This window comes from Metabacillus halosaccharovorans (genome assembly GCF_002019635.1).
Taxonomy (GTDB): Bacteria; Bacillota; Bacilli; order Bacillales; family Bacillaceae; genus Metabacillus; species Metabacillus halosaccharovorans.
Genome location: NZ_KV917371.1, coordinates 1,816,029 through 1,873,699 on the forward strand (window position 1 = coordinate 1,816,029; position 57,671 = coordinate 1,873,699).

Below are 57,671 nucleotides of genomic sequence, written 5' to 3' on the forward strand. Positions count from 1 at the left end.
TCGGAGCACTTAGCAATTCTACACCGTCTTGGAAATCACTCATTAATCCTAATGAAGGAGAAGGACCTTCAGTTAGTTCATTCACAGCAGAGACAATTGGATCTGCCTCTTCATTGCTTATACGTTTTGTTACAGGAACATAATACTGTTGACCATCTGACTCCGCCATATAGTATACAGTTAAAGGCTTAGTATTTGTTATATCTACAACATCAGTCGAGTCGTGATTAATACCATCTTCTCTACTTACGCCATCCTGAATTGGTGTACTGTTAACAGGCATTTCTTTCTGTTCATGTCCGTTCACCCAAATTTTCACTTTTTCTACATTATCAAATTGTGTTAACGTCCACGTAATAGCTTGAAGGATTTTAGCTTCGTCTTCTTTTTTGTAGTTATTAAATTCTTTAGAAAAATCTGCTACAGCTGTCCCATCTTTTATATTCACACCCAGAACTTGCGTATCAGCAGGTAATACCGCTTTGAATCCATTAGGCAGCATATTAGAAACCGGCCCTCCCTCTACCAAATACTCTAGTGATTGTTTTGCAACACTATCAGTTTTGGGAAGGTTCATTGAATAAGGAACAACAAAACCACTCTTATCAATTAAATAAAGTTGACTTGTAATCGTTTCCTCAGCTTGATCAGATTTTACATTTTCAGTTTCTACTTTGGCCCCTTCTTCTGTAATCGTAACATCTTGTGGTGGATCAATTTCCTTTGTTGCTTCTTCCGCATTGAACAATCCACAACCAGATAGGAGCAATGATGAGGCAAGTACAGTAACTGCAATCTGTTTGTTGTATTTAGACATTTCAATCCCTCCAAAGGCAGTTTGTACTACTATGTATACGAGCTATTCTTTATTTTAGACCGACTTTTTGTACAAACTTATTTTTTACTTTTGGTGAGAAGAACAAAAGCGCAAGCGCCTTGATCAGCCTAGGGCAAATAAGACGATTTAGAATAGAAGGCGTTCTTTGCCTTCAATTCCAAATTGGCTTATGACCTCGAGGGGCTAGGCGCTGGAGCTAGACACGTACACTAAATACAAAACTTTATGCTTTCTTACCTGTAAATAAAAAACACAGTTACTCACTCGCACTGTGTTTTTCGATTCTTTTCAATTCATATTATCTAACGTAATGGACTCAACATGTTGAATCGGATGTTCAAACAATTTTGAAGCTATTTTTTCAAACAACTGCTTTGGACCTGTTGTTAGAAATTTGTGCTGTTTTTCGCCTGATGATTGGTTAAGGGTTTTATTAAAGGATAAAATTGTACTTACCTCACGAGCCGTTTCATCTCCGGAACAAATTATTTTCACAGCTTGTCCCATAAACTCTTCAATTTGGTTTTGAAGAATAGGATAGTGTGTGCAACCTAAAATTAATGTATCAATTTTACTGCCCTTAAAAGGTGCCAGAGACTCCTCCACGATCGCTTTTGCTTCTTCCCCTTCATATTCCCCGCTTTCTACTAACGGGACAAATTTCGGACAAGCTAGACTTTCTATAGTAAGGCAATTATTTAATGTTTTAAGTGCTGTTTCATAAGCAGAGCTTTTAATTGTGTTAAACGTGCCAATAACGCCAATATAATCATTTTTTGTAACCTTTACAGCTGTTCTGGCACCAGGGAAGACAACACCAATAACAGGGATATCTACAGTATCTTGAATTTCCTGCAAAGCAATGGCTGTCGCTGTATTACATGCAATTACAAGCATTTTAATATGATGATTTTCAAGTAAGTATTTTGTCATTTCCCATGTGAACTTTCGGACTTCTTCAGCCGGACGTGGTCCATAGGGACAGCGTGCTGTATCACCTAAGTAGATGATTTCTTCTTTTGGTAATTGTCTCATGATTTCCTTTGCAACAGTAAGTCCGCCTACTCCGGAATCAATGACACCAATCGGTCTTTTCAATTCATCGCCTCATTCTTAACTCATTTCTTGTTGTAGTTTTATCAATGATTTCTCTAGAGCATGCAATTCATCTTGATCGAAGTTTATAATCATATCATTCAGATAATGTTGCCTTTTTTGTATGACTTCTTCAATTATACGTTCACCTTCATCTAACAAGTGAATTCTCACCACTCTTCGATCTTGGGGGTCTTTTACTCTTATCACAAGCTTATTTTTCTCCATACGGTCAATTAAGTCTGTTGTGGTACTGCATGCTAAAAACATCTTAGTAGAAAGTTCTCCAATTGTTAAGTCACCATTTTCCCACAACCATTGTAAGGCAACAAACTGTGGAGGTGTTATATGATAATCATTTAAAATGTCCCGACCCTTTTGTTTAATAATTCCTGATATATGACGAAGCGCCTTTTCAAGATCAGCTACTGTTTTTTTTCGATCATTTGCTTGATTTATGCTGCTCAATCTTTCACCCTCGCTTATATTATTCTTGTATGCATCATTTTTTGTGCACCTTTATATCAATTTTATTTTCCATGTTTTTTTCTTAAATTGCAAGTTAGAGATTTTTCTAGAAATTGAAGACAAAATAATAACCGGCTTCCTTTGTAAAAAGGAGAGCCGGTATTGGTTAGAGCTCGAGTTCACCCATTCGAAGGAGCTCAACAACCGCTTGAGAGCGTCCCTTAACACCAAGCTTTTGCATCGCATTTGAGATATGATTTCGAACTGTTTTTTCACTAATAAAGAGCTCACTAGCAATCTCTTTGGTTGTTTTATCTTGAACTAACAATTCAAAAACTTCTCTCTCTCTTTTCGTGAGTAGTGGCTTTGATTGAAACTCTTTCTCTTTCAAGTATTGTAACCCTCCTTGCTAAGGTGAGAGCTGGTCTAACGGATGGGTATATATTTAGTCAACATATACTATGTGAAACCGCGGAGCACTGTGACACAATTCATACGGAAAAGATGATTGACTACGTCCATTTTATGTAGTCATGTTCTATGCACCACTTAGCATTTCTTTTTCTCTCTCTGTCCATGGAACACTTTTACCTGTATGCTTGTTTATTTGTACAATTGCTCCTCTGCCTGCAAAAAGACTCTCTCCCAGTTCGTTTATTCCTAAATAATGTAGATCAACGGATGATGTTCCAACTCGGTTAATTTTTACATTTAACGTGATCTTTTCATCAAAATAGGTTTGATGTAAGTATTCACATTGGAGATCTGCTACAACAGGAATAGTTTCTCCTTTGGGATCTAACCATTTTTGCATCAATCCATTGTTTTTAAAAAATTCTATCCTTCCTTCTTCAAAGTATGTAAAAGGAGCCGTATTGTTCATATGTCCAAACATATCTGTTTCAGAAAATCTAATTTTTATTTGATGGGAAAAGGAAAAACTGTTTTTATATTCGTCATTAAAATTTTCAATGAAAGAAACATTTTTCAATTTACTCATCCTTTCAATTTGTGATTACTAGTGATTATTGTTGCTATGTAAAAAAGTGCTTGTGTGGTTGATTACCGCTCCAGGATTTTCGCTAATCAACCTAATCAGTTTTGTTAAAAGAAACTTTATTAAACATTATTAATTGAGAAAAGCTTTTGAAAAGGTGCTTTTACAAAAAAGAGACTAACTATTAGATAGTCAGTCTCTTACAATCAATTTCTTATACTTGATCACTACCAAAGAAATTACGGAAGGATTGGATTGCAGTATCTCTGTTTAGTGCTGCAATTGATGTTGTTAAAGGAATACCCTTTGGACAAGATTGAACACAGTTTTGTGAGTTACCACAGTTCGCTAAACCACCATCTCCCATAATCGCCTCAAGTCGCTCAGAACGATTCATTTCACCAGTTGGGTGTGCATTAAATAGTCGTACTTGTGATAATGGAGCAGGTCCAATAAAGTTTGATTTACTATTAACGTTAGGGCAAGCTTCCAAGCATACACCACAAGTCATACATTTCGATAACTCATAAGCCCATTGACGCTTTTTCTCCGGCATACGTGGTCCAGGCCCTAAATCATACGTGCCATCAACAGGGATCCATGCTTTAACTTTCTTTAATGAGTCAAACATACGTTTTCGATCAACTTGCAAATCTCGAACCACCGGGAATGTACGCATCGGCTCAAGGCGAATCGGTTGTTCAAGCTGGTCAACTAATGCTGTACAAGATTGACGAGGCTTACCATTAATCACCATTGAACATGCTCCACATACTTCCTCTAAACAGTTCATATCCCAGTTGATTGGTGTTGATTGCTTACCATCAGCATTTACAGGATTTCGTCTGATTTCCATTAAAGCCGAAATAACGTTCATGTTAGGACGATAAGGAATTTCAAATTTTTCCTGATAAGGGGCTGCTTCAGGTGATTCTTGTCGCGTAATAATAAATTGAACTACTTTATTCTCGCTCATTTAGTTCTCCCCCTTTTTACTTTTTGAATAGTCGCGTTTTCTTGGTTTGATTAATGAAACATCAACATCATCATAGCGGAATTCAGGTGCAGTACGATCACCTGTATGTTTAGCCATCGTTGTTTTTAAGAATTCCTCATCATTACGATCTGGGAATTCCGGCTTATAATGCGCTCCGCGACTTTCATTACGGTTATAGGCACCAAGTGTCACAACACGAGATAATTGAAGCATATTTTTTAATTGACGTGTGAATGCCGCCCCTTGGTTACTCCACTTGGCAGTATCATTAATATTAATGTTATCAAATCTTTCGATAAGCTCTTGAATCTTTTCATCTGTTTTTAGAAGTTTATCATTATGTCTAACTACCGTAACGTTATCTGTCATCCATTCACCTAATTCCTTATGAAGGATATAAGCATTTTCGTTACCATCTAAGCTCATAATATTGTTCCACTTATCTTCTTCCTGCTTTACATGTCCTTCAAACAGTGTAGAAGATAAATCATCTGCACTCTTTTCTAAGCCATTAATATATTTAACAGCGTTAGGTCCGGCAACCATGCCACCGTAAATAGCTGATAACAGTGAGTTAGCACCTAAACGGTTTGCTCCGTGCATAGAATAATCACATTCACCTGCGGCAAAGAGACCTGGAATATTTGTCATTTGATCATAATCAACCCACAGTCCACCCATTGAATAATGAACAGCCGGGAAGATTTTCATTGGAACTTTACGTGGATCGTCACCCATGAATTTTTCATAGATTTCAATAATACCGCCAAGTTTGATATCAAGTTCCTTTGGATCTTTATGAGATAAATCTAGGTATACCATGTTCTCACCGTTAATACCTAGCTTTTGCTCAACACAAACATCAAAAATTTCACGTGTTGCAATATCACGAGGAACAAGGTTACCGTATGCCGGATATTTCTCTTCAAGGAAATACCACGGTTTTCCATCTTTATATGTCCAAACTCGTCCACCTTCTCCACGAGCAGATTCACTCATTAAACGCAGTTTATCGTCCCCTGGTATGGCGGTTGGATGGATTTGAATGAACTCACCATTCGCATAATAAACACCCTGTTGATAGACAATAGATGCAGCTGATCCTGTATTGATAACTGAGTTAGTAGATTTACCAAAAATGATTCCAGGTCCGCCAGTAGCCATAATCACAGCATCTGAGCGGAATGATTCAATTTGCATCGAAGTAAGATTTTGTGCTGTAATACCACGGCAAACTTGATCATCATCAATTACCGCACCTAAAAATTCCCATCCTTCGTACTTTGTTACAAGACCAGCAACCTCGTAACGTCTTACCTGCTCATCCAATGCATAAAGCAATTGTTGGCCGGTAGTAGCACCAGCAAATGCTGTCCGGTGATGCTGTGTACCGCCAAATCTTCTAAAGTCCAACAATCCTTCAGGCGTTCTGTTAAACATTACACCCATTCGGTCCAATAAGTGAATGATGGCAGGTGCCGCCTCTGTCATCGCTTTAACAGGTGGTTGGTTCGCTAAAAAATCTCCACCATAAACTGTATCATCAAAATGTTCCCACGGTGAATCTCCCTCACCTTTTGTATTAACTGCACCATTAATTCCACCTTGTGCACACACTGAGTGTGACCGTTTAACAGGAACTAATGAAAAAAGATCTACTTGAACGCCGGCTTCAGCAGCTTTAATTGTAGCCATTAAACCTGCTAATCCGCCCCCAACAACGATGATTTTATTCTTACTCATAAAGCCCACTCCCTTTAATAGCTATTACTGGATTAGACGAATGCAAATATTGCTCGAACACCTACATATGAAAGCGCTAAAAAGATCGCAAGCGTAACATATGTAGAAATGACTTGTGAGCGAGGAGTAACGGTAATCCCCCAACTTACTGCGAAAGACCATAAACCGTTAGCAAAGTGGAATACTGTTGAAATAACACCCACTAAATAGAACACAAGCATAAATGGACTACTTAAAATCGAAGCCATCATATCATAATTCACTTCTGCCCCAAGTGCAGCAGCAATCCTTGTTTCCCAAACATGCCAGGCGATAAAGATAAACGTTATAATCCCTGTCACACGCTGCAGCATAAACAACCAATTTCGAAGATATCCGTAATTACTTACATTGTTCTTTGCTGTAAATGCAATATAAACTCCGTAAATAGCATGGTATAAAATTGGAAGGAAAATGATGACGATCTCTAACACATACCTAAATGGCAACATCTCCATAAAATGTGCAGCTTTGTTAAAAGCCTCTGCACCTCTTGTGGCAAAATGATTGACAATAAGATGTTGAATCAAAAAGATTCCTACCGGAATGACTCCTAGTAATGAGTGCAGTCTACGATTAATAAACTCTCGGTTTCCAGCCATAAAAACTTACCCCCTAGTATCAATAATGCGCTCACTTTTGTAATAAACTCTTATTCTTACCTAATTAATCCTTTCCTAATAAAATTTACTATTCTACATAATGGTCAACTATTAAGATCAGTAAAAATTACTAGTATGAAGCTGACAGTCTATGAAATTATCTGTCTGATTAATCTAGATAATTGTAACAAGTACATTTTACTCCCTTAAAGAAAGAGCGTCAAGAAAACGCGTTCATAAATTAAAATTTTTCGACAACTGTTTTCCTTCACATTTTATTTTATCAATATACATTAAATTTTGATAACCAACTTTCGTAGCTTATTTTTAAAAATTAAGGATTATGTATAGAACATTTGAACGATTGTTTCAAATTTTGCTTAATATTACATGTGTTTAACTGTTGTGTTGATATATAATATTAATGAGAAAGAGGGGAATACCGTGAATAAACAATCAGCTCTACTAAATACCGATGAATTAGAACATATCCAAATGCCGGCTTTTGGATTCGAATTATTACGGGAAGTGTTAATTCCAGATTTGCTTGGTCAAGACTTTCCTCAGATGCTTTATTGGGCTGGAAAAGGCTTGGCAAGAAAATACCCGGTCACTTCACTTGATGAACTAGCCAATTTTTTTGCAGCAGCCGGTTGGGGAGACCTGGTCTTACTTCATAAAAAGAAAAATGAAATGGAATTTGAATTAAGCGGCGAGCTTATTTCAAACCGTTTTAAAAAAGTAAATGAATGTACGTTTCAATTAGAAGCAGGTTTTATTGCGGAACAACTGCAAATGATGAACAATCAAATTACCGAAACATATGAGCAAGTGAAAAAACGGGCGAATAAAGTTATATTTACAGTAAAATGGGACCATAAAGATGTTCTGGAAGAAGTTCCACTTGGAAAAAGAAGTAAAAGATAGTGATAAGGGGGAACATCTCCCTTATCACTTTTTAAAAATTATACCCTTGCAGTTGTTTTTGATAATTCAAACGCTGTGTGAAGAATATCAACTGCCGATACCATGTGCTGCTGAGAGATGACAGTTGACACTTTTATTTCAGATGTACTTACCATCTTTACTTCTATATTTTCTTTAGCTAATACATCAAACATTTCTGCTGCAACTCCCGGATTTGAAACCATACCGGATCCAACAATTGAAACCTTTGCTAGACCACTTTCCGATTCGATTCGTTCAAATTGAAGCTCATTCTTATGTTGTTCTAAAACTTGCAGGGTATCCTCTAAATCACTTGTTTTAACTGAAAATGATATTGTTGTTTTGTTATCACTTGTTGTGTTTTGAATAATAATATCAACATTTACATTATTTTTAGCTAATGTCGTAAAGATTGTGGACAATGTCGTCAATTCATTCGGTAATCCGATTACCGATACTCTCGTCACTTGATCTTCAAACGCAATTCCTCTAACAATTAAATTTTGTTCCATTTCTGTTTCCTCCTCGATCATTGTCCCACGTTCATTTTCCATACTTGATCTTACCTCTAGGGGCACGTTATAATTCTTTGCGAATTCAACTGCCCGCGGGTGTAAAACCCCAGCTCCCAAATTGGCCAGCTCTAACATTTCGTCATAGGAAATAGCTTCTAGTTTTCTGGCACCTTTTACAAAACGGGGGTCAGTTGTGTACACACCTGTTACATCTGTATAGATATCGCACTTATCCGCACCCAAAGCAGCAGCAAGGGCAACAGCTGTAGTGTCAGATCCTCCTCTTCCTAAAGTAGTAATTTGGTTATCAATAGATAGACCCTGGAACCCTGCAACTACAACAATTTTACCTTTTCCTAACTCACTTCTTAGCTGATCGGTTTTAATATTGGTAATTCTGGCATTTCCATGTGCTGATTCTGTTTCAATACCTGCCTGCCACCCTGTAAAAGAAATGGCATCATATCCCTTTTCAATTAAAGCCATGGACAACAACGATATGGTCACTTGTTCCCCTGTGGTTAAAAGCATATCCATTTCCCGCTTACTTGGCTTTGAAGTTAATTGTGCTGCAAGTCTTACTAACTCATCTGTAGATTTTCCCATTGCTGAAACGACAACTACGACATCATTTCCAGCTTCTTTTTCCTGAATTACTCTGTTGGCAACATTTAAAATTCTTTCAACAGAGCCAACAGAAGTACCGCCAAATTTTTGTACGATAATACCCAATGAAATCTCACCTTTCAGTTGTTTTTCTATGATCGTTTATTATCTGTTTTAATAAATGAGCAAGAATTGGATATAGAGATGTTTTCTTATAATCATTGCAAAAATAAAAAAAGCAATGAGACAAAAACATCCCATTGCTAATTAAACGAAAAATTTCGTTTATACAATGAGATAGCTCTCCAAGAACATATCGTTTCTTGACAATTTTACATCTCTTAAATGTAAAACCAGCGATAAAAGCAAATGGTGCAATTATCACTTCGGCGAACATTCCTTTCACCAGTTGTCATCGGAATCCATTTTTCCTCAAACCGGCTACTCTTAATGGTCGCACCTCTACCATCATTTACAAACTAACGATCAATATCAAATTAATAAAATCTTATCAGACATTCCTTTAAAAGGCAAGAATATATTTCTTAGCTCTCTTTGTGGAGATGTTCTAATATATTGTTGGCAATGTTATCAGGCATACCTGCTCTTTTAAGATCATCCACACTTGCTTCCTTCATTTTTTTTACAGAACCAAAATGCTTTAGTAATGATTTTTTTCGTTGCTCACCAACTCCAGGTATATCATCCAATATAGATTGAAATGCATTTTTCCCCCGAAGTTGACGGTGAAAGGTGATCGCAAACCGATGCACTTCATCCTGAATTCTCTGAAGTAAATAAAATTCCTGGCTGTTTCTTTCAAGTTGTATAAATTCCGGAGGTGATCCAATAATAAGTTCTGATGTTCGGTGCTTATCATCTTTTACTAATCCTGCTACCGGGATATCCAGACCCAGCTCATTTTCCAGCACATCTTGAGCCGCGGATAAATGTCCTTTTCCTCCATCAATAATAATGAGGTCTGGTAGTGGAAGTTGTTCTTTTAATACACGGCTGTAGCGTCTCCTCACAACCTCACGCATCGAGTCATAGTCATCCGGACCTTTTACATCTTTAATTTTATATTTTCTGTAGTGTTTTTTGGCAGGTTTTCCATCTTCAAACACAACCATTGCAGAAACAGGATCTGTTCCTTGTATATTTGAATTATCAAATGCCTCTATTCGATTCGGTGTATGAATACCCAGTTTATCACCAAGATTTTCAACAGCCTTAATAGTGCGTTCTTCGTCTCTTTCAATTAATAGAAATTTTTCTTTCAGAGCGATCTTTGCATTCTTATGCGCTAATAAAATCAGATCCTTCTTTTTACCACGTTTAGGCTGAAGTGTTGTCACATCTAATAGCTGTTCCACTAAGTCAAATTCAATACTGTCAGGTAATAAAATTTCCCTTGGAAGAAAATGGTTGGACTTAGAGTAGAATTGTCCTAAAAACGTTAGGAACTCTTCTTCAGGATTATCATAAATAGGAAACATTGACACATCACGCTCTATCAATTTTCCCTGTCGAATAAAAAAGACTTGAACACACATCCACCCTTTGTCATAAGCATAACCAAATACATCCCGATCAATAAAGTCATTTAATGTCATCTTCTGTTTTTCCATTGTGGCTTCAATATGAAGAATTTGATCCCTAAACTCCTTAGCTCTCTCAAACTCCAGCCCTTCAGCTGCTTTTGTCATCTTTATCGACAATTCCTCTTTAATACCTTTATAGCCTCCATTAAGAAATTTCGAGATTTCCTCCACCATTTGCCTATTCGTTTCTTCTGAAACATCATTTACACATGGTGCTAAACATTGGCCCATATGATAATAAAGACATACACGATCAGGTAGAGTCGAGCATTTTCTTAACGGATATAAACGGTCTAAAAGCTTAATTGTCTCTCTGGCTGATTGAACGTTTGGATAAGGTCCGAAGTACTTTCCTTTATCTTTTTTTACTTGTCTAGTTACTAAAAGACGCGGGTGACGTTCATTCGTAATCTTAATAAACGGATAGGTCTTATCATCTTTTAGCATGACATTATATTTTGGATCATATTTCTTAATTAAATTTAACTCGAGAATCAATGCCTCTAAATTTGAAGATGTAATAATATATTCAAAATCTGTGATCTCATTTACCAGTCTTAATGTTTTCCCATCATGAGAACCAGTAAAATAAGAACGCACTCGATTTTTGAGCACTTTTGCCTTCCCGACGTAAATGACTGTTCCTTGACGATCCTTCATTATATAACAGCCTGGTTGATCTGGAAGAAGTGCAAGCTTTTCTTTTATTTGATCTCTCATAGCCAGACACTCCCCTTTTTTTGCTACGATTAGATAGGCAGTAATTCCCCATTTTAATCAAATAAATTAAAATAGCGAATTACTGCCTATATGTTTATTTTATCATGTTCTATATATTTCGTCGTTGTAAATAATTACATTGAAAAAGGATTGACTGCTGTCAATCCTTTCGAATTAGATATGCTTGTTTAGAACCTCAGCAAGAGCTTCTTTTGGTTGATAACCAACAGCTTTATCAACAACTTCACCATTTTTTAGAACTAATAAAGTTGGAATGCTCATAACGCCAAATTTTCCAGCTGTTTCCTGGTTTTCATCTACATCAACTTTGACGATTTTCACTTTATCTCCCATATCTGAATCAAGTTCTTCTAGAACTGGAGCAATCATTTTACATGGTCCACACCAAGGTGCCCAAAAATCGACTAATACAACGCCTTCGTTCGTTTCACTTGAAAATGTTTGATCTGTTACATGTGCAATTGCCATTTGTAATTCCTCCTAAATAATAAGGGTAAAATATGTTTAAAGTATAGCATCCAGCTGCAAAGTTAGCTAATAATTTGCTTCTTCCTTACTTTTCCCTATGTACAAGAAGAAAAACATGTTTTTTAATATGATGTAGCTAAATAGAAAAAGCACGCAATGCAACGTGCCTTAGTTCTTCCTATGCATGAATTTGTAATTTCCTGAATTCCTCCGTTAATAATGGGACAACTTCGAAGAGGTCACCGACAATTCCATAATCAGCTACTTTGAAAATATTAGCTTCTGGATCTTTATTAATCGCAACAATTACCTTCGCATTTGACATACCTGCCAAATGCTGAATAGCTCCGGAAATACCACATGCAATATATAAATCAGGTGTGACAACTTTACCCGTTTGACCAATTTGAAGTGAATAGTCGCAATAATCTGCGTCACAAGCTCCACGTGATGCTCCTACCGCTCCCCCCAAAACATTAGCTAGTTCCTTTAATGGCTCAAAACCTTCTTCACTTTTTACACCGCGTCCCCCTGCGATAACTACCTTTGCCTCTGATAAATCCACACCTTCTGATGCTTTACGGACTACTTCTTTTACAATTGTTCTAAGATCTTTTATTTCAACAGAAAGAGAAGAAGTCTCACCAGTTTTTGTTTCATCTTTTTTTAGTGGATTTATATTATTTGGGCGGATCGTGGCAAAAATTAGTCCATCAGTAACTATTTTCTTTTCGAATGCTTTTCCAGAATAAATTGGGCGAGTAAAGACAATATTACCTCCTGCAATTTCAATGGCTGTTGCATCAGAAATTAATCCGGAATTTAGCTTGGCAGCAATCTTTGGTGATAAATCCTTCCCTAAAGAGGTATGACCAAATACAATCCCTTCTGGCTTCTCTTCTTCAATGACCGATATGAGTGCCTGTGAATAGCCGTCCGGTGTATAGGTTAGCAATTTTTCATTTTCTACAGTCACCACTCGATCAGCACCATAGTGGAATAGCTCTGAAGTTAATGTAGCTACATTTTCTCCTACTAAAACTGCGACAACTTCTCCACCTTCTGAAATCGTTTTTCCGGCAGCAATGGCTTCAAACGATACATTTCTTAACTGTTGATCACGAACCTCACCTAAAACGAGCACTTTTCTTGACATCATTTTTCCCCCTGTTTCCGAATTTGACCTTTTCCCTCTCCTTAAAACGTCTAGATGACTTTTGCCTCATTTCTAAGCAAAGATACCAATTCTTTTACTTGATCTTCTACTTCACCCTCTAATACCTTTCCTGCTCCTTTTTTAGGTGGTAAATAGATTTCAATTGTCTTTGTTTTTGGTTCTACGTCATTGTCCGCTATATCCAAATCATCGATTTCCAACTCTTCCAGCGGTTTTTTCTTTGCCTTCATAATTCCTGGTAATGATGGATAGCGAGGTTCGTTTAATCCCTGTTGAGCTGTTACCAGTAATGGTAAGGATGTTTCAATCACCTCAGAATCTCCTTCAACATCACGGACAACTGTTGCCTTGTTTCCATCAATATCTAGCTTTGTAATCGTTGTGACATAAGCGATATCAAGTAATTCGGCTAATCGTGGTCCTACTTGACCAGATCCCCCATCAATAGCCACATTTCCACCTAAAATTAAATCTACATCTTTTTCCTTAAAATACTCAGCCAAAATTCTTGATGTTGTGTATTGATCACCGTCTTCAACATCATCTTCTGTATTAATCAATACCGCCTTGTCACACCCCATAGCTAATGCTGTTCTTAATTCTTTTTCAGATTCTTCCCCGCCAATGGTGATAACGGTTACTTCCCCTCCGTTTTTATCACGTAATTGGATTGCTTCTTCAATTGCGTATTCATCATAAGGGTTGATAATATATTCCGCACCATCTTCGCTAATTGCACCATTGTTTATGGTGATTTTTTCTTCTGTATCGAAGGTTCTTTTCATCATGACATAAATATTCATTTTCCCATCCCCCATTGTAAATAACATAGTTTCCCTTTTGTTTTAGTTGCCTTTGAAATTTGGCTTTCTTTTTTCAATAAAAGCTGAAATACCTTCTCTTGCATCACCACTTTTAAAAAGTTCACCAAAAAGTTTCGCCTCGAGATTCATCCCTTCCTGATAGGTTAATGTTTTATTTGAATGCAATAACGATATGACAGCCCTCACAGAACCTGGACTTTTTGCAGCAAATTTCTGCGCTAAACCTTTCGCTTCCGCTAAGAGTTTTTCCTGAGGATAGGCATGACTGGCAAGGCCCAGTTTCACTGCCTCTTGACCTGAAATCGGCTCACTTGTAAGCATCATTTCTAAAGCACGGCCAGTACCAATATATTTCGGTAAACGTTGAGTTCCTCCAAAACCAGGTATAATACCAAGTTGAAGCTCAGGAAGACCAAGTTTAGCATCCTCAGCTACTAGACGCAGGTGACAAGACATTGCTAACTCAAGTCCCCCGCCTAACGCAGCTCCATGAATAGCTGCAATTATTGGGATTGGAAAATTTTCGATTCGTTCAAATAATTGTTGTCCTGATTCAGCAAGTTGAGAAAACACTCCATCACTTTTAGCAAGTTCAACAAATTCTTTTATGTCTGCACCTGCCGAGAAAAACCTGCCTTCACCGTGAAGAATGACAGCTCGAATTTCATTGTCTTCAAGTATATGGTCCAGCATAGTAGAAATATCTTTTAATACATTTGATGATAATGCATTTGCAGGTTCGTGATTAATAGATACAACTGCAACTCTGTTCTCTTTTATTATTTGTACATACTTCATTTTTTTCCTCCCTGCTTCATCATACATACTTAAAATGTATTTCATTTACAAACGAAAAATAACTTATATAAAGAGAATGACAATTATGCCATTTCACTCGCTATTAATTTTTAGTTGATAGACCGTTAACAAATAAGTCATGAACTTTCTTTGTTTGATCTGTTAACCTATATTTCTGATCATTCATAACCCATGTTGTGACGGTTTCATCAATTGTGCCGAAGATCATTTGTCTGGCCAGCCTGACATCAAGTTCTTCTCTGAATTCGCCATTCTCTTTACCATCACTAATAATCTTATCAACTACATTTAAGTATCCCTTTAGCACTTCATTTATTCGAAGGCGTAAATCCTTATTTGATTGCCTTAATTCTAACTGTGTTACAATTGCAAGGTGGTGATCTTCAGATAATAAGGTAAAATGCTTATCAATTAACGAATATAGTTTATCTGCTGCATTCTTTTTGCTTTTTATCTCTTCTTCAATTTTTTCAATAAAAACGCCCATCTTTTCTTGAAAGAGTGATACAAGAATATCTTCTTTGTTCTTAAAATATAAGTAGATTGTCCCATCCGCTACTCCAGCCTGCTTGGCTATTTTTGAAACTTGCGCTTGGTGGTAACCATTTTCTGCTATGACAATAACTGCTGCATCAATGATTTGTATATATTTTGGTTTCTTCTGTCTCAATGTAATGTTCGACTCCCTTTCAATTAATGAATGAATAATCATTCATAATTTAATCATAGAATTTCCTTTCCTTTCTGTCAAGCCCTCATCTGTTTTTTTTAACGCTTGCTTTATTTAGAATTGGAGAGACAGAAGCCCCTCCAATTTTACTATCAATTAGCGTTCTTTAATTTTTCCTCTTCAATTAATGCACGTCTTAGTATTTTTCCCACAGCTGTCTTAGGTAATTCATCTCTAAATTCATAGATATGCGGCACCTTGTATGCGGCTAAATGTTTGCGGGCATATTCATTAAATTCCTCTGATGTGGCCTGTTGATTTTCTTTTAATACAATATAGGCTTTTACTGTTTCACCTCTGTAAGGATCAGGGATACCCGCAACAATAACCTCTTTTACTTTTTCATGCTCATAAAGGACTTCCTCGATTTCACGTGGATAAATATTAAACCCTCCGGCAATAATCATATCTTTTTTTCGATCAACAATATAGAAGTATCCTTCTTCATCCATGTATCCAATATCTCCGGTCAAAAGCCAATCATTTTTCAAAGTTTCTTCTGTTTCTTCTTTTTTATTCCAATACCCAAGCATAACCTGTGGACCCCGTACTGCTATCTCACCAAGTTCATTCGGCTCAGCTATCCCTCCATGTTCATATGACAGGATCACAGCATCTGTACTTGGCCAAGGAACACCGACACTTCCCTTTTTTCTTTTCTCCCAAATGAAATTAGCATGAGTAACAGGGGATGCCTCAGATAAACCATAGCCTTCTACAAGTTTACCACCTGTAACACGCTCAAACTTCTCTTGTATCTCAGCGGGTAATGGTGCAGAACCGCTTATACAGCATTCAATTGATGACAAATTATATTTTTGAAGATCTGGATGATTTAATAAAGCAATATAAATCGTCGGTGCACCGGGAAATAACGTTGGTTTTAATTTATGAATCGTTTTTAATGTGTCTGTTGGATCAAATTTAGGCAACAGAATCATTTTATATCCTTGCATAACTGATAAATTCATCACTGTCGTCATCCCATACACATGGAAGAATGGAATAATACCTAAAATAGATTCTTTCCCTCGCATTGATTTATACATCCATGCAGAACACATTTTTGTGTTCAGAGCAACATTGTCATGTGATAACATAACACCCTTAGGGAAACCAGTTGTTCCTCCTGTATATTGAAGTAATGCAATATCTTCGGCGGGAATGTATTTATATTCCTCAACAGTAGGCTTTGCTAATTCCATGATTTTTAGGAACAAATGAGTATTACCTTGATGTTCTACTTTAACAACCATTTGATTTTGCTTTTTTTGTACAAATGGATATAAAAGATTCTTAGGAAATGGTAAATAGTCTTTTATACTTGTTACAATAATATGATTCAATTTTGTTAACGCTTTCATTTTAGAGACTCTCGGATATAATAAATCAAGCGTTACGATAAATGTGGACTCGCTATCATTTAATTGATACTCCAGCTCTCTTTCCATATATAACGGATTCGTTTGAACCACGATGCCGCCAGCTAATAAGACACCATAATAGGAAATTACGGCTTGAGGACAATTCGGCAGCATAATCGATACCCTGTCACCCTTTTGTAAGCCTAGAGACTGTAGATAGTTAGCCATTTTTAAAGACTGTTGATAAAGTTCTGTATAGGTTAGTTCTTTACCTAGAAAATGGATGGCGATTTGAGATGGAAATTCTAAAGCAGATTGTTCGAGATAATAGTACAACGGTTTTTCATCGCTTTTCATGGTATGAGGGATTTCTGCTGGGTAAAGATTTAACCAAGGTTTTTGACTTTCCATTTTTTTCTCCTCCTTTTGAGGGAAATATAAAATGACAGATTGGTTAGAAAGGAATAAAAGAGGACATACATACATGTTAAAACCGATAAACAAATCATTTTTTCACGCTTATAAAAAAGTATATCAGTTTTTTGTGTTTTCAGAAATATAAAATAATAAAAAAGGGCCAGATTTTATGAATCAGGCCCTTTACTTGTATTAAAAGAAAGCTAAATAAATAACGCCAATCACCACAAACAACCCGCATAAACCAAACATCACTTTCGCCAACGTCTCCACTCTACACTCTCCTTATAAAGCCTCACCGATAACAAATGATAAGCCAACTGAAATAACAAGGGATATAAATCCAACAGCACGGTTGTCTTTCTGAATTTCATCATCAATTCTAAACTTTGGTGTCATAAATTCATAAATGAAATAGCCTAACAAAAGTAAAACAAATCCATACACTCCGGACCCTAACATTTCTAAAAGACTCTCGTGTTTCTGAATAGAAAATCGAAATATATTAGCAATTCCAAAGATTTTTCCTCCTGTTGCCATCGCAACAGCTAAATTGCCATTTTGAATTTCCTCCCAATTTTTATACTTTGTAACAAGTTCAAAAATGGTTAAAAATAAAATGATACTGAGAACTACAACGCTATAGTAGGCAGCAATTTGAACCCAATCATTCTCCCAAAATGTACTCACGCTCTTTCCCCCCACTATTTTAGTTCCACAATTGTGACGCCAGTTCCGCCTTCACTCGCTTCCCCAAACCGAGTGCTTTTTACACTTCGATGATTTTTTAACAATTCTTTCACACCGGTTCGAAGTGCACCTGTTCCTTTACCATGAATAATTGAAACCCTTGGATAGCCGGCTAAAACAGCATCATCCAAGTATTTCTCAACTCTCAGTAATGCATTTTCAAATCGTTCCCCACGTAAATCTAATTCCAATGAGACATGGTAATCCTTTCCTTTAACAGCAGCTAAAGGCTTTTCTTGCACTTGTTGCTTAGGTCTCTTAATATATTCAAGATCTTTTTCTTTTACTTTCATTTTTAAGATTCCCATTTGAACCTGCCACTCCTGATCATTCACCTTTTCAACCAAATGTCCCTTTTGATCAAAACTAATGACTTTTACTTCATCACCAGGCTGTAGTTCATGTTTAACAGGCTGTTTCTTTTCAACCTTTTTCGATTTTTCGAATACAGGCTGCGCCTCTTCAAGACGCTTTTTCGCATCGATCAACTCATGCTCTTTTACTTGAGCATGCTGTTCTTTTCGAAGCTTTCTTAAATCTCTAATAATGTTTTCCGCTTCCCGGTTTGCTTCTTCTAATTTTTCTGAAGCCTTTCGTTCCGCTTTTTCAAAAAGGGCATCACGTTGTTCATTGAATTCAATGATCTGTCTTTGAAGCTCCTTATGAAGTTTTTCTGCTTCATGCCGGATTTTTTCTGATTCCATTAACTCAATTTCAGCCGTTTTTTTGCTGGATTCTAATGAAGCAATCATCGTGTCTACTTCATTGCTTTCATCACTCATTTGTGACCTTGCCTTTTGTATAACATTTTCCTGCAGGCCCAGTCGTTTTGAGATTTCAAACGCATTACTGCGGCCCGGAACACCTATTAAAAGTTTATATGTTGGGCTTAAAGTTGAGATATCAAATTCTACACTTGCATTAATGACACCATTTCGGTTATATCCGTACGCTTTTAACTCCGGATAATGAGTTGTTGCAACCACTCTCGCTCCACGGCTGTACACTTCATCCAATATGGAGATAGCAAGCGCAGTACCTTCTTGTGGATCTGTTCCAGCTCCAAGCTCATCAAATAACACAAGACTTTCGTCATCCACTTTATGAAGGATATCAACAATATTAACCATATGTGAAGAAAAGGTACTTAAGCTTTGTTCAATCGATTGTTCGTCACCGATATCTGCATAAACTGCCTTGAAGACCGCAACCTCTGATCCGTCAAGTGCCGGAATGTGTAAACCTGATTGAGCCATTAATGTACATAATCCAAGTGTTTTAAGTGCAACGGTCTTACCACCGGTATTCGGTCCTGTAATAACTATGGTTGTAAAGTCTGTACCTAATTCAATATCATTCGGAACAACTTCACTTTCAGGTAAAAGCGGGTGTCTTGCTTTAAACAAGCGAATAACACCTTCTTGATTGACAATAGGCTTTATCCCTTTTATTTGTTTTGCATACTTCGCCTTTGTGAACATAAAATCCATATTGGCCAAGCATTCTACATTCTGCAGGAGATCATCACTATTTTCGGCTACTTCATTTGACAGTTTTTCTAGAATACGGTCGATTTCTACCTTTTCCCTCACTTTTGCTTGTTGAAGAGTGTTATTTAGGTCAACTACGACTTGCGGTTCGATAAAAAGAGTTGCCCCTGAACTGGATTGGTCATGAACGATCCCACCGTATGATCCTCTATACTCCTGTTTTACAGGCAATACAAAACGATCATTTCGAATCGTAATGATCGCATCAGAGAGCATTTTTGATGCATTTGAAGACCGAATCATTGATTCTAGTTTATCTCTTACTCTTGCCTCGGTTGTTCGAAGCTGCTGGCGAATGCCTTTTAATGTTTCACTTGCACTGTCCAACACATACCCATTATCATCTATACATTCGGAGATCCTTCTCTCCAAGTCATGAATAACAACAATTTGCTCGGCAAGGATTGGCAAATGAGATAATTCAATTTCTTCCTCTATCATTTTTTCAATAAAACGTTTCATTTGCCTGCCTGCATACAAAGTGCCTGCAACTTCAATAAGCTCAACTGAACTGAGCATTCCGCCAATTTTTGCTCGCTTGACTGTTGCTCTAATGTCAACAAGTCCTCCCAATGGAATATTCCCTTTTAATCGAAGTACTTTTGCAGCCTCATCTGTTTGTTCCTGAGAAACAGCCACTTCTTGGTACTCACTAGAAGGTACAAGCGCTTTTACTTTTTCTTTGCCAAGTGTTGATGAAGCATGCTTAATAAGCTGCTCTTTCACTTTTTCATATTCAAGTACATGCAAAACTTTCTGTTGCAATTCGGTCTACCTCCTAATAATTACACAGACCTTCAATATTCAATCATAAATATAGTTTGCTATTCCTTATGATGTCTGTTTAAAAATGCTTTTAGCTGGTCAATGTCCCATGTATTTATAACCGTATCACGTTCAATCCAGCCTTTTTTGGCTGTAGAAATACCAATGCCCATATCTTCTAACATGTCTATATTATGTGCATCTGTATTAATGACAACTTTCACACCCGCTTCTTGGGCCTTGCGAATATGTTCAGCACTCAAGTCTAAACGCTGAGGGTTCGCATTTAACTCTAATGCTGTGTCTGTTTCCTTTGCAAGTAGAATAAGCAAATCTATGTTTACATCATAACCTTTTCGTTTGCCGATGATTCGACCAGTTGGATGTGCAATGATGTCAACATGATGATTATGTAACGCTGTTTTTAATCGTTCCATAATCACATCCTGTGATTGAGAAAAACTTGAATGAATGGAGGCAATTACAAGATCCATCTCGGCTAGCAATTCGTCATCATAATCTAATGTAGCATCAGGCAAAATATCCATCTCAACTCCGGCAAGAATTGTTATATCATCATATTCTTCGTTTAAGGCATCTATTTCCTGTCGTTGAGCTCTTAGTCTCTCAGGTGTTAATCCATTTGCTACCTTTAAATATTGGGAGTGGTCCGTAATGGCGATATAACGATACCCTTTTTTGCGACACGCTTCGACCATTTCACGAATAGTAAAAGCTCCATCACTCCAGGTAGAATGCATATGAAGATCTCCTATTATATCCTCCAAGCGTACAAGCTTGATGTCATGATGGAAAGAATCGACCTCTGTTCCATCTTCGCGAATTTCAGGAGAGAAATGAGGAAGATTAAAATACTGATAAAATTCCTCTTCTGTTTCAAATGTTTTCATTTCATTTGTCTCAACATTTTCTACACCATATTCACTAATCTTTTCTCCACGTTCTTTTGCAAGCTGTCTCATTCTGACATTATGATCCTTCGAACCTGTGAAATGATGCAGAGTTGTGGCAAATTCCGCTGGTTTAACTAGTCTAAAATCTACACTTACCTCATAGTCATATGTAAGCTGGACAGATACCTTTGTATCACCGCTTGCGATAACATCCGAAATATTTGGTATGTTCAACAGTTGGTCCCTTACATGTTTGGGTTCATTTGTCGATATAATAAAATCTAAATCTTTAATTGTTTCACGCATACGTCTCAGACTTCCTGCTCGTGAGTAGCTTTCAATATCTTTACATTTCTCAAGATATGACTCAATTTCCTGGGCAATTGGAAGCATAAATGAAATTGGCAAGCGTTCTGGACGACTACCCATTTCTTCAATCGCAGCTAAAATCTTTTCTTCTGATTTTTTTCCAAATCCCGCTAAGCTTTGTATTTTATTTTCTTCACAGGCTAATTTAAGTGCTTCAACACTATCGATGTGTAATTCCTTATATAGCTTTGCAATCTTTTTACCGCCTAAACCTGGCAGTTTTAATAAAGGGAGTAAACCTGCAGGCACTTCCTCCTGTAATTGCTCAAGAACCTCTGATTTTTCAGTTTCCACAAATTCTTTAATAACTGCTGAAGTCCCTTTTCCTATACCGGCAATCTTCGTAAAATCATCAATTAAAGCTAAGCTTCTATCATCAACTTCTAAAGCGTTAGCAGCTTTTCGAAACGCAGATATCTTAAAAGGATTTTCCCCTTTTAATTCCATTAAAACAGCAATCTTTTCTAATAATCGGATAACATCTTTTTTATGAATATTCATTTATTCCACCTCTTTATCTAGCACTTTCTATAAAAATGATACAAATATTTACGAAAAAGTACAATTCTTCGTCACTTCTTACGGTAGTCGGAAAAAGAGACTGACTTAAACAAAGAGTAAGTACACCTGCACCATTATATATTCTACAAAACTTGGATGTAGTCAATATATACGAGTGATGAAGGAATTACCCTTTTTAAGTCAGCCTCTTTTAAGACATGTATTGAATCCAAAGTTCATTTACTTTATCAGAAAAATAAGGTGTGTGGTTAACAATAAGATTTGCTAATACCGAATGGTCTAAAGCACTTTGAATTTGTTCCATTGGAATAAGTGCCGCAATAAAAAGGATAATAAATAAAACAAGATATGACTCTAAAAATCCAAGTATTGATCCGGCAGCCCTATTTAATTGCTTTAAAATCGGAAGAAGTGCCACAAAGTCCAGCATTGAACCAATAATCTGCATAACAATTTTTGTCCCAATGAATAATAATACAAATGCAACAGCTCGGTAATAAGCACCCTCAAGGTCATCGCCACTGAGTAATGTTAATATTGTTGGACCTTCACCTGATACCGGGTAAGGAACCCACAGCTTTAATTTTGGTGCAAGATCATCAAAATATTGGTATGCTACAATATAAGAAATGATAAATCCGGCTAAGTGGATAAACTGCAGAATAAATCCACGTTTTAAGCCGACCAATATTCCGAATAATAGAATAATAAACAAAACAAAATCTAGCATATTTCAGCTTCAATCCTTTTCAAATAATTGTTTCTCGAGTTTTTCATACTCTTCTTTTAGCTTTAAATAGTCATGGACAACGTTAACAGCTGTTAACACTGCCAATTTATTTATATCAAGAGACGGATTTTTACTATTAATCTCTCTCATTTTATCATCAACCATTGCAGCAACAGCTCGAATATGGCTTGTGCTTTCAGAACCAATAATTGAAAATTGTTGACCATATATGTCTACTGTTGTTTTAGACTTAGGACGTTTTGACAACGATAAATCCTCCATTTCCTGCAAATCCTAATTTATATCATAACATGAAGCTTTATCATATGGGAAGAAGGACAATTTTTTGAACAAATGCAAACAAGTCATAGTTAGTTTTTATTTAGAAAGGGTGTAAAAATTGGCGAATTCCGTTATAAAAGTAGGGCCAGAACAAATCACAAAAATGGAGAGCTATTATAACAAAAATAAAATAGAAAAGACCCCTCCTGGAGCGGTTTTTTCAGCGAAAGTAAACGGATGTACAATCACCGCATACAAATCCGGAAAAGTACTTTTTCAGGGGAATTCTGCTGAAGCTGTGGCTGCACAATGGGGCACAGCTGCTCCAACAACTCAGAAACAGCCTTCAATTGCAAAAGCACCTAATGGATATCAACCACCGGCAAATATATCAAACTTGTCTATTATTGGTTCTGATGAGGTTGGCACAGGAGATTTTTTCGGCCCAATTACAGTCGTTGCAGCATATGTTAAGAGCGATCAAATTGAACTTTTAAAAGAATTAGGTGTCAAAGACTCGAAGAACCTTAAAGATCCTCAAATTTGTGACATTGCAAAAGATCTGATTCAAACAATCCCTTATAGTTTGCTTGTCTTACATAATGAAAAATATAATGATCTACAACAGCAAGGAATGTCACAAGGAAAAATGAAGGCTATTTTACATAACCAGGCTATTAATCATTTACTTATGAAGATTGATCCGGAAAAGCCCGATGGTGTTCTAATCGATCAATTTGCTGTGCCGGGTGTTTATTTCAACCATCTTCAAGGAAAAAAAGTGTATAAAGAAAATATCTATTTTTCAACTAAAGCTGAAGGTGTTCATCTTGCGGTTGCGGCTGCATCCATTATTGCCCGTTATTCATTTATTCAAGAATTTGATAAGTTGTCCCAAAAAGCGGGTGTTGTGATTCCAAAAGGTGCAGGAGCACAAGTAGATATTGCTGCTGCAAAGATCCTTCAGAAAAAAGGTAGTGAGTTTTTAGCTACTATTACGAAGAAGCATTTTGCCAATACGGAAAAAGCCTTAAAAATTGCTAAAAAATAGCTAGTAGGTGGATTTATTTTCGATTAAGACAATTTATTAACGATTTCTAAAGTTTATCAACGATTATTGGAATTTATTTTCGATTTTCAGATTTTATTTACTATTAGACAAAATTAAACATAATTCGACACACACAAAAAAACGAATCACACAAAGTGATTCGTTTTTATCCATTATCCTCTTAAAGTTGCCCCGATCTTCTCTTCAACAGCATCCAATACTTTCTGATGTGTTTTTGTAACATCTTCATCAGTTAACGTACGTTCCGGATCAAAATAGCGTAATGAGAAAGCAACTGATTTTTTCCCTTCTTCAAGGCGGTCACCTTCATACAGGTCAAATACAGTTACTTCTTTTAGCATTTTGCCGCCTGATTCTGTGATAACTTTTTCAATATCACCAGCGACAACATCCTTCTTCACAACTAATGCGATGTCTCTTGTGATGGATGGATAACGTGGAATGCTTTCGTAACGTATTTCTTCTACATTTGTTGTTAATAGATCAACTAATGATAGCTCAAACACATACGTTTCTGTTAAATCCAATTCTTTCTGAACCGTTGGGTGAACCTGCCCTACAAAACCAACAAGCTTTTCACCAAGATAAAGTTCAGCTGTACGCCCTGGATGCATCCCTTCGCGCTTCGCTTGCTTGTATTCAACTTGAGAGGTTAATCCCAATAAATCGACAAGGCCATCTAAAATACCTTTTGCTACATAGAAATCTACAGGCTTTTTCTCAGCTTGCCAAGAGTGTGAATGCCATAATCCTGTAACAGCGCCTGATAGGCGTTCTTTTTCAAGTGGTTGAACGTCTTTACCCTGTGAAAGGAATACTGAACCAATTTCATATAATGCTACCTGGTCAATTTGGCGAGCAAGATTGTAACGTAATGCATCTAATAAATGTGGAAGCAAGCTTAAACGTAATACACTGCGCTCCTCACTCATAGGTAGAGCAAGTTTCGTTAGTTCAGACGTTTCCAAAGCGAATTTCGCTGCTTTTTCTTCACTAGAAAGAGAATAAGTAATCGCTTGATAAAGGCCAGTTCCTTCTAAGTAGCGACGAACTTTTCGGCGTTTTTCCTGATACTCTGTTAGCTTTCCTGGAATTGCTTGACCAACAGGTAATGTTGTCGGAATATTATCATATCCGTAAAGTCTTGCAATTTCTTCTACAAGATCTTCTTCAATCGTAATATCACCACGGCGAGTAGGAACTTTCACTGCCAATGTAGAATTATCGAGAACTACCTCAAATTGAAGACGCTCAAGAATGGATTTCATTTCTTCTGCTGAAATATCCATACCAAGAACTCGATTCACTTTTTCAACAGTTGTTCTTACTGTTTTTGGCTCAAAAGAAGCATTACGAACTTCTACATTTCCTTCCATCACTTCTCCACCGGCATACAGTGAGATTAATTGTGCTGCTCTCTCTGCAGCTGCAGGAACACGATTAGGATCAACTCCCTTTTCATAGCGTGCACTTGCTTCACTACGTAAGCCATGATCTTTTGAAGCTGTACGAATACGCCCACCATTAAATAATGCAGATTCCAATAAAACGGTTTTCGTGTCAGATTGAACCTCTGAGTTTGCTCCACCCATAACACCAGCTAATGCAACAGGTTCAATTCCATTTGTAATCACTAAATGTTCGGAAGTAAGTGTTCGTTCCTGATCATCAAGTGTTACAATTTTTTCTCCATCTTGTGCACGACGAACAAGAATTTCCTTAGAGCCTAGACGATCATAGTCAAATGCATGAAGTGGTTGACCGTATTCTAATAAAACGAAGTTTGTAATATCAACCACATTATTATGAGGACGAATACCTGCTGCCATTAGGCGTGTTTGCATCCATAAAGGTGATGGTGCAATCGTTACGTTTTTAATGACCTTCGCAATGTATAATGGATTATCTTCCGGTGCATCTACTTTTACATCAACTAAATCTGATGCTTTTTCTGAAGAATTTTCATACGATACTTCCGGATACTTTACTTCACGACCTAATATTGCAGCGACTTCATGAGCAACACCAAGCATACTTAATGCGTCTGCACGGTTTGGAGTTAATCCAAGCTCAAGTACAGCATCATCTAGATTCAGCTGTTCCAGTGCATCCGCCCCTACTTCTACATCATTTGGGAATACGAAAATTCCTTCTGAATATTCTTTCGCAACTAGCTTCGACTCAATACCGAGCTCCTGAAGGGAACAAATCATTCCATTTGAAACCTCTCCACGAAGCTTTGCCTTTTTAATTTTAAAGTTACCAGGTAAAACTGCACCTACTGTGGCAACAGCAACCTTCTGACCTTTATCTACATTTTTGGCACCGCAAATAATTTGTGTAAGCTCACCGTTCCCCAAATCAACTTGACATTTATTTAATTTATCTGCATCCGGATGTTGCTCTTTTTCAACAACGTGACCAATGACAACGCCCTTTATGCCATCGTTTAAAACGTCAACACCTTCTACTTCAATTCCGCTACGTGTAATTTTTTCAGCTAACTCATCAGGTGTGATTCCTGACAGGTCAACATATTCTGCTAACCATTTATATGAAACAAACATATTGTTATATCCTCCTTTTACGCTCGTTTAAATTGTTTTAAGAATCGTACATCATCTGTATAGAAATGTCGGATATCATCAATTCCGTACTTTAGCATCGCGATACGCTCAGGCCCCATTCCAAAAGCAAATCCGCTGTATTTCTTTGAATCAAAGCCAGCCATTTCTAGTACGTTTGGGTGCACCATTCCAGCTCCAAGAATTTCAATCCAGCCTGTACCTTTACACACATTACATCCTTTTCCACCACATGAGAAGCAGGATACATCAACCTCTACTGAAGGCTCTGTAAATGGGAAAAAGCTAGGACGAAGGCGAATTTCACGCTCTTCACCGAACATCTTTTTAGCAAATACTTCAAGTGTACCTTTTAAATCACTCATGCTGATATTTTCATCAACAACCAGTCCTTCAATCTGTGTGAACTGATGTGAGTGTGTCGCGTCATCGTTATCACGTCGATATACCTTGCCAGGACAGATAACCTTAACAGGTCCCTTCCCTTCATGCTTTTGCATTGTTCTAGCCTGAACAGGTGAAGTGTGTGTACGTAAAAGCAATTCTTCTGTAATGTAGAAGGAATCCTGCATATCACGTGCCGGATGTCCTTTTGGAAGGTTTAATGCTTCAAAGTTATAATAATCTGTTTCAACTTCAGGACCTTCTGCAATTTGATAACCCATTCCAAGGAATAGATCTTCAATTTCTTCAATAACAGCCGTAATCGGATGATGATTCCCAACTTTTACTGGACGACCAGGTAATGTTACATCAATTGTTTCAGTTGCTAACTTTTGCTCAACAGCAAGTTGTTCTAAATGCTCCTGCTTGCTTGAAATAGATGTTGCAATAGCTTCTCTTACTTCATTTGCAAGTGCCCCCATAACAGGACGTTCTTCGGCCGATAGCTTTCCCATTCCTCTTAACACTTCTGTAATCGGTCCTTTTTTACCCAAGTAAGCGACACGTATGTCATTTAATGCCTTTAAATCATGCGCTTGTTCTACTTTTTCAAGCGCTTCTTGTTGAAGCTGTTTTAACTGCTCCTGCATTTGTTCTTCCTCCTTTATTTAAAAACCTCATTAGCGGTTTTTTTGCAAAATAAAAAACCCGCCCCATAAAAGGGACGAGTTGAAATCGCGTTACCACCCTTGTTAGCTATACTTTGATTTTGTCCTAAGTATAACTCACTTCATTTCCATAACGGTAAAAACCGGAACACCTTTACGTCTATTGACGGTCTAAGTGTCAACTCGAGAGGTGAATTCATTTACTTCTATCCAAAAAATGCTTTCAGTCCCGGCATTTTCTCCCTGAATGGACGAACTGTAAATTACTAGTCTCTGTCATCGTTTTGTTTCATATATGTAATGTCTATCTTATTATAATCAAAACAATATGTTCCCGCAACCTGCCTATTTTCGCAAATGATAAAGAAGAATGCCTGCAGCAATTGCAACATTTAACGATTCTGCTCCACCATAAATAGGAATGTACAGATTTTTAGTTGCTTGATCTAATAAATCTTTATTTACACCACTGCCTTCGTTTCCTAGGAGGAGACAAAACTGGTCAGCTTCTGGAACTTCTTTGTAACTCACTCCATTTTGCAAAGATGTGCCGTAGACAGGGATATTGTTGTTCTTATAAACATTGAGCCACTCATCTAGACTGCCTTTTACGATTGGTAAATGAAATAATGAACCTTGGCTGGAGCGAATCACTTTAGAATTAAAGTGATCAACTGTTCCTTCACCTAAAATCACTCCGTCTATTCCAGCTGCGTCAGCTGTACGAATAATCGTTCCCAAGTTACCAGGATCTTGAACACTATCTAATAATAATACTTTTGTCCATTTTTCAGGTGTGTAAGTTGTCTGAAACTCACAAATGGCTGCCACCCCTTGTGGAGCCTCTGTATCACTAATTGCTTTCATGACATCTTTCGTAACAAAAGTAATACTAATATTATCGACATCCCAAGTATGTGGCAAACTGATTTCTTCTGAAACAATAAGTATTTTAATCATTTCTTTATTTTTCAAAGCCTCTTCAACTAAGTGAAAGCCTTCAATTATAAATGTACCGGTATTTTCACGCTCTTTTTTTGTATGTAGCTTCTTCCATTGTTTCACTTTTGGATTTTTAACTGATTCAATTCGCTCCACTTTCATACTCCCTTTTTGAACTATTCCAATTTCTCTTTCCAATCATACATAATTCTTACGTAATTAACAAATTCTATCATTAAAAGCTGTTATCTAGTCATCATTTAATCAAACTAGATTTTTAGCTGTGACTACTTTTAAAAGGAGTGTTATACAGTGAATTTAAACCTTCGTCATGCGGTTATCTCAAATGTTTCAGGAAATACTCAAGATCAACTACAAGACACCATTGTGGATGCCATTCAAAGTGGTGAGGAAAAAATGCTGCCAGGTTTAGGAGTTCTCTTTGAGGTCATTTGGCAGAATGCAAATGAAGGTGATAAAAAAGAAATGTTAACAACACTGGAGCAAGGTCTTAATAAAAATGTACAGTAAAAAAATGCTGGGGAATTCCCCCAGCATTTTTTAATCGAAAGTAATTTTATTTACTGTTTCACGATCTAATCTTTTAATTACTTCTGCTATAAGCTTAACAGCATTTTCATAATCATCACGGTGTAACATTGCTGCATGTGAATGGATATATCGAGTTGCGATTGTAATCGATAATGCCGGAACACCATTTGCAGATATATGAATAGCTCCTGAATCCGTACCGCCTCCAGCAATTGCATCAAATTGATACGGTATGTTCAGTTCATCAGCTGTATCTGTTACTAAATCCCTTAAGCCTTTATGCGATACCATGGAAGCATCATATAGAATAATTTGCGGACCTTCTCCCATTTTACTAGAAGCTTCCTTGTCAGAGATACCAGGCGTATCACCAGCAATACCAACATCTACGCCAAAAGCGATATCAGGCTGAATCATATTGGCAGAAGTACGGGCACCTCGTAAACCAACTTCTTCTTGTACAGTACCTACACCATAAACCACATTCGGATGATCTGTATCTTTTAATGCTTTTAAAACATCAATCGCGATAGCACAGCCAATTCGGTTGTCCCAAGCTTTCGCGAGAAGCATTTTCTCATTTTTCATCACTGTGAATTCAAAATAAGGAACAATCTGATCACCAGGCATAACACCAAATTCCATCGCCTCTTCACGGCTTGATGCACCGATATCAATAAACATATCTTTAATCTCCACCGGCTTTTTACGAGCTTCAGGAGGTAAAATATGTGGAGGCTTAGAACCGATTACTCCAGTAACCTCACCTTTTCTAGTCACAATTGTTACACGCTGTGCCAACATAACTTGTGACCACCAGCCCCCAACGGTTTGGAATCGAAGAAAACCTTTATCATCGATTTGTGTCACCATAAATCCAACTTCATCTAAGTGACCGGCTATCATTACTTTAGGACCGTTTTCTTGTCCTACCTTTTTAGCAATTAAGCTTCCTAAGTTATCTGTTACAACTTCATCAGAAAATGGAGATATGTATTTTTTCATAACATCGCGTACTTCGCGTTCATTACCTGGAATTCCTTTTGCATCTGTTAAGTCTTTTAGCATTGTTAATGTTTCATCTAGCTTCGTCATTTGTGTAGGCCTCCTTCAATTAACAATCATGTTTATTATACAATAAAGGATCTATAGAAAGAAAATAACTCCCTTCTTAGTATCCTTGTTGTTGTCGTTTGTGATTCACTTCATTTTTTAATATGTATGCTTTTTCTATTTGTAGTGAAGTAAAACCTAATAATTTACCGAGTAATAAATATTCCTCAAACATGTTTTTGTAGGTAGACAAAGATGAATCATGTTTAAATGCTGATACTTTTTCATAGACAATTAAAAATTGCTCAGTTAATGTTGCACTTGATTCTCGGTCTTCAAAGTGCATCGAAATATCTATGTTCAATTCTAATCCTAAGGACAAGATAAAGTGAATACCATCTACATATTCTTCTAATATGATATCAGTATGTGCAGGCGGCTTTAGACTCCAAAATTTAAAGCACCTGGTTTCATTTGCCAACTCACCAATTTCAACTAATAAAGCAAGTACTTTTCGATCAACCAAATTCTCATTCTCAAGATTATGTTGCGCTTGTATTTTTGCATCTAATTCCTGCTGCATGTTAAATAGTACGGTAAAATTCATAAAGTATTCCTCCAACAATTTTCACTAAAAAAATTATAACAAATTTTTTAAAAAACTTGGAACCTTTTCGGTCTCTCAATCGTATATAAGAAAAATTGCCCTCAGGAGGGGTTTTACGATGATTGTCATTTTATTACGTTTGTTGTTAATCGTCTTGATTGTCTTTCTTCTTTATACAGGAATTAAGTTTTTATTTAATCCAAAACGAAAGCTCGAATTAGCACATGAACAAAAGCAGTTTTATTTTCTTGATGAAAAAGATAACGTAAGGAAAAACTTTTTACTTACGTACAAAGGTGCATTATTTGAAGGAGAGAAATATTTAGGAACAACAACAAACTCTTTTGAAGTTGTCTCGATCTTTATTTGGTCAAAATCAACCAATGAGTTACAGGGACTGACGTTGGAGGATTTCGAACACATCCAAGAACAAGTGAAATTACGCTATCCTCATAGTAAGGTAGATTGGAAAAGTCCGATCAAGGAATTGATTTTGAAAAAAAGTCAAAGTTAATAGAAGAGCTTGAGATACTCCATCTCAAGCTCTACCTCACATAGAATTATGAACAACATGATAATAGTGATCGAAGAATTTTTCTCGATCAACACGTATGGCAATATTTCTTTTCCCGTCAACTCTTTGTTGAAACTCCATCATCCCGAGTTGTTCCTCTTTTTTAACCTCAACTTCGATAGATCCTTGTTGATAGTCACAAATCTGAGGATCAAATAGACAAGCTGCGGCAAGAGGATCATGAAAAGTCATATCATTTGATTGCAGCCAGGGTGAGCCAAAGTCTTCCACAGCTTCCATGAGCGGGGTAGAAAATAAATCTTCCTTTTCATTCCTTTTAAGAACTAATTGGGTGGTAACATTAAGACCAAAGGTAGTATGAACAGGAACATCAGTATGATAAACAACCGCTGCTGCTTGTGGATCTACCCAAGAGTTCCAATTTGATATTGGCATATCCATGGTTTTCTCTAATTCTTTTGAAAACACACCACTCATGATATGGAGTTCTTTTAGGAGCTTCGGTATCTCTGGATCCGCCAAAAATAATAAAGCAATGTTTGTTAAATGACCTACAGCTAAAAGTGAAATTTCATGGGGATTTTCACGAATGGTTTGCCTCATAAAATCAACAGCTTTGTTTTTCACAAATGATTTTTCATGATGCCAATTTGCCAGGTGTTTTGCTCCATCAGGTGTTGGATATAGTGAGCTTTGCATTAGCGTATAGTCTGCACCTGCTGCAATAGGAATGCTCATTCCAGCTGCTTTACATATGGCATCTGCTATCATTGCCCTTTTTTCGACTTCCCCGCCTATTGTCGTAATCCCCACTAGTTCACATAGTGGCTGACTTAATAAATACGCCAAGCAAAGGGCATCATCAATATCACCACCAATATCTGTATCAAGGAGAACTTTCTTTTTCACCATCAAATCATCAACTTTCTACGGTTTTATCATGCTTTTTCCCTTATAAAAAAGTCATTCCACTTAATCAATACTTGTTTTTCTCTAAAATAATAGATAAGAATAAACAAGCCGATCACAATCCCGATTAATACGACAGGAGGTAAAGTCTGAATAGATGCTCCTAAAAACGTAAACAAAAGTGTTGAAGGGATATGTGTAAGAAAAGAGAGTTTTGTATAACGTCCAAATGTTTTGGCTTTGTCTAAAATGCATAACGAAATAAGCGAAAAGTTGATAAAAGGGATCATTCTTAATATCATAATTTGAATAAAAGAAAAATTTGTATAAGTTCCCAACCATTTTCCCTTCATTTTCATTAAGCGATCCAACAGTTTAGGAAAGAGTTTTGTAACGAAATAAAAGGTAATACTCGAGCCTGTTAAACCAATGATTGAATACACTGACCCTAGTTGTGCACCAAATAAAATTCCTCCAGCTATACAAACAACCGCAACAGGAAGAAACAAAAACTGCCTGATCATATGAAACAAAATAAAAGCAATTGGCGCAAAAAAGCCAGTTGTTTGAATGACGGTCAACACGGTAGAAGTGGCCAGTTGAATAGTCATCACCGCTTTCTAGTTGTAATCCATAGATGAAGTCGTATTGATTCCATTGTACGGGAAGATTTTGCGTTTATGCCAAAGAAATTGTTAAATAAACCAAAAGTATAATGTGTCCGATTGCAATAAGCGGAAAGAAAACAGTAAAAGATGTATGTTTTGTTTTATGACGATATACTTTCATCGCAATATAACCGCCGATGGCTCCCCCCACGAGAGCAAATAACCATAGTGTTGATTCTTTTATGCGCCACTCTCCCCTAATAGCACGCTTTTTATCTGAGCCCATTAAGAAGAAGCAGATGATGTTTACTAATAGATAATAGACTAACACATAAAGCATTCTATTCACTTCCCTTCTGTATGTATAATACCTTAAAACTCCTTTGATATGAAAAAGAGCTGACTCTATCTACTTAGAGTCAGCTCTTATACCGTTCAATTATTTGTTAAGCTGTGCTTTAGCAGCATCTGCTAATTGAGAAAATGCTTTTTCATCAGCAATAGCTAAGTCAGCAAGCATTTTACGGTTCACTTCGATACCAGCAAGCTTTAATCCGTGCATTAAACGGCTGTAAGAAAGACCATTAACACGAGCAGCTGCATTGATACGAGTGATCCATAATTTACGGAAATCACGTTTCTTTTGACGACGATCACGGTATGCATACATCCATGATTTCATCACTTGTTGATTTGCAACTTTGTATAATCTATGTTTAGAACCGAAATAACCTTTAGCTAATTTTAAAACTTTTTTACGACGTTTACGTGAAACGATACCGCCTTTTACTCTTGGCATGTAAATTCCCTCCTATATTACGATGGTCCGAATTATTTAATATTGTCTAATAAATGACGAATACGTTTGAAATCGCCTTTGCTTACTACAGTTGATTTACGTAATTTACGTTTTGCTTTAGTAGATTTGTTAGCGAATAAGTGGCTTGTGTAAGCATGTGAACGTTTAAGTTTACCAGAGCCTGTTCTTTTGAAACGCTTAGCAGCTCCACGGTGAGTTTTCATTTTTGGCATAAGGTATTCCTCCTTAAGGGATTATTGCTTTTCATTTTTCGGTGCTAGAACTAAGAACATGCTGCGTCCATCCATTTTTGGATGTGATTCAATTGTGCTTAAATCTGCACATTCTGCTGAGAAGCGATCAAGCACCTTTTGACCGATTCCTTTATGAGTAATTGCACGTCCTTTGAAGCGGATAGAAGCTTTTACTTTATCGCCCTTCTCAAGGAATTTGCGTGCATTTCGAAGCTTAGTGTTAAAGTCATGCTCATCAATTGTAGGACTTAAGCGGACCTCTTTAAGATTGATGATTTTTTGATTCTTACGAGCTTCTTTGTCTTTCTTTTGCTGTTCAAAACGAAATTTACCGTAATCCATGATGCGGCAGACAGGAGGCTTTGCATTAGGAGCTACTAAAACTAAATCTAGATTAGCTCTTGTCGCAATTTCTAAAGCCTCTTGGCGAGATTTAATTCCAAGCTGATCTCCGTTGGCACCGATTAGACGAACCTCACGTGCGCGGATTCCGTCATTTACCATCATATCTTTGCTAATAATTAGCCACCTCCAAGGTTTTATCAAAACTGAATAGTAATTCTTAACACCGTCATTGTAGATCTTGGTCTTTTTATTTGAGACAAATAAAAAAGTGTGGATGCAAAACACCCACACTACGATTGTATACATAAACTATATCATCGTTACCTGCCAACTACAAACGGATGTGTCAATCAGGTGAGAAGCGGGTGCTTCTGCTTGTTAAAATATAAGACTATTCAATTACCTAGAGAATTATACCATCTATACAAAGATCTTGCAAGCAAATAATATACTTTTAAAACAACAAATGTAATTCTATCAGAAGAATTCTCTTCTTGCAATAACTTTTTTGATTTCACATTCAAAACCGGTGGAACAACCCCTGTTGAATAAAGTCTTACTTTATGATCTTTTTACTTCATGTTGAATGTTTTGAATAAACTGCTCGAATGCGATTGTTTCTGATTTTTGTTCACCATACTTACGAACATTAACTGCATTTTCAGCAATTTCATTATCTCCAACTACGAGCATATAAGGTATTTTTTGAATTTGCGATTCACGAATTTTGTAACCAATCTTTTCATCTCTGGAATCTAACTCTACTCGAAGTCCTGCCTCTTGAAGTTGTTCTTGGACCTTCTTCGCATAATCAAGATGAATAGCAGGTGAAACCGGAATAACCTGAACTTGTACCGGAGCTAACCATGTCGAGAATGCCCCTTTGTACTCTTCAATTAAGAATGCAACAAAACGCTCCATTGTTGATACAACACCGCGGTGGATAACAACCGGTCGATGTTGCTTTCCATCTTCTCCCACATAATTCAAGTCAAAGCGTTCCGGAAGTAAGAAGTCTAATTGAACAGTTGATAACGTTTCATCTTTGCCAAGAGCTGTTCTTACTTGAACATCCAGCTTTGGTCCGTAGAATGCCGCTTCACCTTCTGCTTCAAAATAGTCATGACCTAATTCATCCATTGCACCCTTTAACATGCTTTGCGCTTTTTCCCACATGCTATCATCGTCAAAGTATTTTTCTTTATCTTCCGGGTCACGGTATGACAATCTGAATGAATAGTTTTCAATTCCGAAATCTTTGTAAACTGCTTCAATTAATCGAACAACGCGAATGAATTCATCCTTGATTTGATCTGGACGCACAAAGATATGGGCATCATTTAATGTCATTCCACGTACACGTTGTAAGCCAGTTAGCGCACCTGACATTTCATAGCGGTGCATTGTTCCAAGTTCAGCGATACGAATTGGCAGCTCACGATAGCTGTGAATATCATTTTTATAAATCATCATATGATGTGGACAGTTCATTGGACGAAGTACTAAGTCTTCATTATCCATTTCCATAATTGGAAACATATCTTCTTGGTAATGCTGCCAATGTCCGGATGTTTTATATAATTCAACACTTGCCAAAACAGGTGTATAAACATGCTGGTAACCTAATCTTTCTTCCTTATCAACGATGTATCGCTCTACAATACGGCGTATAGTTGCACCTTTTGGAAGCCATAACGGTAAACCCTGACCTACTTTTTGTGATGTTGTGAAAAGACTAAGCTCTTTCCCTAATTTACGATGATCACGTTCTTTTGCTTCCTCCAAAATACGAAGATGCTCATCTAAATCAGCTTTTTTGAAGAAAGCTGTTCCGTAAATACGTTGAAGCATTTTGTTTTTGCTATCTCCGCGCCAATATGCACCTGCAACACTTAGTAATTTAAATTCTTTAATTTTACCTGTTGAAGGAAGATGCACTCCACGACATAAGTCAAAAAATTCTCCTTGTTCATATATTGAGACAGCTTCACCTTCTGGAATTGCTTCTAAAAGCTCTAATTTCAGAGGGTCCTGGATTTCTTCGTAACGACGCTGAGCTTCCTCACGACTTACTTCATTACGAACAATTTCAAGATTTTCATTCACAATTTTTTTCATTTCTTTTTCAATGATTGGTAAATCCTCAGGTGTGATCGCCTGTTCCATATCAATATCATAATAAAATCCATTTTCAATAACCGGTCCAATTCCCAGTTTAACGGGTTGGTCTTTGAACACACGTTTAATCGCTTGTGCCATTAAATGTGCAGTTGAATGGCGCATAATCTCCAATGCTTCATCACTATCTTGTGTAACAATTTCAATGGCACCATCTTGTTCGATCGGTGTACGCAAGTCAATTAATTGACCATCTATTTTCCCTGCAAGTGATTTCTTTTTTAAACCAGGGCTAATGGATGCCGCAATATCTTCAGTTGTGGTACCTTTTGCAAACTCCTTCACAGCTCCGTCTGGAAACGCAATTTTTATAACGTCTGACATCCTTGTTCACTCCTTCTTTGAAATGTGGAAGCGCCTCGATCAGCCCCGACCAGCATAAGACGCTCATGAATAGAAGGTGTTTTTTACCTTCCATTCATGAGCGGCTTATGACCTCGAGGGGCTAGGCGCTGGAACTAGACACCGACACTAATTACTAACTTAGCATCAGGGCTTGCTCTGAAAATAAATAAAACTCGCCCCCTAAAAAGGGACGAGTTTAATAAACTTAGTCAATGGATCGTGGTTCCACCCTTGTTCCCAAAGTCTGTAAAAATCATCATTCATGCATTTCATAAGTAAGCTGAATAAGACTTTGGCTCAACATCGATAACGGGAAGACCGTCAGCTATTAATAAGTTAGAATGTAACTGTTCACAACTGAAGTTTAAAGGTGGTAAGTTTGCTCATCGTGTTAGGAAGGTTTCAGCATTTCCTTCCCTCTCTGGGAACCGTACAAACAAGCTCATGTCCTTATCATGACAGATCATTTGTTCAATTATTACGTTATTATAAATTGTTTTTCCGATAAAATCAAGACGATATTTAAGCTATACTATGTACGATGTACTTTTAATCACATCTATGTTTATTTGTAAAAATCCTCCAACCGATGGATTGTGACTCTCTCTTCAAATATATTTAAGATTGTTTGAATCATGCCATCTAGAGAATCATTTGCATAGAGAGAAATCTTTACAGGAACCATTGATACCAATGGCGCTAATAACTTTGTATCTATATACATGGGATGTTTGTATACAAATTCCTTATCAATTAACGTCTTTAAATCCTTATCAGATATCAAACACTTGTTTTCGTTATAAATCACATATTCTTTATCATACACAAGGTGAACCCTCGGGATTTTGCTTTCATTTTCACATAAATATTCTCGTAAACTTTGTATGAAATTTTGATATTCCTGTTCCATCTTATATTCCTCAATCGCAATTTCCACATAGTCTCTTAAACTACTAAGATATTTTTGCAATCGGAACTTTTGAAAGGACGAATAGGTGAAATATAAATCTGGACGCAAAAATTCCTCTAATGCCTCTTTTACAAAGTGTTCTCTTGGTGCTAATTTTTGCACATTCGGGATTTCTTCCCTTTCTCCCTCAATTATAGATTGTGTAATATGTAAAATCTGTTGTTGTTCCTCTTCATCTGAAAAATAATAAAGTTCTTTCAGCATGTTCATAATCAAATGCTGCTCTTTATGACAAATAATAAATTGAGTAAGACCCGGTATAACAAATTGCTCTAGTGTGATATCCCAAGATTTCGGGGTGATTTTTATACACTGATTGTTTACTAATTGTAGCTCAGATAAAGCTGTTTCAGATATTGAACGAAAAATTGAATACATCGTCCTTGCCTCTTTCGGAGACCCAAATAATATCTCAAGCATGTTTGTCCCCCCTATTTGCCAGCACTTCAATCTATGTATATGGGGGAGATTTCTTATTTAGAAGTAAATAAATGGGTTTACATTAGAAAAAAAACTACCTCATGTTTTGAGATAGTCGATTCGAGAATCTATAAAGCAACTTCCTTATTACCCTCTTCTGTTTCTACCGATCAGTTCAATGGGAACGGTCATATGTTTTATCCGTTCCATAATCCTTGCTGCTTTAACCGGTTCTTCTTCTCCACGTTGGGAAATGGAAAGATGATGTTGAAGTTGTTTTAGGTTAAAATTTGATGAAATAAAAATAGGCAGATTTTCAAGCATTCGATACTGTAGAATTGTTCCCAGAACTTCATCCCGTGCCCAGCTTGATACAGATTCTGCACCTAAATCATCCAGCATCAATACCGGTATTTTTTTCACCGCATCCAGCTTTTCATCGAGTGATGAATTTTGAAACGACCCCTTTAATTCCCTCATAAATTCCGGTACATAAACAAGCATTGAAGGTACTTTATGTGAGGCAAGTTCATTTGCGATAGCACCTAAAATATACGTTTTGCCTACTCCGAAGGATCCGTACAAGTAGATACCTTTTGGATGGCTTCCACTGTTATAAGCCTCTACAAAATCCTGAGCGATACTAATAACCTGAAGGCGGCTTGTTTCCTCGACATCAACATCGATCTTGTCAAACTGTGCTTCAAGAATGTCCTTTGGAATGTACATACTTTTAATAAGTGCCTCATTTTTTTTCCTTTCATCTTGAAGCTCTTTTGTTGGGCATTTATCATATTGAATATCAATGATTCGACCTTGTATGATTAAACGGGGATGATAGCCTTGCAATAAATTTTTGCATTTAGCCAAAGATGGACACATTTCACAGTTTTTGCTTTGATTAATAAATTCATAAAGCTTCATTAAACTCCTGTTAATCATTCCGTCTTCAATTTCTGTTGAGTGCTTAGTAATAAATGCTTGTATATCAGGATTATTTAACACCTGTTTCTTTAAATCGTTGTATCGTTCATTAAAATCAGGTCTGCTCGTTAATTTTTTTAATGATTTGCTCATATGTTCCATATTCTACTCATTCCTCCTTTCATTCATTTCACCGTTTTTATTATCCTTATATTTTTTTATTCGATCAAATAATTTCTTCTTTTCTAATTCGAATTGCGCCAAATTCTTTTTCTCTACTCCCTCTTTGTCTTGTTGCTGTTCTTCTTTGTCTGTATTACCTTCGCCATCTTTTAACCATTCTGGAAGGATTTCCTTTCGAATTGGCGTTTTCTTACTTTGAGTTTTTTTCTTGGATGTTGTTTTTTCCTCTGCCCATTGTTGATATTGACGATGTTCCTGTTTCGCTAAGTCCATTGCTTCCTTCACGGTTTTAACTTGTTTTCTTGTCCAATGACTTGCAATTTTTTGAACATAAGCTCTTGTAAGCTTCATATCTGTTTTCAGCATAACGTAATAAATCAGTACATTCACAACACCCGGCTCAAGCTTTTGTTGAACCATGACCTCTTCAATAATTTGCAAATCACCCACAGCAGGCGGGACTCCTCCTGCAACATCCGTTAAAAATTGTCTTGGTGAAATGGTTTCTAATTGAACCATTAGTTCTTCTTCTTTTGATAACTGTTTTTTGTTAAGCTTTGACCGTAATGTAATAGGTTGTTTCTTATCCACAAGGTTCGGTAATTCATCTCCCACTTGGAATTGATACCAGTCTCTCGCTGATTTTCTGAGCAATTCTACATCAATCATATCATCCTGATCAAGACTTGACATGGCCACATTTTTCATATCAACTGCACCAATTCCATATAGATAAGACAGCTTTTTTATCACCTCTTTTATAGGAGGTGTAAAAGCTTTTGGAGAAATAAGCGCATCTGATAAACCGGAGAAAAATAAATCGAAGTCAAATGAAGCATCTGATATTTCCAATGTAGACCGACTATCTGACTGAAGGTATTCTCTCTCATTTTCAAGTGTTAGATCATCCATTGTTTCCTTATTTACTCTACCCATCATTTCTGCAGAGCGAACGGAATCAAACACATCGTCAAACGATTTCGTAATCTCCTTCATTCCCTCTTCCATTTGATCATCTGAAAAAAATCTTTTTAGTTGTAAAAACTTATTTCGACCAACACGATTATACAGATAAATATTTAATACACCATCTTGAAAAAACTCATTAGGTCGAATAGGTGTCTGTAACTCGTATACATATCTTTTCACACCATCAACTTCATCTAGATATGTTTTCAGCAATCCTAGTCCTTCTAATTTTATTCGTTCATGATAAATTTCCCGCAAATTACTTTGCATTAGAGTCATTAAACTGTGATGAGTCGTTTCAACACTCCAAATGCGATTTTGCTCTAATTCTCCCCATAAAGTCATATAAAGACTAAAAGATTTTGAACCTATTAACGGCTGATAAAGTAATGTCATGATTTTTCGATCTAAGTCTTGTAGAACTGATTTACTTTTAACTGTATATCGATCAATAGCAAGCAGTTCTTTCCAATGCTGTTCCATACCCCTCAACCTTTCATCCCTATTATAAAACACACCACTGAAAAAAGAGCTGAAGGATTTCTCTCCATTAGCTCTTTCATCACTTATCTTACTTTCTTTATTAGATCTGTTAATTCCTCAATAAAGACATTTATATCTTTAAACTGTCTATAGACTGATGCAAACCGCACATATGCAACTTCATCTATTCTAGCCAGCCTATCCATTACCATTTCGCCTACTAATTCACTGTTAACCTCAGAAACACCTTGATTTCTGAGCTCTTTCTCAATTTCATGAACAATGTCTTCAAGCTTTTGCAAAGGAACAGGTCTCTTTTCACAAGCTTTGATGAGACCTCTTAAGATTTTCTCTCGACTAAATTCTTCTCTTGTTCCTTCTTTCTTCACAACAATTAAAGGAAATTCTTCGACTTTTTCAAATGTTGTAAAACGATATTGACACTCTTCACATTCACGGCGTCTGCGTATTGATCTACCTTCATCTACAGGTCTAGAATCCAATACCCTTGTCCCATTATGCTGACACGAAGGACATTTCATATGACCAACTCCTTCTTTACGTCATATCCAGGTTTATGACCCAGGTCTTTATCTTCCACTTTTTCCTGCACCAACAAATGTTTCTTTTTGATCAAGCTTCTTATATAAATCAAGAATGATTTTTTTACTGTAACCAAAGTCTGTTGGTAACACAGTATTTGTGGTGGCAGTCAGATCAACAGCTGTTTCAAAAGGACGCACAGAAATAACCGTTACAATTAAAAATGCCTTTCTAGGGCGGTCAATGTTCACGCTCATTTCTCCACGTTCTTCTGATACCGAAGTCACTGTCATCCCCGGGTTTTGCTCAATTAATTCCTTTACTGACTGCAATGCTTTTTTATTTGTTGTTTTATAATAACGGCTTTGCAAGTCTGGATTATAATGTTTATCCCTTGTTTCTTGATGCGTGCTAAAAAAATCCTTAATTTTATTCACAAAACTCATTTTAGAATTCCCCTTTATTATTTATTTTTCCCTTTATGTATGAAAAGTTATTCTATTACTATCATACTGAAATTTTCCGATAATAAAAAGAGGTGCAGATTAAATAATCTACACCTCTGAATGTTTTGTTTCAAATTAAAGAGCTTTCGCTTCCGCTTGCTTTACTTGTACAGGTCCCATACCTCTTGGTATTTCGATATTTTCACGTGTTTGTGCACCTAAAGACTCCGCAATATGGTCTGCAGCAATATTTGGATCTAAATCACCACAAGTGTAAACATCAATACTTGCATAACCATGCTCCGGAAAACTATGAATGGTTAAATGAGACTCAGAGATGATAACAACTCCACTTACTCCTTGTGGAGCAAATTTGTGGAAAGCAACCTCTCTAATTTCTGCACCTGACTTTAACGCCGCATTTACAAATGTTTTTTCAATGTAATCCATGTCATTTAACTTATCAAAATCGCATCCCCATAATTCTGAGATTACGTGTCTACCCATTGTTTCCATATTCATGGATCCCCCTTTAACTAGTTTTTACATGAATTCTTCGCGTATGGTATGTGTACTACCACGGGGGAAAGTTAGTCCAGAGAGGTCCTAACCCTTTAAGTAGCCTTAACACCTTGGCTTTGATAAGAAGTTCACGAAAAATAGTATACTTTGTTTGTATATGTTTTGCAACAAACTTTTGAAAAATTATTTGTCATATCTTAGTTAAAGGGTTTCATCCAACATGATCATGCATTTATTACTTTTTCCGTAGGAATCTTAATTATCCGTTAAATTCTCATACACCTAATAATTGTGACATACTTTTTTCTACCATTTTTGTTAAATCAACTACTCTGCATGAGTATCCCCATTCATTATCATACCACGCCAGTACCTTCACTTTATGATGATCAATGACCATAGTTGATAAACTATCGACGATTGCTGAGAAGGGGTTTGTATTATAATCAACGGATACTAGAGGCTCTGTAGAATAATCAAGAATGCCTTTTAATGATGTTTGTGATGCTGATAAAAAGGCATGATTAATTTCATCTGCCGTAACAGATTTATCCACATCAACAACCAAGTCAACAAGTGATACATTCGGTGTTGGTACTCTTAGTGCCATTCCATGAAGTTTGCCTTTCATTTTAGGCAAGACCAGCTCCAGAGCTTTTGCAGCACCAGTTGTCGTAGGAATGATCGACTGTCCGCAGGCCCTTGCTCTCCTTAAATCTTTATGCGGATTGTCAATATTTCTTTGGTCATTCGTGTACGCATGAACGGTTGTCATAAGACCATTTCTTATTGTAAACTCCTCATCAAGTATCTTTATGACAGGGGCTAAACAGTTCGTGGTACACGAAGCATTTGATATAATTATATGCTCATTCGCATTATAATTTTGTTCATTTACTCCCATAACAATTGTGATATCTTCATCCTTTCCCGGTGCTGTTAGTATCACTTTTTTTGCTCCAGCATTCACATGTAGTATCGCCTTTTCTTTATGATTAAATTTGCCTGTTGCTTCTATAACAATATCGATATTTAACCGCTTCCAAGGAAGCTCTTCAGGATTCCGCTCATCCAACAATAACACCTTTCGACCATTCACGACTAAATGATTGTCCATAGCGATCACACTACCCTCGAAAGCTCCATGATTTGTATCATAATTAATTAAATGTGCCAGCGTTTCTGCAGGGTAGCTTGCATTGATCGCTTTTATGTTTAACCCTTCTGAAATAGCTCGTCGAAAAACCATTCTCCCTATTCGACCAAATCCATTTATTGCTATATTAGTCACCATAATAAAAATCCTCCCTCTCCATATATGTCATACTAATAATCAATAAACCCTAATTAGTATAACACATTATATGTAAATATAGATCGTTTTTTTCATCCTTGTAAAGCATATTTTTAAAATGGGCATTATTAATACTTATTGGTAAAAGGTTAAAAAGTAAAAAAAAGAGACATATAATAGTCTCTTTTTTCGTCTAAATCCATTTTTTTAACACAGCTTCCAGCTGGGTTTGTGTATTTTCTAAGGAACCGTTATTATCAATTATTTCATCAGCAAGTTTTCGTTTATCTTTTAAAGGAAGTTGTGATTGGATACGTAGTTTTGCCTCCGCCTCGGTATAACCATTTCGTTGCATTAACCGCTCTAATTGAGTTTGTTCATCTACATATACAAGAAGTGTTTTATCCACCATATAGGTCAACTTGCTTTCAAATAATAATGGAATATCCAGGACAGCTGCACGCGATCCTTGTTTTCTTTCTTTTTCTACTTGTAGAAGCATTTCTTTACGTACTTCAGGGTGAACAATCTTATTTAGTTGTTCTCTCCTCTTATGATCACTAAAAATCAAAGCACCTAACTTCCCACGATCCAGAGTATGGTCCTGTTGTAAAATGTCCACACCAAAAACATCAACAATTTGATTATACGCGGGTTTTCCTATTTCAACGACATCCCTTGAGATTTCATCAGCATCTACAACTGTTATTCCTAACTTTTTTATCATGTTTGAAACCGTACTTTTTCCGCTTGCTATTCCACCTGTTAATCCAATGACAACTGTCACAGCATTTTGCCTCCATCATTTATAGTTTCCATATACCTATCATAATGAGAATGATCCCCGGAAGGCAAGAGAATTTATCTACCCATGAAAATCTTGAAAAAATATGCCCGGATTTAATTCCTATCGAAACAAAAAGAGAGCTCATACACGCTACCAATACACTCATAATAATTGGCGAATACCCCAATAAAGCAGCTCCAATTCCAGCACCAAAGGCATCTAAAGATAATGCCAACCCAAGTAAAAATGCTTCAATTCCTGTAATTGTTCCTGATTTATCAATATCTGCTGTCATCGGCTTTCTAAGTATATTAATGACAATACCAAGGGTTTTAATTTCAAAGTTTATGATCGTTTTCTCAACTTCTTCTTCCTCTCCGCTTTCCTTTGAGGGTCGAAAAAATTGATATAAAACCCATGCCCCAATCAGCATTAAAATAAATCCGCCAAGCTTTTCGGTAATATAAATAGGGAAAATCCTTGTTAACACCTCACCAAGAAACATAGCCCCTAGCATAGTTCCTGCAGAACAACACGCAATAATCAATATCGACTTTAAGGGGATTCTCATTTTCCTCATTCCATACGTAAATCCAACTGAAAAACTATCTAAACTAACTGCGAATGCTAATAACAAAAGTGAAGTATATTGAAACATACAGGTCTAGCCCCTTCCTTCTGATTGCTAACATAGTGTATGATAAACGCCTAGAGAATGTTAAAGAAGAAAGTATTTTTTTCGATATGGGCTACCTTATGTTTTCTGCTCACTAATTAGAATCGCAGAAAAAAGGGTAAAGACATCTTTTTGATATCTTTACCCTTTTTTATTTTTGGCATGTTGAACAATAATGTGTCCCACGTCCACCAACAACAGTTTTCGTTAAAATCCGCCCACATTTTTTACATGGTTCATTTGTCCGCCCATAAACATATAGCTGAAGCTGAAACATCCCAATCTCACCTTGTGTGTTTACGTAAGATCGAATCGTGCTGCCCCCTTGTGCAACGGCCTCATTAAGAGTGTTGACAATTTCATTGTGTAAATGTTCAATTTCTTGATTCGATAATTGCCCAGCTGTTCGCTCTGGGTTTATTCCCGCTCTGAATAAAGCTTCATCTACATAAATATTGCCAAGTCCTACAACGACTGATTGATCAAGTAAAGCGGTTTTGATTTTACGAGATGTTTTCGCTAATCGTTCTTTAAGATATTCTTTGGTAAATTGTGTTGAAAAAGGTTCAGGGCCTAACTGAGAAAGAGGAGGATATTGCTCCTCTTCTCCTTTTTTAAATAAATGCATAGTACCAAATTTTCTTACGTCCCGATACCTAAGCTCTGTGTTGTCTGTAAATGTAAACAACACATGTGTATGTTTTTCTACTTCATCATTAGCCGAGAATAAACCATACCTTCCTTCCATCCTTAAGTGAGATACAAGGACATAGTCATCCAAAATAAATTTTAAAAATTTTCCTCTCCGATTCACATCATGAATGGTTTGACCTGCTAATGCATCTTTAAACTGTTCAATTTCATCAGGTTTTTTGATCATTTTTGGCCAATGGATAGAAACCTTTTTTATTGTTTTACCTTTTACAAGTTCAATCAGTGTTCTTCGCACTGTTTCAACCTCTGGTAATTCAGGCATGTACTCACATCCTTTTAGAATAAAGTTTATTTCGCATCATACCATGAGTTTCCATAAGAATAATCTACTTTTAGAGGTACTTTTAATTCAACAGCATTTTCCATTACCTCTGGAACAACTTTTTCAAGAATAGCTACTTCCTCTTTTGGAGCTTCAAATATCAATTCATCATGTACCTGTAACAATAATTTCGTTTGCAGGTTTTCTTTTTTTAATCTTTCGGCCATATCAATCATAGCTTTCTTAATTATATCAGCTGCACTCCCTTGTATAGGTGTGTTCATTGCCGTTCTTTCTGCAAAGCTGCGAAGATTAAAATTGCGGCTAGTAATTTCCGGTATATATCTTCTTCTTTGGAGCAGTGTTTTAACATAGCCTTTATCTCTTGCATCAGCAACAATATCTTCCATGTATTCCTGAACTCCAACGAATGATTCCAGATAGCGCTTAATGAATTCTCCTGCTTCTTTACGAGTAATTCCTAAGTTTTGTGAAAGTCCAAAATCACTTATTCCATACACAATACCAAAGTTAACTGCTTTCGCTTGTCTCCTCATATTTGAGGTAACTTGATCTTCTGATACATGGAAAACATCCATTGCAGTTTTTGTATGAATATCTAAGTCATTTTGGAATGCATCTACTAAATTTTTATCGTTCGCAATATGTGCTAATACTCTCAGCTCAATTTGTGAGTAATCTGCTGCAAAAATGACCCAATCCTTCTCAGATGGAACAAATGCCTGCCGAATCTTTTTCCCTTCCTCTAAGCGGATTGGAATGTTTTGGAGATTAGGATCTATTGAGCTAAGTCTGCCTGTCGTCGTTAATACTTGATTAAATCTTGTGTGAATTTTTTGCGTATCTTTGTGAACAACCTTTAGTAAGCCCTCAATATATGTAGATTGTAACTTCCCAAGTTGCCGGTAATGGAGAATATCCTTTACAATCTCATGTTTATCTTCAAGCTTTTCTAATACATCCGCAGAAGTTGAATATCCAGTCTTTGTTTTTTTCACAACAGGCAGATTTAATTTTTCGAATAAAATGACACCAAGCTGTTTTGGCGAATTAATATTAAAGGCTTCTCCTGCATGGGCATAAATACTCTCTTCTAATGTCTTTAACTGATCAGTAAGGTTTTTTCCCATTGTTTTCAATCGATCCACATCCACTTTAACACCAGTTGCTTCCATTTCGGCAAGTATTAATGATAAAGGCATCTCTAAATCATATAAAAGAGCAGATTGATCATTTTCTTCTAATTGATTAATAAGCTTTTCCTTTAAATCAGACATAGCTAGTCCTTTTCGAACAAGATGCTCTCCTACCTGATCATCACCTGGTATAGAACGCTTTGCTCCTTTACCGTACACAACCTCGTCATGTTGGACAACGAATACTCCATGTGCTTTTGAGACACTTGCTACATCCTCGAAGGTAGCAGAAGGATTTAATAAATACGCCGCAATTAATATATCAAAGTTAATTCCTTTTAATGAAATCCCTTTCCATCTAAGAGCTACAGTTGTTTTCTTCCCATCATAGACTGTTTTCTTCTTTGTTTCATCTTCTGCCCATTCTTTGAATTGAGCAGAATTTAAAGCTAACTCCGCAGGTATGAAGTAATGTCCTTGTTGATTTATGATCGAGAAGCCTATAATATCAGCTTGATGATAGCTATCCTCTAAAACCTCTGCATAAAGAGTAGCTTCATCCGATAAAATTTCTTGTGAGAACTCACTGACAACTTCAAAACTGATCTCTTCTATTTCCTCCTCTTCAGCAGCATCCGTTCCTATTTTTTCTAATAAAGAATTAAAACCTAATTCTTTGAACAGCTCTGTAACCTTTTTAGAATCAAACCCCTCATAGTGAGCTTCATCCAGTCCAATAGCAATCGGTGCTTCACAGTCTATGGTAGCGAGTTTTTTACTCATTAATGCTTGGTCGCGATTTTCCTCAAGTTTTTCTTTAAGCTTTTTCCCACTGACCTTGTCAATTGACCCTAGAACATTTTCCAATGATGTAAACTCTGTTAACAGCTTAATTGCTGTTTTTTCTCCTACGCCAGGAACTCCCGGTATATTATCAGACGTATCACCCATTAAGCCCTTCATATCAATGATTTGCTCTGGTGTTAGGCCATACTTTTCCTGTACAAACTCCGGCGTATATGAATCCACATCTGTAATACCCTTTTTCGTAATATCCACAGTTATTTTGTCAGTTACTAATTGTGTTAAATCTTTATCTCCAGAAATAACCTTAACTTCATAGCCGTCCTTCTCAGCTTGTCTTGATAATGTCCCGATAATATCATCTGCTTCATAATTTTCCAATTCATATCTTGATACTTGGTAAGCATCCAACAGCTCCCGGATAAACGGAAATTGCTCTGATAATTCAGGAGGAGTTTTTTGTCTTCCTCCCTTATACTCTTGGAAGGTCTCGTGTCTAAATGTTGTTTTTCCTGCATCAAATGCAACAAGCATATGTGATGGCCTTTCATCCTCAAGAATCTTCATCAATATCATCGTAAACCCGTAAATCGCATTCGTATGTACACCTTTATCATTGTTTAGTAAAGGTAATGCAAAAAAAGCACGATAAGCGATACTATTCCCATCAATTAATACTAGCTTTTTTGTCAATCCTTTTCCTCCTCTATTCATGCGAAAAATAATAATTCGCAAGCTTTCATTTTTTTACGTATGTAAAAACCCTGATTCTCCACTTCTATTTTATCATGACTACAAATAGAAAGGAAAACCAGGGCTCTATTCACATGTTTATTGCATTTTAACGGTTAGTAAGTCTCACTTTATTGTACTCCCTTTAGCAAACTTGCATAAGGTGAATCGAATGGAATGATGATGACTGTTTCTTCATCGATGGTTTGTTTATAAGATTGTAATGTCCTGTACATTTCATAGAATGCAGGATCCTTTGAATAAGCAGTATTATAAATTTTTGCTGCTTCTTTTTCTCCTTCACTTCGAATAACCTCAGCATCAGCCTCTGCCTTAGCAAGCATTTCTTTTACTTCTCGATCTGTTTCAGCTATGATACTATTTTTTTCGGCATCCCCTTTAGATAAATAACCCTGTGCAGTTGATTCACGTTCCGAGATCATTCTCGTAAATACAGATTCTTCATTTTCTGAAGGAAGGTCAGTTCTCTTCATTCGAACATCTTTAACAACAATCCCATAGTTACCTTGTTCAAGCAGATTGTTAACGATATCTGTTACTTTGTCATTTAAGCTGCCTCTTGAAGACTTTTCATCATTGATAATTTCATCGTAATTTAATTGTCCTAATTCAGAACGAACAGTAGAGAATACATATTCAGCCATTTTTGTTTCAGCATTAACAATTGATCTTGCATTTGAAATCATTTTCTTAGGATCCTCTATTCTCCAAACAGTGTAATTATCTATAATAAGTCGCTTTTTGTCCTTTGTATTTATTTCTGCTTCTTCTACATCATAGGTCATTTGATATTTAGGTAGAGTAGTGACCGATTGAATAAAAGGAATCTTAAAATTCAGGCCCGGTTCCTCAATAATACGGACAACTTCACCAAATTGACGCACAACTTTATATTCATTTTCTTTCACAATAAATAAGTTTGTTAGAATAACGACAAGAAGTGCAATAAAGATTAGAAAAATCACTCCTGCCCGAAGATATCCCTTAAATGTGAAGGACGTTTTTTTCTCTTCCATATTTACAACATTATCATTGGCCATTCGTTTCACTTCCTTCCTGCTCAGTTGGTGCTACAGGTTTTGTTGCCGTTCCATCTTTGATCGGTAAATACTTCATTGTGTTTCCGTTGTCCTCCATAATGTAGATTTCTGCATTAGGAAGCACTTGATCGATTGTTTCTAATACTAAACGTTTTTTTGTAATATCCTTTGCGTTTACATATTCATTATAAATAGCATTAAACTGCGCTACATCACCGCGGGCTTCTTCCATACGGGCAGCTTTATCACCTTCAGCTGAAGACATAATGGCAGCCTTTTCCCCCTGTGCCTCTTCTGTTCGTTTGTTACGGTATTTATTTGCTTCATTCTTCCTTGTATTCATTGTTTCACGTGCATCAGTAACATTTGTAAATGCTTTTCTTACTTCTTCATTAGGTAAATCAACATCTTGTAATTTAACTGCTAAAATTGTAATCCCAATATCATATTCTTCGACTAAAGTAGTTAATAATTCTTGAACTTGCTTTTCAATTTCTACTTTTCCCGATGTTAAGGCATTATCTATTGTTGAGCTGCCGATAATGCTCCTCAAACTCGCAGAAGTAGCATCCTCAAGCATTTCCGTTGGATTTTCTGCATTAAATAAGTATTTGCCCGGTTCAGTAATTTTCCATTGAACAACCATATCTGCTAAAACAATATTTTCGTCACCTGTAATCATTTTGGTTTCTTTTGGAAAGTCCTCTACCTCTCCGTCTTCTGTTTCTTTATAGCCAAACTGAAGACTAAAGGTTTCTTTTGATAGAACTTCTACTGACTGAATCGGCCACGGATATTTAAAATGTAAGCCCGGCTCGCTTACACCTTCTTCAACTTCACCAAGTGTAATCATAACTGCTTGTTCTGATTCATCAACGGTATACCATGAAGTAAATGCAACAATTGCTAAAACAATAATTAATAAGGCAAAGCTGATGATGGAAAAAATCCTTTTCAAACTTAACATGTCTCCCCCTACCTTTCTCACGTACTTCTATTCTATTGTGATACTATACATACGATTACATTTCAAAAAGGTTTCAAATATTTCATACTTATGGATCGTCTGTCATAATCCAAGAATTAATTCATTGAGAAAGACTACTATATAGGGGGGAGTCCACTAAGCATTGCCATTATACTGATAATGAAATTAAGCCGTTTAAACAAAAAAAGGGACGTAAGTACATGACTTACGTCCAAAAGATTGGCTCCTTGGATGAAGGGGTTTTCACTTAGTATAATACCAACCTTTTATTAAGCAATCTTAAATTTGATGTAAATTAATTGTAAAGTATGTCGAAAATATAAATTATTTAGTTGAATTAAGGTAGGAGGTCTATTTTTTTATTTAATTTCACCGTAAAGGTTGTTCCTTTTCCAACTTCACTTTGAACACTAATCTGTCCCTTGTGTGCCTCAACTAAATGTTTAACAATCGCAAGTCCTAAACCGGTTCCCCCTGAATTTCTGCTTCTTGCGCGGTCAACACGGTAGAACCGTTCAAAAATTCTTGGTATTTCTTCGCTCTTAATCCCAATACCTGTATCAGACACGGTTACAAGTGCAAAATTATCTTGTTTTTCAACCCTTACACTAACAGATCCACCCTGTGGTGTATAGGTCAGAGCATTGTTAATTAAATTAATGAAAATTTGTTTTAAGCGATAGATATCGCCTTCAATATAAGTTAAATTATCGGGAAGAATCATGTTTAATTCAACATTTTTTTCTTTCGCTTTACTTTCAAGTATGACTGAAATGTCCTCCAATATTTCTCTTAGATCACAAGGTTGGATAGAGAGAAGAAAGCCTTGCTGCTCAATTTTCGAAAGATCTAATAAATCTTGAATTAACGTTTGAAGGCGATCACTTTCTTTCAAAATAATTGAAAGAAAGTATTCAGCTGTTTGTTTGTCACTAAGAGCCCCGTCTAATAATGTTTCACTAAACCCTTTTATAGAAGTAATAGGCGTTTTTAATTCATGTGAGACATTTGCAACAAAGTCTTTTCTCATTTGCTCCAATTTTTTCAATTCAGTAATATCATGGAAAACAAGAACAATTCCTTTCCACTCATCATTTGTACCGATAATTGGTGCGCCATACACTTCAAAATGTCTTCGCTCTATCTTAATTGGAAGGTGTAATTGTTTTCGGACTTTTACTTCTGTCATAAATATTTCTTCCACAATTTCAATGATTTCCTGATGCTCAAATGCGTCATGATACAATTGATAAAGAAAGCTAGCCGAATCAACCTCAAAAAGTTCCTTATATGCTCTATTAACTAAATTTATGTACCCTCTTCCATCAATTAAAATGAGGCCGCTCCCCATATTTTCAATGAGTGTTTGTAGTCGATCCTGTTGCATTTCTTGTGCCCTTGTCATGTCTTGAAGATTTCTGGCCAGTATATTAATTGACTGGCTTAACATACCTGTTTCATCAAGATGGTCTTCGTATGTACGCGCCTTATAATTTCCTTTTGCCAGCTCCATTGCCACCTTTGTTGCTGATTCAATTGGACGTGTAAATTGCGCAGTAATACGCACACCTATTAAAAGGATAATAATAAACGCGATACCTAAGCAGGCTACAAGTATCATCCACAACTGGTTATTCACTTTTGTTAATGAATCTACAGATGAACTAACGATGACGACTCCTTCACTATTCGATCCTTCTTTTATTGGAAACCCATAATACGCAACATCTTCTACCTGGTCTGTATAATAATATCCTTTTGTTCGTTCTTTCATGATCGGATATATATTCTCCATTAAACGTTGGTGATCATGACCTTCTTTTAATATTCCTGCTTCAAAAATGATTTGTTGTTGATTTGATATAACCGTTATATGTGATGTATATTTTTCTCCCAACTCATCTAGAAGTCCTTCTATCTCTTGATTTGTTAGATCCTCATTTTTCACAATTGATCGTGTAAGCTCCGCTTCTTTCATCATTTCCTCTTTAAATGAATTTAGATAATAGCTATTAAAGATTTGGCCTAATAATAACCCTAAACCTACTAACACTGAAACAATTAACGTGATGAGCGCAAATAAGAAACGTGAACGGAACCTATTCATTCATCTTAGGCTCCTCAAGCTTATACCCCAATCCTCTTATTGTTTTTATATATAATGGCTTCTTTGTATTTCTTTCAATTTTTTCTCGCAAATGACTAATGTGTACATCAACAATTCTCGTGTCTCCTGCAAAATCGTAATTCCAAACAGCACTAAGCAGTTGATCCCTTGTCAGAACACGACCTTTATGCTTAGCCAGGTAAACAAGCAACTCAAATTCTTTTGGAGTTAAATCCAAACGTTCCTTCCCATAATACGCTTCATAATGATCCGGTAAAACACGTAAATCACCAATTATTATTTGATTTGCGTCCTCAATTTCTATCGTTTCCGTATCAGCATGTGATTGACTTCTTCTTAGTATAGCTTTTATCCTTGCAACAACCTCTCTTGGACTGAAAGGCTTTGTCATATAATCATCTGCACCTAATTCTAAACCTAGTACTTTATCAAATTCATCATCTTTCGCAGTAAGCATAAGAATAGGAACCATAAGTTTCCGCTGACGAAGCTGTTTACAAACCTCAATTCCATCCATTTTTGGCAGCATTAAATCTAGTACCAGTAAATCAGGTTGTTCTTTTATACATATGTGTAACCCTTCTTCACCATCCATAGCTGTTAACACATGATAACCTGCTTGTTCTAGGTTATATTTTAATAGGGTTGAAATTGATTGTTCATCATCTACTACTAATATTCTCTTACTCATTTATAGGGCCTCCAAGGATTTAATTTCCCTTCACCTGAACCAATTATTCTTTTTATTATTCTATTGTGTATTTCTATTCTAGCGAATAGTGAGGAAGAAGAGCAACCATTCGTTTCAATATTAGTAAAAATAACTAAAGAATAAATTAATTTAGCATTTTTACTCGGAAAAAGCTGACCCATTATGAGTCAGCCCTCAATAATTACATATGCTAAAAATTCTCTAATGCTTTTCCCTCAATAGGAGTTATTTTATAAGGAGGACAAACTGTTACTTTCCCTTCCAAGACGATATCATTTTCCTTATTTTCTGCATGTACACGAATAATGATTTTGTTTTCAGAAGCAAACACTTCACTCACTTCGAACAAAAATTGAATAACACTATAATGATGAAGTGGCTGAAGAAATGAAATTTCTTGTTTGATGATATGACTTCCTGGTCCCGGCAGATACTTAGATATTGCCGAGGTAATAATCCCCGTAAGCATGATACTAGGAACAACAGGCTTTTCGTATGGTGTTTGGGAAGCATAATCATGTTGAATATACAGTGGATTAGCATCATTTGTTAATCCTAAATAAAGAAGAAGATCTTTGTCTTCGATCTTTTCGGTTAATGTTAGTTTTTCACCAACCGTAATTTCTTCAATATGCCTGCCAAGTTTCTGTTTCTTCCCTAGAAGCATATTTGCACCACCTTCATCATTTTTTATTAGAAAAGGCTAAGAAATAGTATCTTTCTTTTTTAGACTAACATGTATAAAAAAGAAAATTGAGGCTAATTCCTCAACTTTCTTCATCAGGCTGTCTATTAAAGGATCTTCATCACATTTTGTACGGAAGCAGCAGATTTCTTAAGTGCAGCTTTCTCCTCTTCTGTTAATTCAAGCTCAATAATTTGCTCCAGTCCATTTCCGCCTAAGACGGTTGGAACACCTAGATAAATTCCATTAAACCCATACTCACCTTCAAGATAAACAATTGAAGGAAGAACACGACGTTGATCTTTTAAAATGGCTTCTACCATTTCTACTAAGGAAGCAGCAGGGGCATAGTAAGCACTGCCATTTCCTAATAGATTAACAATTTCTCCGCCACCTTTTCGAGTTCTCTCCACGATTGCGTCTAAACGATCTTTAGGTATTAGTGTTTCCAAAGGAATTCCACCCGCATATGAGTAACGTACTAATGGAACCATATCATCACCATGGCCACCTAAAACGAATCCAGTTATATCTTTCACAGAAAGGTTCAGCTCTTGGGCAACAAACGTACGGAAACGAGCAGTATCAAGAACCCCGGATTGTCCAATTACTCGATGCTTTGGGAATCCGGATTCTTTATAAACTGCATATGTCATAGCATCAACCGGGTTTGTTAATACAATGATCGTACAGTCAGGAGAGTATTTTACAATTTCCTTTGTCACAGATTTCATGATATTAGCATTTGTTGAGACAAGATCATCACGACTCATTCCAGGTTTCCTGGCAATACCTGCAGTGATCACAACAATATCTGAATTAGCGGTATCTTCGTAGTTTGCTGTACCGGTAATATTTGCATCAAAGCCTTGGACAGGACTAGCCTCAAGCATATCTAGAGCTTTCCCTTTTGTCGGGTTTTCCATCTGAGGAATATCAACTAACACTACGTCTGAAAGTTCTTTTTGACCTAATAAAAATGCAGTTGTAGCCCCAGTAAAGCCACCGCCGATCACAGATACTTTTTTACGTTTAATGGCCATATCTAACATCCCCTTATATGTATAGGTTTTGAAAAAGGGCTGCTTATGTGATTGATATATTGAATGTACACATTCTCATCTTTTTTCACATAAGCAAACCCCGTCATTTTTAGATAAGCATCAACAGTTAAGCATTAGCCCATATTCTTAATTAATTCATCACCAAATTCAGAACATTTAACTTCAGTTGCACCGTCCATTAAACGTGCAAAGTCATAAGTTACAACTTTTGAAGCAATTGTCTTCTCAACAGAATTAATAACTAATTCAGCTGCTTCAGTCCATCCCAAATGCTCAAGCATAAGTACCCCGGAAAGAAGAACAGAAGATGGGTTAACTTTATCAAGACCAGCATATTTTGGTGCAGTACCATGAGTCGCTTCAAAGATCGCGTGACCTGTTTCATAGTTAATATTTGCACCTGGAGCAATTCCGATACCACCTACTTGTGCAGCAAGAGCATCAGAAATGTAGTCACCGTTTAGATTCATTGTTGCAACAACATCGAATTCACGAGGGCGAGTTAAGATTTGTTGTAAGAAAATATCTGCAATTGAATCTTTAATAATGATTTTTCCAGCAGCTTCTGCATCTGCTTGAGCTTTATTTGCAGCATCTTTACCTTCGTTTTCCGCAATGCGGTCATATTCTGCCCAAGTGAATACTTTATCACCGAATTCTTTTTCAGCAAGCTCATAACCCCAGTTTTTGAACGCACCTTCTGTAAACTTCATGATGTTTCCTTTGTGAACAAGTGTTACAGATTTGCGGCCGTGCTCGATTGCATAGTTAATTGCAGCTCTTACTAAACGGCTAGTACCTTCTTGTGATACAGGCTTGATACCGATTCCAGAAGTTTCAGGGAAACGAATTTTGTTAACTCCCATTTCATTTTTCAGGAAATTAATTAATTTTTCTACTTCTTCAGAACCTTTTGCATATTCAATACCAGCATAGATATCTTCAGTGTTTTCACGGAAAATGACCATGTCTGTATCTTCAGGACGTTTAACAGGTGAAGGTACACCTTGGAAATAACGCACTGGACGTAAGCATGTGAATAAATCCAGTTCTTGACGAAGAGCAACGTTTAATGAACGAATTCCTCCACCAATTGGAGTTGTTAGTGGTCCTTTAATTGCAATTAAATATTCACGAATAACATCTAATGTTTCAGTTGGTAGCCATTCACCAGTTTGGTTGAATGCCTTTTCTCCAGCTAATACTTCTTTCCACACAATTCCTTTTTCCCCATTGTATGCTTTCTCAACAGCTGCTTCTAATACACGTGATGCAGCAGCCCAGATATCCGGTCCAATTCCATCACCTTCAATATACGGAATAACCGGATTATTTGGTACGTCTAATACTCCATTTGTTACTGAAATTTTTTCACCTTGTGTCAAGAAAATTACCTCCCGAATTATGTAGTTGCTTCATATCTATTCTACCAATAGATATGAACATCTTAAAGTATAGTACTCTCATTTTTGGAATTAAAAGATTCCATATGTTTATATGATTAAGTAGTACTGATTCCTTTTTTGCATCCCCTCCTTACTTGAGGAAATGCATTCGGAATCAACTACTACTGACATCCAATAAAGGCTTAACGTTGCTCCAATGGAACATAATCCTGCTTATCAGGGCCAACGTATTCTGCTCTTGGTCTAATCAGACGGTTGTTTTCATATTGTTCTAAAATATGTGCTAACCAACCTGATACACGGCTTACTGCAAAAATAGGTGTGAATAAATCATGGTCAATACCTAAACTATGATAAACAGAAGCTGAGTAAAAATCTACGTTAGGCGGCAATGGCTTTTTAGAAGTAACCATTTCCTCAACTTTTGTTGACATCTCATACCATTTCGGTTCACCTGTTAAATTAGTTAACTTCTCTGACATTTTCTTCAGGTGCTTAGCTCTAGGATCTCCTTTACGATATACACGGTGACCAAAGCCCATAATTTTTTCTTTATTTGCAAATTTCTCATTGATATAGCTCTCAACATTTTCAACTTCCCCTATTTCAGAGAGCATTTTCATTACTGCCTCATTTGCACCACCATGAAGAGGGCCTTTTAAAGCTCCTATTGCTGCTGTTACACCGGAGTATACATCTGATAATGTCGCAACACAAACACGTGCTGTAAATGTAGATGCATTTAGCTCATGATCTGCGTGTAATACGAGAGCCTTGTTAAATGCCTCGATTGCAATTTGATCTGGCTCTTTTCCTGAAAGTGTATATAAAAAGTTTGCAGCCATAGATAAGTCTGTTCTAGGTTCGATTGGCTCTAATCCTTTGCGGATTCGTGCAAAAGTTGTGACAACTATAGGCAGTTGTGCCTGCAGACGAATAGCTTTTCTGTAGTTTGCACTAGGTTCCATCACATCTGCTTCATCATCAAATAAACCAAGTAATGATACAGCAGTACGAAGTGCAGCCATTGG

General features: G+C 36.6%; 56 protein-coding genes, 1 riboswitch and 2 other annotated features (2 of these 59 cut by a window edge). Of the genes, 4 read left to right on the forward strand and 52 right to left on the reverse strand.

What is annotated here, in order from left to right:
• From BK577_RS08410 to BK577_RS08445, 8 genes are all read right to left on the reverse strand, one after another.
• Positions 1–817, reverse strand: partial view of a GerMN domain-containing protein gene (locus BK577_RS08410; protein WP_078432490.1) — the 5' portion only. It extends 242 nt beyond the left edge of the window; only the first 817 of its 1,059 coding nucleotides appear in the window; its start codon is at positions 815–817; the stop codon falls past the left edge of the window.
• A gap of 309 nt (positions 818–1,126) precedes the next feature.
• Positions 1,127–1,936: a glutamate racemase gene (gene racE / locus BK577_RS08415; RefSeq protein ID WP_078432491.1), complete on the reverse strand. Its 810-nt coding sequence runs from the start codon at positions 1,934–1,936 to the stop codon at positions 1,127–1,129.
• A gap of 15 nt (positions 1,937–1,951) precedes the next feature.
• On the reverse strand, positions 1,952–2,392 hold the full coding sequence (locus tag BK577_RS08420; RefSeq protein WP_078433505.1) for a MarR family winged helix-turn-helix transcriptional regulator: 441 nt from the start codon (positions 2,390–2,392) through the stop codon (positions 1,952–1,954).
• 175 nt (positions 2,393–2,567) lie between these two features.
• Positions 2,568–2,792: a spore germination transcription factor GerE gene (gene gerE / locus BK577_RS08425; RefSeq protein WP_003184172.1), complete on the reverse strand. Its 225-nt coding sequence runs from the start codon at positions 2,790–2,792 to the stop codon at positions 2,568–2,570.
• A 147-nt stretch (positions 2,793–2,939) separates the two neighbouring features.
• Positions 2,940–3,392, reverse strand: a complete 453-nt coding sequence (locus tag BK577_RS08430) for an acyl-CoA thioesterase (protein WP_078432492.1) — start codon at positions 3,390–3,392, stop codon at positions 2,940–2,942.
• Positions 3,393–3,612: 220 nt separating this feature from the next.
• Entirely contained in the window at positions 3,613–4,374 is a 762-nt protein-coding gene (gene sdhB / locus BK577_RS08435; protein ID WP_026561708.1) for a succinate dehydrogenase iron-sulfur subunit, read from the reverse strand.
• Positions 4,375–6,138 carry a succinate dehydrogenase flavoprotein subunit gene (sdhA, locus tag BK577_RS08440; protein ID WP_078432493.1) on the reverse strand — a complete coding sequence of 588 codons (1,764 nt, stop codon included), beginning with the start codon at positions 6,136–6,138 and terminating at the stop codon, positions 4,375–4,377.
• Positions 6,139–6,170: 32 nt separating this feature from the next.
• Positions 6,171–6,779, reverse strand: a complete 609-nt coding sequence (locus BK577_RS08445; protein ID WP_026561706.1) for a succinate dehydrogenase cytochrome b558 subunit — start codon at positions 6,777–6,779, stop codon at positions 6,171–6,173.
• 495 nt (positions 6,780–7,274) lie between these two features.
• Between BK577_RS08445 and BK577_RS08450 the strand changes: the two genes are divergently transcribed.
• A complete protein-coding gene (locus BK577_RS08450; protein ID WP_245823495.1) occupies positions 7,275–7,706 on the forward strand; it encodes a YslB family protein in 432 nt (143 codons plus the stop codon).
• A gap of 38 nt (positions 7,707–7,744) precedes the next feature.
• Here BK577_RS08450 and BK577_RS08455 read toward each other — a convergent pair whose 3' ends face one another.
• From BK577_RS08455 to zapA, 13 genes are all read right to left on the reverse strand, one after another.
• The gene (locus tag BK577_RS08455) at positions 7,745–8,974 is read right to left on the reverse strand and encodes an aspartate kinase (RefSeq protein ID WP_078432495.1); all 1,230 of its coding nucleotides are present in this window, start codon (positions 8,972–8,974) and stop codon (positions 7,745–7,747) included.
• Between the two features lie 164 nt (positions 8,975–9,138).
• Positions 9,139–9,321, reverse strand: a riboswitch (Lysine riboswitch).
• A gap of 72 nt (positions 9,322–9,393) precedes the next feature.
• The gene (gene uvrC / locus BK577_RS08465) at positions 9,394–11,172 is read right to left on the reverse strand and encodes an excinuclease ABC subunit UvrC (RefSeq protein ID WP_078432497.1); all 1,779 of its coding nucleotides are present in this window, start codon (positions 11,170–11,172) and stop codon (positions 9,394–9,396) included.
• Positions 11,173–11,346: 174 nt separating this feature from the next.
• The gene (gene trxA / locus BK577_RS08470; RefSeq protein WP_026561701.1) at positions 11,347–11,661 is read right to left on the reverse strand and encodes a thioredoxin; all 315 of its coding nucleotides are present in this window, start codon (positions 11,659–11,661) and stop codon (positions 11,347–11,349) included.
• A 178-nt stretch (positions 11,662–11,839) separates the two neighbouring features.
• On the reverse strand, positions 11,840–12,817 hold the full coding sequence (locus BK577_RS08475; protein ID WP_078432498.1) for an electron transfer flavoprotein subunit alpha/FixB family protein: 978 nt from the start codon (positions 12,815–12,817) through the stop codon (positions 11,840–11,842).
• A 50-nt stretch (positions 12,818–12,867) separates the two neighbouring features.
• On the reverse strand, positions 12,868–13,641 hold the full coding sequence (locus BK577_RS08480; RefSeq protein ID WP_078432499.1) for an electron transfer flavoprotein subunit beta/FixA family protein: 774 nt from the start codon (positions 13,639–13,641) through the stop codon (positions 12,868–12,870).
• A gap of 42 nt (positions 13,642–13,683) precedes the next feature.
• On the reverse strand, positions 13,684–14,460 hold the full coding sequence (locus tag BK577_RS08485; RefSeq protein ID WP_078432500.1) for an enoyl-CoA hydratase: 777 nt from the start codon (positions 14,458–14,460) through the stop codon (positions 13,684–13,686).
• A gap of 103 nt (positions 14,461–14,563) precedes the next feature.
• Positions 14,564–15,151, reverse strand: a complete 588-nt coding sequence (locus BK577_RS08490) for a fatty acid metabolism transcriptional regulator FadR (RefSeq protein WP_078432501.1) — start codon at positions 15,149–15,151, stop codon at positions 14,564–14,566.
• Between the two features lie 152 nt (positions 15,152–15,303).
• A complete protein-coding gene (locus BK577_RS08495; RefSeq protein ID WP_078432502.1) occupies positions 15,304–16,986 on the reverse strand; it encodes an AMP-binding protein in 1,683 nt (560 codons plus the stop codon).
• Positions 16,987–17,277: 291 nt separating this feature from the next.
• The gene (locus BK577_RS08500; protein ID WP_078432503.1) at positions 17,278–17,682 is read right to left on the reverse strand and encodes a DUF350 domain-containing protein; all 405 of its coding nucleotides are present in this window, start codon (positions 17,680–17,682) and stop codon (positions 17,278–17,280) included.
• Between the two features lie 14 nt (positions 17,683–17,696).
• A complete protein-coding gene (locus tag BK577_RS08505) occupies positions 17,697–20,057 on the reverse strand; it encodes an endonuclease MutS2 (protein WP_078432504.1) in 2,361 nt (786 codons plus the stop codon).
• A gap of 59 nt (positions 20,058–20,116) precedes the next feature.
• On the reverse strand, positions 20,117–21,841 hold the full coding sequence (polX, locus tag BK577_RS08510; protein ID WP_078432505.1) for a DNA polymerase/3'-5' exonuclease PolX: 1,725 nt from the start codon (positions 21,839–21,841) through the stop codon (positions 20,117–20,119).
• A gap of 211 nt (positions 21,842–22,052) precedes the next feature.
• Positions 22,053–22,592, reverse strand: coding sequence for a CvpA family protein (locus BK577_RS08515; RefSeq protein ID WP_026561692.1), 540 nt, complete (start codon positions 22,590–22,592; stop codon positions 22,053–22,055).
• Between the two features lie 9 nt (positions 22,593–22,601).
• Positions 22,602–22,874 (reverse strand): cell division protein ZapA, encoded by a 273-nt coding sequence (gene zapA, locus BK577_RS08520; RefSeq protein WP_372496314.1) that lies wholly within the window; start codon positions 22,872–22,874, stop codon positions 22,602–22,604.
• 118 nt (positions 22,875–22,992) lie between these two features.
• On the opposite strand from zapA, the gene rnhC reads away from it, so the two are divergent.
• Positions 22,993–23,925: a ribonuclease HIII gene (gene rnhC, locus BK577_RS08525; protein WP_078432506.1), complete on the forward strand. Its 933-nt coding sequence runs from the start codon at positions 22,993–22,995 to the stop codon at positions 23,923–23,925.
• A gap of 173 nt (positions 23,926–24,098) precedes the next feature.
• Here rnhC and pheT read toward each other — a convergent pair whose 3' ends face one another.
• The 3 genes from pheT to BK577_RS08540 all read right to left on the reverse strand — a co-directional run bounded on the left by pheT (position 24,099) and on the right by BK577_RS08540 (position 28,681).
• Entirely contained in the window at positions 24,099–26,513 is a 2,415-nt protein-coding gene (gene pheT, locus BK577_RS08530; RefSeq protein ID WP_078432507.1) for a phenylalanine--tRNA ligase subunit beta, read from the reverse strand.
• Positions 26,514–26,530: 17 nt separating this feature from the next.
• Positions 26,531–27,565: a phenylalanine--tRNA ligase subunit alpha gene (gene pheS / locus BK577_RS08535; RefSeq protein WP_078432508.1), complete on the reverse strand. Its 1,035-nt coding sequence runs from the start codon at positions 27,563–27,565 to the stop codon at positions 26,531–26,533.
• Between the two features lie 67 nt (positions 27,566–27,632).
• Positions 27,633–27,872: a binding site (T-box leader), on the reverse strand.
• A 56-nt stretch (positions 27,873–27,928) separates the two neighbouring features.
• Positions 27,929–28,681 (reverse strand): TrmH family RNA methyltransferase, encoded by a 753-nt coding sequence (locus BK577_RS08540; protein WP_078433506.1) that lies wholly within the window; start codon positions 28,679–28,681, stop codon positions 27,929–27,931.
• A 156-nt stretch (positions 28,682–28,837) separates the two neighbouring features.
• Here BK577_RS08540 and sspI point away from each other — a divergent pair, with 156 nt between their 5' ends.
• A complete protein-coding gene (gene sspI, locus BK577_RS08545; RefSeq protein ID WP_078432509.1) occupies positions 28,838–29,056 on the forward strand; it encodes a small acid-soluble spore protein SspI in 219 nt (72 codons plus the stop codon).
• Positions 29,057–29,086: 30 nt separating this feature from the next.
• Here the strand turns inward: sspI and BK577_RS08550 are convergent, their stop codons facing one another.
• On the reverse strand, positions 29,087–30,172 hold the full coding sequence (locus BK577_RS08550) for a M42 family metallopeptidase (RefSeq protein WP_078432510.1): 1,086 nt from the start codon (positions 30,170–30,172) through the stop codon (positions 29,087–29,089).
• Between the two features lie 76 nt (positions 30,173–30,248).
• On the reverse strand, positions 30,249–30,737 hold the full coding sequence (locus BK577_RS08555; RefSeq protein ID WP_078432511.1) for a dUTP diphosphatase: 489 nt from the start codon (positions 30,735–30,737) through the stop codon (positions 30,249–30,251).
• Between the two features lie 121 nt (positions 30,738–30,858).
• On the opposite strand from BK577_RS08555, the gene BK577_RS08560 reads away from it, so the two are divergent.
• Entirely contained in the window at positions 30,859–31,251 is a 393-nt protein-coding gene (locus tag BK577_RS08560) for a sigma-w pathway protein ysdB (RefSeq protein ID WP_078433507.1), read from the forward strand.
• Positions 31,252–31,287: 36 nt separating this feature from the next.
• Here BK577_RS08560 and BK577_RS08565 read toward each other — a convergent pair whose 3' ends face one another.
• From BK577_RS08565 to citZ, 26 genes are all read right to left on the reverse strand, one after another.
• Positions 31,288–32,181, reverse strand: a complete 894-nt coding sequence (locus BK577_RS08565; protein WP_169908165.1) for a nucleoside hydrolase — start codon at positions 32,179–32,181, stop codon at positions 31,288–31,290.
• Positions 32,182–32,210: 29 nt separating this feature from the next.
• The gene (locus BK577_RS08570) at positions 32,211–32,792 is read right to left on the reverse strand and encodes a TVP38/TMEM64 family protein (protein WP_078432513.1); all 582 of its coding nucleotides are present in this window, start codon (positions 32,790–32,792) and stop codon (positions 32,211–32,213) included.
• Positions 32,793–32,859: 67 nt separating this feature from the next.
• A complete protein-coding gene (locus BK577_RS08575) occupies positions 32,860–33,129 on the reverse strand; it encodes a DUF1294 domain-containing protein (protein WP_245823451.1) in 270 nt (89 codons plus the stop codon).
• Between the two features lie 99 nt (positions 33,130–33,228).
• Positions 33,229–33,588, reverse strand: a complete 360-nt coding sequence (gene rplT, locus BK577_RS08580) for a 50S ribosomal protein L20 (protein WP_078432515.1) — start codon at positions 33,586–33,588, stop codon at positions 33,229–33,231.
• A gap of 32 nt (positions 33,589–33,620) precedes the next feature.
• Positions 33,621–33,821: a 50S ribosomal protein L35 gene (gene rpmI / locus BK577_RS08585; RefSeq protein ID WP_026560853.1), complete on the reverse strand. Its 201-nt coding sequence runs from the start codon at positions 33,819–33,821 to the stop codon at positions 33,621–33,623.
• 21 nt (positions 33,822–33,842) lie between these two features.
• Positions 33,843–34,364, reverse strand: coding sequence for a translation initiation factor IF-3 (gene infC / locus BK577_RS08590; protein WP_169908260.1), 522 nt, complete (start codon positions 34,362–34,364; stop codon positions 33,843–33,845).
• A gap of 79 nt (positions 34,365–34,443) precedes the next feature.
• Positions 34,444–34,570 (reverse strand) — a sequence feature (ribosomal protein L20 leader region).
• Positions 34,571–34,748: 178 nt separating this feature from the next.
• Positions 34,749–36,689: a threonine--tRNA ligase gene (gene thrS / locus BK577_RS08595; protein ID WP_078432517.1), complete on the reverse strand. Its 1,941-nt coding sequence runs from the start codon at positions 36,687–36,689 to the stop codon at positions 34,749–34,751.
• 586 nt (positions 36,690–37,275) lie between these two features.
• A complete protein-coding gene (gene ytxC / locus BK577_RS08600; RefSeq protein ID WP_078432518.1) occupies positions 37,276–38,100 on the reverse strand; it encodes a putative sporulation protein YtxC in 825 nt (274 codons plus the stop codon).
• 147 nt (positions 38,101–38,247) lie between these two features.
• The gene (dnaI, locus tag BK577_RS08605; RefSeq protein WP_078432519.1) at positions 38,248–39,186 is read right to left on the reverse strand and encodes a primosomal protein DnaI; all 939 of its coding nucleotides are present in this window, start codon (positions 39,184–39,186) and stop codon (positions 38,248–38,250) included.
• A gap of 3 nt (positions 39,187–39,189) precedes the next feature.
• Positions 39,190–40,659, reverse strand: coding sequence for a replication initiation and membrane attachment family protein (locus BK577_RS08610; protein ID WP_078432520.1), 1,470 nt, complete (start codon positions 40,657–40,659; stop codon positions 39,190–39,192).
• A gap of 83 nt (positions 40,660–40,742) precedes the next feature.
• On the reverse strand, positions 40,743–41,201 hold the full coding sequence (gene nrdR / locus BK577_RS08615; protein WP_026560848.1) for a transcriptional regulator NrdR: 459 nt from the start codon (positions 41,199–41,201) through the stop codon (positions 40,743–40,745).
• Between the two features lie 48 nt (positions 41,202–41,249).
• On the reverse strand, positions 41,250–41,648 hold the full coding sequence (locus BK577_RS08620) for a cytosolic protein (RefSeq protein ID WP_078432521.1): 399 nt from the start codon (positions 41,646–41,648) through the stop codon (positions 41,250–41,252).
• Between the two features lie 135 nt (positions 41,649–41,783).
• The gene (gene speD, locus BK577_RS08625; protein WP_026560846.1) at positions 41,784–42,164 is read right to left on the reverse strand and encodes an adenosylmethionine decarboxylase; all 381 of its coding nucleotides are present in this window, start codon (positions 42,162–42,164) and stop codon (positions 41,784–41,786) included.
• Positions 42,165–42,444: 280 nt separating this feature from the next.
• Positions 42,445–43,464 carry a glyceraldehyde-3-phosphate dehydrogenase gene (locus BK577_RS08630; RefSeq protein WP_078432522.1) on the reverse strand — a complete coding sequence of 340 codons (1,020 nt, stop codon included), beginning with the start codon at positions 43,462–43,464 and terminating at the stop codon, positions 42,445–42,447.
• Between the two features lie 193 nt (positions 43,465–43,657).
• Positions 43,658–44,251, reverse strand: coding sequence for a dephospho-CoA kinase (gene coaE / locus BK577_RS08635; RefSeq protein WP_078432523.1), 594 nt, complete (start codon positions 44,249–44,251; stop codon positions 43,658–43,660).
• Positions 44,252–44,270: 19 nt separating this feature from the next.
• A complete protein-coding gene (gene ytaF / locus BK577_RS08640; RefSeq protein WP_078432524.1) occupies positions 44,271–44,909 on the reverse strand; it encodes a sporulation membrane protein YtaF in 639 nt (212 codons plus the stop codon).
• Positions 44,910–45,078: 169 nt separating this feature from the next.
• Positions 45,079–45,903 (reverse strand): DNA-formamidopyrimidine glycosylase, encoded by an 825-nt coding sequence (gene mutM, locus BK577_RS08645; RefSeq protein ID WP_078432525.1) that lies wholly within the window; start codon positions 45,901–45,903, stop codon positions 45,079–45,081.
• A 26-nt stretch (positions 45,904–45,929) separates the two neighbouring features.
• The gene (gene polA / locus BK577_RS08650) at positions 45,930–48,557 is read right to left on the reverse strand and encodes a DNA polymerase I (RefSeq protein WP_078432526.1); all 2,628 of its coding nucleotides are present in this window, start codon (positions 48,555–48,557) and stop codon (positions 45,930–45,932) included.
• A gap of 170 nt (positions 48,558–48,727) precedes the next feature.
• A complete protein-coding gene (gene hflC / locus BK577_RS08655; protein ID WP_078432527.1) occupies positions 48,728–49,657 on the reverse strand; it encodes a protease modulator HflC in 930 nt (309 codons plus the stop codon).
• Positions 49,647–50,624: an FtsH protease activity modulator HflK gene (gene hflK / locus BK577_RS08660; protein ID WP_078432528.1), complete on the reverse strand. Its 978-nt coding sequence runs from the start codon at positions 50,622–50,624 to the stop codon at positions 49,647–49,649. The genes hflC and hflK overlap by 11 nt, the downstream gene beginning before the upstream one ends.
• Before the next feature lie 358 nt (positions 50,625–50,982).
• Positions 50,983–52,752, reverse strand: a complete 1,770-nt coding sequence (gene pnpS / locus BK577_RS08665; protein ID WP_078432529.1) for a two-component system histidine kinase PnpS — start codon at positions 52,750–52,752, stop codon at positions 50,983–50,985.
• Positions 52,745–53,464, reverse strand: a complete 720-nt coding sequence (locus tag BK577_RS08670) for a response regulator transcription factor (RefSeq protein WP_078432530.1) — start codon at positions 53,462–53,464, stop codon at positions 52,745–52,747. Before BK577_RS08670 ends, pnpS begins: the two co-directional genes overlap by 8 nt.
• Before the next feature lie 211 nt (positions 53,465–53,675).
• The gene (locus BK577_RS08680) at positions 53,676–54,152 is read right to left on the reverse strand and encodes a hotdog family protein (protein ID WP_078432532.1); all 477 of its coding nucleotides are present in this window, start codon (positions 54,150–54,152) and stop codon (positions 53,676–53,678) included.
• 125 nt (positions 54,153–54,277) lie between these two features.
• Positions 54,278–55,213, reverse strand: coding sequence for a malate dehydrogenase (mdh, locus tag BK577_RS08685; protein WP_078432533.1), 936 nt, complete (start codon positions 55,211–55,213; stop codon positions 54,278–54,280).
• 134 nt (positions 55,214–55,347) lie between these two features.
• Positions 55,348–56,619: an NADP-dependent isocitrate dehydrogenase gene (gene icd / locus BK577_RS08690; RefSeq protein ID WP_078432534.1), complete on the reverse strand. Its 1,272-nt coding sequence runs from the start codon at positions 56,617–56,619 to the stop codon at positions 55,348–55,350.
• Positions 56,620–56,822: 203 nt separating this feature from the next.
• Positions 56,823–57,671, reverse strand: partial view of a citrate synthase gene (gene citZ / locus BK577_RS08695; protein WP_078432535.1) — the 3' portion only. It continues 267 nt past the right edge of the window; only the last 849 of its 1,116 coding nucleotides appear in the window; the start codon falls outside the window, past its right edge; its stop codon occupies positions 56,823–56,825.

Excerpts from the sequence above, each read along its gene's own strand:
- BK577_RS08475 (WP_078432498.1), bottom strand. The coding sequence starts at position 12,817 with ATGTCAAGAAAAGTGCTCGTTTTAGGTGAGGTTCGTGATCAACAGTTA.
- BK577_RS08555 (WP_078432511.1), bottom strand. The coding sequence starts at position 30,737 with ATGAATTTTACCGTACTATTTAACATGCAGCAGGAATTAGATGCAAAA.
- mdh (WP_078432533.1), bottom strand. The coding sequence starts at position 55,213 with ATGGCCATTAAACGTAAAAAAGTATCTGTGATCGGCGGTGGCTTTACT.
- thrS (WP_078432517.1), bottom strand. The coding sequence starts at position 36,689 with ATGTCAGACGTTATAAAAATTGCGTTTCCAGACGGAGCTGTGAAGGAG.
- sdhB (WP_026561708.1), bottom strand. The coding sequence starts at position 4,374 with ATGAGCGAGAATAAAGTAGTTCAATTTATTATTACGCGACAAGAATCA.
- BK577_RS08670 (WP_078432530.1), bottom strand. The coding sequence starts at position 53,464 with ATGAGTAAGAGAATATTAGTAGTAGATGATGAACAATCAATTTCAACC.
- BK577_RS08450 (WP_245823495.1), top strand. The coding sequence starts at position 7,275 with ATGCCGGCTTTTGGATTCGAATTATTACGGGAAGTGTTAATTCCAGAT.
- BK577_RS08610 (WP_078432520.1), bottom strand. The coding sequence starts at position 40,659 with ATGGAACAGCATTGGAAAGAACTGCTTGCTATTGATCGATATACAGTT.
- nrdR (WP_026560848.1), bottom strand. The coding sequence starts at position 41,201 with ATGAAATGTCCTTCGTGTCAGCATAATGGGACAAGGGTATTGGATTCT.
- dnaI (WP_078432519.1), bottom strand. The coding sequence starts at position 39,186 with ATGGAACATATGAGCAAATCATTAAAAAAATTAACGAGCAGACCTGAT.
- trxA (WP_026561701.1), bottom strand. The coding sequence starts at position 11,661 with ATGGCAATTGCACATGTAACAGATCAAACATTTTCAAGTGAAACGAAC.
- BK577_RS08620 (WP_078432521.1), bottom strand. The coding sequence starts at position 41,648 with ATGAGTTTTGTGAATAAAATTAAGGATTTTTTTAGCACGCATCAAGAA.
- BK577_RS08445 (WP_026561706.1), bottom strand. The coding sequence starts at position 6,779 with ATGGCTGGAAACCGAGAGTTTATTAATCGTAGACTGCACTCATTACTA.
- BK577_RS08485 (WP_078432500.1), bottom strand. The coding sequence starts at position 14,460 with ATGAAGTATGTACAAATAATAAAAGAGAACAGAGTTGCAGTTGTATCT.
- BK577_RS08495 (WP_078432502.1), bottom strand. The coding sequence starts at position 16,986 with ATGGAAAGTCAAAAACCTTGGTTAAATCTTTACCCAGCAGAAATCCCT.
- BK577_RS08570 (WP_078432513.1), bottom strand. The coding sequence starts at position 32,792 with ATGACTATTCAACTGGCCACTTCTACCGTGTTGACCGTCATTCAAACA.
- pheT (WP_078432507.1), bottom strand. The coding sequence starts at position 26,513 with ATGTTTGTTTCATATAAATGGTTAGCAGAATATGTTGACCTGTCAGGA.
- BK577_RS08515 (WP_026561692.1), bottom strand. The coding sequence starts at position 22,592 with ATGCTAGATTTTGTTTTGTTTATTATTCTATTATTCGGAATATTGGTC.
- BK577_RS08480 (WP_078432499.1), bottom strand. The coding sequence starts at position 13,641 with ATGAATATTTATGTCATGATGAAAAGAACCTTCGATACAGAAGAAAAA.
- mutM (WP_078432525.1), bottom strand. The coding sequence starts at position 45,903 with ATGCCTGAATTACCAGAGGTTGAAACAGTGCGAAGAACACTGATTGAA.
- pnpS (WP_078432529.1), bottom strand. The coding sequence starts at position 52,752 with ATGAATAGGTTCCGTTCACGTTTCTTATTTGCGCTCATCACGTTAATT.
- rpmI (WP_026560853.1), bottom strand. The coding sequence starts at position 33,821 with ATGCCAAAAATGAAAACTCACCGTGGAGCTGCTAAGCGTTTCAAAAGA.
- sdhA (WP_078432493.1), bottom strand. The coding sequence starts at position 6,138 with ATGAGTAAGAATAAAATCATCGTTGTTGGGGGCGGATTAGCAGGTTTA.
- hflC (WP_078432527.1), bottom strand. The coding sequence starts at position 49,657 with ATGGCCAATGATAATGTTGTAAATATGGAAGAGAAAAAAACGTCCTTC.
- ytaF (WP_078432524.1), bottom strand. The coding sequence starts at position 44,909 with ATGTTTCAATATACTTCACTTTTGTTATTAGCATTCGCAGTTAGTTTA.
- BK577_RS08550 (WP_078432510.1), bottom strand. The coding sequence starts at position 30,172 with ATGACGAAGCTAGATGAAACATTAACAATGCTAAAAGACTTAACAGAT.
- rplT (WP_078432515.1), bottom strand. The coding sequence starts at position 33,588 with ATGCCAAGAGTAAAAGGCGGTATCGTTTCACGTAAACGTCGTAAAAAA.
- speD (WP_026560846.1), bottom strand. The coding sequence starts at position 42,164 with ATGGAAACAATGGGTAGACACGTAATCTCAGAATTATGGGGATGCGAT.
- uvrC (WP_078432497.1), bottom strand. The coding sequence starts at position 11,172 with ATGAGAGATCAAATAAAAGAAAAGCTTGCACTTCTTCCAGATCAACCA.
- polX (WP_078432505.1), bottom strand. The coding sequence starts at position 21,841 with ATGAATATTCATAAAAAAGATGTTATCCGATTATTAGAAAAGATTGCT.
- BK577_RS08575 (WP_245823451.1), bottom strand. The coding sequence starts at position 33,129 with ATGCTTTATGTGTTAGTCTATTATCTATTAGTAAACATCATCTGCTTC.
- BK577_RS08630 (WP_078432522.1), bottom strand. The coding sequence starts at position 43,464 with ATGGTGACTAATATAGCAATAAATGGATTTGGTCGAATAGGGAGAATG.
- zapA (WP_372496314.1), bottom strand. The coding sequence starts at position 22,874 with ATGGAGGATTTATCGTTGTCAAAACGTCCTAAGTCTAAAACAACAGTA.
- BK577_RS08680 (WP_078432532.1), bottom strand. The coding sequence starts at position 54,152 with ATGCTTCTAGGGAAGAAACAGAAACTTGGCAGGCATATTGAAGAAATT.
- ytxC (WP_078432518.1), bottom strand. The coding sequence starts at position 38,100 with ATGCTTGAGATATTATTTGGGTCTCCGAAAGAGGCAAGGACGATGTAT.
- hflK (WP_078432528.1), bottom strand. The coding sequence starts at position 50,624 with ATGTTAAGTTTGAAAAGGATTTTTTCCATCATCAGCTTTGCCTTATTA.
- pheS (WP_078432508.1), bottom strand. The coding sequence starts at position 27,565 with ATGCAGGAGCAGTTAAAACAGCTTCAACAAGAAGCGCTTGAAAAAGTA.